At 45.3% G+C, this 57,103-nt stretch carries 61 protein-coding genes, 1 pseudogene and 2 riboswitches (1 of these 64 cut by a window edge); of the genes and pseudogenes, 13 read left to right on the top strand and 49 right to left on the bottom strand.

Going from position 1 to position 57,103, the window contains the following annotated elements; genetic code table 11:
- The 14 genes from UJ203_RS18935 to acpS form a co-directional block, all read right to left on the bottom strand.
- Window positions 1-1,348, bottom strand: partial view of a Tex family protein gene (locus UJ203_RS18935; protein ID WP_305934884.1) — the 5' portion only. It extends 812 nt beyond the left edge of the window; only the first 1,348 of its 2,160 coding nucleotides appear in the window; it begins with the start codon at window positions 1,346-1,348; its stop codon lies off the left edge, out of view.
- Window positions 1,349-1,556: 208 nt separating this feature from the next.
- Window positions 1,557-2,156, bottom strand: a complete 600-nt coding sequence (rsbX, locus tag UJ203_RS18930) for a phosphoserine phosphatase RsbX (RefSeq protein WP_044161719.1) — start codon at window positions 2,154-2,156, stop codon at window positions 1,557-1,559.
- Entirely contained in the window at window positions 2,156-2,944 is a 789-nt protein-coding gene (sigB, locus tag UJ203_RS18925) for an RNA polymerase sigma factor SigB (protein WP_305934885.1), read from the bottom strand. Before sigB ends, rsbX begins: the two co-directional genes overlap by 1 nt.
- On the bottom strand, window positions 2,910-3,392 hold the full coding sequence (rsbW, locus tag UJ203_RS18920; protein WP_024120302.1) for an anti-sigma B factor RsbW: 483 nt from the start codon (window positions 3,390-3,392) through the stop codon (window positions 2,910-2,912). Before rsbW ends, sigB begins: the two co-directional genes overlap by 35 nt.
- The gene (rsbV, locus tag UJ203_RS18915) at window positions 3,389-3,718 is read right to left on the bottom strand and encodes an anti-sigma factor antagonist RsbV (RefSeq protein ID WP_024120301.1); all 330 of its coding nucleotides are present in this window, start codon (window positions 3,716-3,718) and stop codon (window positions 3,389-3,391) included. Before rsbV ends, rsbW begins: the two co-directional genes overlap by 4 nt.
- Before the next feature lie 60 nt (window positions 3,719-3,778).
- Window positions 3,779-4,786 carry a phosphoserine phosphatase RsbU gene (gene rsbU, locus UJ203_RS18910; RefSeq protein ID WP_105955158.1) on the bottom strand — a complete coding sequence of 336 codons (1,008 nt, stop codon included), beginning with the start codon at window positions 4,784-4,786 and terminating at the stop codon, window positions 3,779-3,781.
- Between the two features lie 11 nt (window positions 4,787-4,797).
- Window positions 4,798-5,199 (bottom strand): serine/threonine-protein kinase RsbT, encoded by a 402-nt coding sequence (rsbT, locus tag UJ203_RS18905; RefSeq protein ID WP_322013220.1) that lies wholly within the window; start codon window positions 5,197-5,199, stop codon window positions 4,798-4,800.
- Between the two features lie 3 nt (window positions 5,200-5,202).
- Window positions 5,203-5,568, bottom strand: a complete 366-nt coding sequence (gene rsbS, locus UJ203_RS18900; protein WP_322013218.1) for an RsbT antagonist protein RsbS — start codon at window positions 5,566-5,568, stop codon at window positions 5,203-5,205.
- 4 nt (window positions 5,569-5,572) lie between these two features.
- The gene (gene rsbRA, locus UJ203_RS18895) at window positions 5,573-6,397 is read right to left on the bottom strand and encodes an RsbT co-antagonist protein RsbRA (RefSeq protein WP_105955160.1); all 825 of its coding nucleotides are present in this window, start codon (window positions 6,395-6,397) and stop codon (window positions 5,573-5,575) included.
- Window positions 6,398-6,512: 115 nt separating this feature from the next.
- Window positions 6,513-6,863 carry a type II toxin-antitoxin system endoribonuclease NdoA gene (gene ndoA / locus UJ203_RS18890; RefSeq protein WP_003156187.1) on the bottom strand — a complete coding sequence of 117 codons (351 nt, stop codon included), beginning with the start codon at window positions 6,861-6,863 and terminating at the stop codon, window positions 6,513-6,515.
- Window positions 6,864-6,867: 4 nt separating this feature from the next.
- Window positions 6,868-7,149: a type II toxin-antitoxin system antitoxin EndoAI gene (endB, locus tag UJ203_RS18885; RefSeq protein WP_003225183.1), complete on the bottom strand. Its 282-nt coding sequence runs from the start codon at window positions 7,147-7,149 to the stop codon at window positions 6,868-6,870.
- A gap of 117 nt (window positions 7,150-7,266) precedes the next feature.
- The gene (gene alr / locus UJ203_RS18880) at window positions 7,267-8,436 is read right to left on the bottom strand and encodes an alanine racemase (protein ID WP_322013214.1); all 1,170 of its coding nucleotides are present in this window, start codon (window positions 8,434-8,436) and stop codon (window positions 7,267-7,269) included.
- Window positions 8,437-8,552: 116 nt separating this feature from the next.
- The gene (locus UJ203_RS18875) at window positions 8,553-9,569 is read right to left on the bottom strand and encodes a LolA family protein (RefSeq protein WP_082687822.1); all 1,017 of its coding nucleotides are present in this window, start codon (window positions 9,567-9,569) and stop codon (window positions 8,553-8,555) included.
- Window positions 9,570-9,734: 165 nt separating this feature from the next.
- A complete protein-coding gene (acpS, locus tag UJ203_RS18870; RefSeq protein WP_105955161.1) occupies window positions 9,735-10,100 on the bottom strand; it encodes a holo-ACP synthase in 366 nt (121 codons plus the stop codon).
- Window positions 10,101-10,194: 94 nt separating this feature from the next.
- Between acpS and UJ203_RS18865 the strand changes: the two genes are divergently transcribed.
- Window positions 10,195-10,794 carry a rhomboid family intramembrane serine protease gene (locus UJ203_RS18865; protein WP_024120294.1) on the top strand — a complete coding sequence of 200 codons (600 nt, stop codon included), beginning with the start codon at window positions 10,195-10,197 and terminating at the stop codon, window positions 10,792-10,794.
- Here the strand turns inward: UJ203_RS18865 and UJ203_RS18860 are convergent.
- The 5 genes from UJ203_RS18860 to UJ203_RS18840 form a co-directional block, all read right to left on the bottom strand.
- Window positions 10,791-12,272 carry a PH domain-containing protein gene (locus UJ203_RS18860; RefSeq protein WP_105955163.1) on the bottom strand — a complete coding sequence of 494 codons (1,482 nt, stop codon included), beginning with the start codon at window positions 12,270-12,272 and terminating at the stop codon, window positions 10,791-10,793. The genes UJ203_RS18865 and UJ203_RS18860 overlap by 4 nt on opposite strands.
- Complete coding sequence (locus tag UJ203_RS18855; protein WP_305934887.1) at window positions 12,262-12,741, bottom strand: PH domain-containing protein; 480 nt, start codon at window positions 12,739-12,741, stop codon at window positions 12,262-12,264. Before UJ203_RS18855 ends, UJ203_RS18860 begins: the two co-directional genes overlap by 11 nt.
- A 184-nt stretch (window positions 12,742-12,925) precedes the next feature.
- Entirely contained in the window at window positions 12,926-14,410 is a 1,485-nt protein-coding gene (gene cshA / locus UJ203_RS18850) for a degradosome RNA helicase CshA (RefSeq protein WP_142391727.1), read from the bottom strand.
- A gap of 423 nt (window positions 14,411-14,833) precedes the next feature.
- Entirely contained in the window at window positions 14,834-16,207 is a 1,374-nt protein-coding gene (locus UJ203_RS18845) for a UDP-N-acetylmuramoyl-tripeptide--D-alanyl-D-alanine ligase (RefSeq protein WP_322013204.1), read from the bottom strand.
- A 74-nt stretch (window positions 16,208-16,281) separates the two neighbouring features.
- Window positions 16,282-17,367: a D-alanine--D-alanine ligase gene (locus tag UJ203_RS18840; RefSeq protein WP_322013202.1), complete on the bottom strand. Its 1,086-nt coding sequence runs from the start codon at window positions 17,365-17,367 to the stop codon at window positions 16,282-16,284.
- A 153-nt stretch (window positions 17,368-17,520) separates the two neighbouring features.
- On the opposite strand from UJ203_RS18840, the gene UJ203_RS18835 reads away from it, so the two are divergent.
- Entirely contained in the window at window positions 17,521-17,841 is a 321-nt protein-coding gene (locus UJ203_RS18835; RefSeq protein WP_010333104.1) for a thioredoxin family protein, read from the top strand.
- Between the two features lie 14 nt (window positions 17,842-17,855).
- Here the strand turns inward: UJ203_RS18835 and UJ203_RS18830 are convergent, their stop codons facing one another.
- On the bottom strand, window positions 17,856-18,728 hold the full coding sequence (locus UJ203_RS18830; protein WP_322013200.1) for a cation diffusion facilitator family transporter: 873 nt from the start codon (window positions 18,726-18,728) through the stop codon (window positions 17,856-17,858).
- A 249-nt stretch (window positions 18,729-18,977) separates the two neighbouring features.
- On the opposite strand from UJ203_RS18830, the pseudogene UJ203_RS18825 reads away from it, so the two are divergent.
- A pseudogene (locus UJ203_RS18825) lies at window positions 18,978-19,143 on the top strand (Fur-regulated basic protein FbpA).
- Complete coding sequence (gene fbpB, locus UJ203_RS18820; protein ID WP_010333101.1) at window positions 19,130-19,276, top strand: Fur-regulated basic protein FbpB; 147 nt, start codon at window positions 19,130-19,132, stop codon at window positions 19,274-19,276. Before UJ203_RS18825 ends, fbpB begins: the two are co-directional and overlap by 14 nt.
- Before the next feature lie 28 nt (window positions 19,277-19,304).
- On the opposite strand, the gene UJ203_RS18815 is transcribed toward fbpB, so the two are convergent.
- The 9 genes from UJ203_RS18815 to dctS form a co-directional block, all read right to left on the bottom strand.
- Window positions 19,305-20,447, bottom strand: a complete 1,143-nt coding sequence (locus UJ203_RS18815; protein ID WP_322013196.1) for an acyl-CoA dehydrogenase family protein — start codon at window positions 20,445-20,447, stop codon at window positions 19,305-19,307.
- 128 nt (window positions 20,448-20,575) lie between these two features.
- A complete protein-coding gene (locus UJ203_RS18810) occupies window positions 20,576-20,911 on the bottom strand; it encodes a hypothetical protein (RefSeq protein ID WP_322013194.1) in 336 nt (111 codons plus the stop codon).
- A gap of 95 nt (window positions 20,912-21,006) precedes the next feature.
- Window positions 21,007-21,774, bottom strand: a complete 768-nt coding sequence (locus tag UJ203_RS18805; protein ID WP_024120284.1) for an ABC transporter permease — start codon at window positions 21,772-21,774, stop codon at window positions 21,007-21,009.
- A complete protein-coding gene (locus UJ203_RS18800; RefSeq protein ID WP_322013191.1) occupies window positions 21,767-22,693 on the bottom strand; it encodes an ABC transporter ATP-binding protein in 927 nt (308 codons plus the stop codon). The genes UJ203_RS18805 and UJ203_RS18800 overlap by 8 nt, the downstream gene beginning before the upstream one ends.
- A gap of 90 nt (window positions 22,694-22,783) precedes the next feature.
- Window positions 22,784-24,022 carry a dicarboxylate/amino acid:cation symporter gene (locus UJ203_RS18795; protein ID WP_105991474.1) on the bottom strand — a complete coding sequence of 413 codons (1,239 nt, stop codon included), beginning with the start codon at window positions 24,020-24,022 and terminating at the stop codon, window positions 22,784-22,786.
- Between the two features lie 73 nt (window positions 24,023-24,095).
- Window positions 24,096-24,227, bottom strand: a riboswitch (cyclic di-AMP (ydaO/yuaA leader).
- Window positions 24,228-24,276: 49 nt separating this feature from the next.
- The gene (locus UJ203_RS18790; RefSeq protein WP_322013188.1) at window positions 24,277-25,329 is read right to left on the bottom strand and encodes an AI-2E family transporter; all 1,053 of its coding nucleotides are present in this window, start codon (window positions 25,327-25,329) and stop codon (window positions 24,277-24,279) included.
- A gap of 149 nt (window positions 25,330-25,478) precedes the next feature.
- Window positions 25,479-26,744, bottom strand: coding sequence for a C4-dicarboxylate transporter DctP (gene dctP, locus UJ203_RS18785; protein WP_322013186.1), 1,266 nt, complete (start codon window positions 26,742-26,744; stop codon window positions 25,479-25,481).
- A gap of 119 nt (window positions 26,745-26,863) precedes the next feature.
- Window positions 26,864-27,544, bottom strand: a complete 681-nt coding sequence (locus UJ203_RS18780) for a response regulator (RefSeq protein WP_322013184.1) — start codon at window positions 27,542-27,544, stop codon at window positions 26,864-26,866.
- Entirely contained in the window at window positions 27,534-29,141 is a 1,608-nt protein-coding gene (gene dctS, locus UJ203_RS18775; RefSeq protein WP_322013182.1) for a two-component system sensor histidine kinase DctS, read from the bottom strand. Before dctS ends, UJ203_RS18780 begins: the two co-directional genes overlap by 11 nt.
- 71 nt (window positions 29,142-29,212) lie before the next feature.
- On the opposite strand from dctS, the gene UJ203_RS18770 reads away from it, so the two are divergent.
- Both UJ203_RS18770 and UJ203_RS18765 read left to right on the top strand, forming a co-directional pair.
- Window positions 29,213-30,265 carry a TRAP transporter substrate-binding protein gene (locus UJ203_RS18770; protein ID WP_322013180.1) on the top strand — a complete coding sequence of 351 codons (1,053 nt, stop codon included), beginning with the start codon at window positions 29,213-29,215 and terminating at the stop codon, window positions 30,263-30,265.
- 85 nt (window positions 30,266-30,350) lie between these two features.
- On the top strand, window positions 30,351-31,172 hold the full coding sequence (locus tag UJ203_RS18765) for a manganese catalase family protein (RefSeq protein WP_101864020.1): 822 nt from the start codon (window positions 30,351-30,353) through the stop codon (window positions 31,170-31,172).
- A 23-nt stretch (window positions 31,173-31,195) separates the two neighbouring features.
- Here UJ203_RS18765 and UJ203_RS18760 read toward each other — a convergent pair whose 3' ends face one another.
- The 5 genes from UJ203_RS18760 to UJ203_RS18740 all read right to left on the bottom strand — a co-directional run bounded on the left by UJ203_RS18760 (window position 31,196) and on the right by UJ203_RS18740 (window position 33,781).
- Window positions 31,196-31,402: a hypothetical protein gene (locus UJ203_RS18760; RefSeq protein WP_322013177.1), complete on the bottom strand. Its 207-nt coding sequence runs from the start codon at window positions 31,400-31,402 to the stop codon at window positions 31,196-31,198.
- Between the two features lie 218 nt (window positions 31,403-31,620).
- Window positions 31,621-31,980, bottom strand: a complete 360-nt coding sequence (locus UJ203_RS18755; RefSeq protein WP_322013175.1) for a YdbC family protein — start codon at window positions 31,978-31,980, stop codon at window positions 31,621-31,623.
- Window positions 31,974-32,315, bottom strand: coding sequence for a cupin domain-containing protein (locus UJ203_RS18750; RefSeq protein WP_095714113.1), 342 nt, complete (start codon window positions 32,313-32,315; stop codon window positions 31,974-31,976). The genes UJ203_RS18755 and UJ203_RS18750 overlap by 7 nt, the downstream gene beginning before the upstream one ends.
- A gap of 146 nt (window positions 32,316-32,461) precedes the next feature.
- Window positions 32,462-32,833 (bottom strand): glucose starvation-inducible protein GsiB, encoded by a 372-nt coding sequence (gene gsiB, locus UJ203_RS18745; RefSeq protein WP_010333086.1) that lies wholly within the window; start codon window positions 32,831-32,833, stop codon window positions 32,462-32,464.
- A 129-nt stretch (window positions 32,834-32,962) separates the two neighbouring features.
- Window positions 32,963-33,781 (bottom strand): EcsC family protein, encoded by an 819-nt coding sequence (locus UJ203_RS18740; protein ID WP_105955174.1) that lies wholly within the window; start codon window positions 33,779-33,781, stop codon window positions 32,963-32,965.
- 117 nt (window positions 33,782-33,898) lie between these two features.
- Between UJ203_RS18740 and UJ203_RS18735 the strand changes: the two genes are divergently transcribed.
- The 4 genes from UJ203_RS18735 (at window position 33,899) to UJ203_RS18720 (ending at window position 36,571) form a co-directional block, all read left to right on the top strand.
- Window positions 33,899-34,351 carry a DUF2188 domain-containing protein gene (locus tag UJ203_RS18735; protein ID WP_322013171.1) on the top strand — a complete coding sequence of 151 codons (453 nt, stop codon included), beginning with the start codon at window positions 33,899-33,901 and terminating at the stop codon, window positions 34,349-34,351.
- Between the two features lie 77 nt (window positions 34,352-34,428).
- On the top strand, window positions 34,429-34,686 hold the full coding sequence (locus UJ203_RS18730) for a GlsB/YeaQ/YmgE family stress response membrane protein (protein ID WP_105955231.1): 258 nt from the start codon (window positions 34,429-34,431) through the stop codon (window positions 34,684-34,686).
- 231 nt (window positions 34,687-34,917) lie between these two features.
- A complete protein-coding gene (locus UJ203_RS18725; RefSeq protein ID WP_049809886.1) occupies window positions 34,918-36,195 on the top strand; it encodes an Nramp family divalent metal transporter in 1,278 nt (425 codons plus the stop codon).
- Window positions 36,196-36,301: 106 nt separating this feature from the next.
- Window positions 36,302-36,571: a hypothetical protein gene (locus UJ203_RS18720; protein ID WP_322013168.1), complete on the top strand. Its 270-nt coding sequence runs from the start codon at window positions 36,302-36,304 to the stop codon at window positions 36,569-36,571.
- A 259-nt stretch (window positions 36,572-36,830) separates the two neighbouring features.
- Here UJ203_RS18720 and UJ203_RS18715 read toward each other — a convergent pair whose 3' ends face one another.
- The 10 genes from UJ203_RS18715 to lrpC all read right to left on the bottom strand — a co-directional run bounded on the left by UJ203_RS18715 (window position 36,831) and on the right by lrpC (window position 51,312).
- A complete protein-coding gene (locus tag UJ203_RS18715; protein WP_322013166.1) occupies window positions 36,831-38,555 on the bottom strand; it encodes a pyruvate oxidase in 1,725 nt (574 codons plus the stop codon).
- A 63-nt stretch (window positions 38,556-38,618) separates the two neighbouring features.
- On the bottom strand, window positions 38,619-39,071 hold the full coding sequence (locus UJ203_RS18710) for an NUDIX hydrolase (protein ID WP_322013164.1): 453 nt from the start codon (window positions 39,069-39,071) through the stop codon (window positions 38,619-38,621).
- Between the two features lie 57 nt (window positions 39,072-39,128).
- A complete protein-coding gene (gene kimA, locus UJ203_RS18705) occupies window positions 39,129-40,952 on the bottom strand; it encodes a potassium transporter KimA (RefSeq protein ID WP_024120267.1) in 1,824 nt (607 codons plus the stop codon).
- 189 nt (window positions 40,953-41,141) lie between these two features.
- Window positions 41,142-41,286, bottom strand: a riboswitch (cyclic di-AMP (ydaO/yuaA leader).
- A 136-nt stretch (window positions 41,287-41,422) separates the two neighbouring features.
- The gene (locus UJ203_RS18700; RefSeq protein ID WP_322013161.1) at window positions 41,423-43,534 is read right to left on the bottom strand and encodes a cellulose biosynthesis cyclic di-GMP-binding regulatory protein BcsB; all 2,112 of its coding nucleotides are present in this window, start codon (window positions 43,532-43,534) and stop codon (window positions 41,423-41,425) included.
- Window positions 43,535-43,539: 5 nt separating this feature from the next.
- A complete protein-coding gene (locus UJ203_RS18695; RefSeq protein WP_268426858.1) occupies window positions 43,540-44,802 on the bottom strand; it encodes a glycosyltransferase family 2 protein in 1,263 nt (420 codons plus the stop codon).
- The gene (locus UJ203_RS18690) at window positions 44,795-46,519 is read right to left on the bottom strand and encodes a DUF2334 domain-containing protein (protein ID WP_322013156.1); all 1,725 of its coding nucleotides are present in this window, start codon (window positions 46,517-46,519) and stop codon (window positions 44,795-44,797) included. The genes UJ203_RS18695 and UJ203_RS18690 overlap by 8 nt, the downstream gene beginning before the upstream one ends.
- On the bottom strand, window positions 46,509-47,360 hold the full coding sequence (locus tag UJ203_RS18685; protein WP_059291930.1) for a diguanylate cyclase domain-containing protein: 852 nt from the start codon (window positions 47,358-47,360) through the stop codon (window positions 46,509-46,511). The genes UJ203_RS18690 and UJ203_RS18685 overlap by 11 nt, the downstream gene beginning before the upstream one ends.
- Complete coding sequence (locus UJ203_RS18680; RefSeq protein ID WP_322013154.1) at window positions 47,341-48,435, bottom strand: lipoprotein YdaJ; 1,095 nt, start codon at window positions 48,433-48,435, stop codon at window positions 47,341-47,343. Before UJ203_RS18680 ends, UJ203_RS18685 begins: the two co-directional genes overlap by 20 nt.
- Window positions 48,436-48,629: 194 nt before the next feature.
- Window positions 48,630-50,813 carry a DNA topoisomerase III gene (locus UJ203_RS18675; RefSeq protein ID WP_322013152.1) on the bottom strand — a complete coding sequence of 728 codons (2,184 nt, stop codon included), beginning with the start codon at window positions 50,811-50,813 and terminating at the stop codon, window positions 48,630-48,632.
- Between the two features lie 64 nt (window positions 50,814-50,877).
- The gene (gene lrpC, locus UJ203_RS18670) at window positions 50,878-51,312 is read right to left on the bottom strand and encodes a transcriptional regulator LrpC (protein ID WP_010333071.1); all 435 of its coding nucleotides are present in this window, start codon (window positions 51,310-51,312) and stop codon (window positions 50,878-50,880) included.
- A gap of 182 nt (window positions 51,313-51,494) precedes the next feature.
- Here lrpC and UJ203_RS18665 point away from each other — a divergent pair, with 182 nt between their 5' ends.
- Window positions 51,495-51,785 (top strand): DUF3817 domain-containing protein, encoded by a 291-nt coding sequence (locus UJ203_RS18665; protein WP_010333070.1) that lies wholly within the window; start codon window positions 51,495-51,497, stop codon window positions 51,783-51,785.
- Between the two features lie 124 nt (window positions 51,786-51,909).
- Window positions 51,910-52,347, top strand: coding sequence for a carboxymuconolactone decarboxylase family protein (locus UJ203_RS18660; protein ID WP_105955181.1), 438 nt, complete (start codon window positions 51,910-51,912; stop codon window positions 52,345-52,347).
- 38 nt (window positions 52,348-52,385) lie between these two features.
- Here the strand turns inward: UJ203_RS18660 and amj are convergent, their stop codons facing one another.
- The 5 genes from amj to UJ203_RS18635 form a co-directional block, all read right to left on the bottom strand.
- Window positions 52,386-53,195 carry a lipid II flippase Amj gene (gene amj, locus UJ203_RS18655; RefSeq protein WP_322013146.1) on the bottom strand — a complete coding sequence of 270 codons (810 nt, stop codon included), beginning with the start codon at window positions 53,193-53,195 and terminating at the stop codon, window positions 52,386-52,388.
- Window positions 53,196-53,706: 511 nt separating this feature from the next.
- Window positions 53,707-54,129 (bottom strand): pyridoxamine 5'-phosphate oxidase family protein, encoded by a 423-nt coding sequence (locus UJ203_RS18650; RefSeq protein WP_024120258.1) that lies wholly within the window; start codon window positions 54,127-54,129, stop codon window positions 53,707-53,709.
- Between the two features lie 77 nt (window positions 54,130-54,206).
- A complete protein-coding gene (locus UJ203_RS18645) occupies window positions 54,207-54,758 on the bottom strand; it encodes a GNAT family protein (RefSeq protein WP_322013144.1) in 552 nt (183 codons plus the stop codon).
- A 90-nt stretch (window positions 54,759-54,848) separates the two neighbouring features.
- Window positions 54,849-55,352: a D-lyxose ketol-isomerase gene (gene lyxE, locus UJ203_RS18640; RefSeq protein WP_105955184.1), complete on the bottom strand. Its 504-nt coding sequence runs from the start codon at window positions 55,350-55,352 to the stop codon at window positions 54,849-54,851.
- Window positions 55,353-55,366: 14 nt separating this feature from the next.
- Window positions 55,367-56,227 carry an SDR family oxidoreductase gene (locus UJ203_RS18635; protein WP_322013141.1) on the bottom strand — a complete coding sequence of 287 codons (861 nt, stop codon included), beginning with the start codon at window positions 56,225-56,227 and terminating at the stop codon, window positions 55,367-55,369.
- Window positions 56,228-56,379: 152 nt separating this feature from the next.
- Between UJ203_RS18635 and UJ203_RS18630 the strand changes: the two genes are divergently transcribed.
- Entirely contained in the window at window positions 56,380-56,976 is a 597-nt protein-coding gene (locus tag UJ203_RS18630; protein WP_322013139.1) for a class I SAM-dependent methyltransferase, read from the top strand.
- Window positions 56,977-57,103 lie beyond the last annotated feature (127 nt).

Below are 57,103 nucleotides of genomic sequence, written 5' to 3'. Positions count from 1 at the left end.
CAAGCGGATCTTGAAGTCTCCGTGCGATTGATACTGCACTGCGTTCCTCGACCTGAAGCTCAGGAAATTCTTCTCTGGCAAGCTCAGAAGCCGAATAGACGCTTGCCCCCGCTTCATTGACAATCACATAATAAATATCACGCGGCGTGTCCTTCAGCACGTCCACAATGAATTGCTCTGTCTCCCTGGAGGCCGTGCCGTTTCCAATCGCCACCATTTCCACTTGATACTCTTCAAGAATCGCTTTCACTTTCTCATGAGCTTCTTTCGTTTTTTTGACAGGCGCATGCGGGTAAATCACATCAATTTTTAAGACTTTCCCGGTTTCATCTGACACTGCCAGCTTACAGCCTGTTCGGAAAGCCGGATCTACACCGAGAACCGTCTTGCCTTTCATCGGCGGCTGAAGGAGAAGCTTTCTGAGGTTCTCAGAGAAAATATGAATCGCCTGTTCATCCGCTTTTTCAGACAGCTCTTTTCTGATTTCACGTTCAATGGCAGGCTGAATCAGTCTTTTGTAGCTGTCTTCAATCGTTTCCTGCAAAATTCCTTTTACAGACGTTGAACGGTTTTTGATGATTTGCTTTTCTAAGTAAGCCTTAATGTGATCTGCTGGCGGTTCGATAGACACCTTTAAAATGTCTTCTTTTTCGCCGCGGTTCATGGCAAGCACTCTGTGCGGAACGACCTTTGCGATTGGCTCTTCATACTCGTAGTACATTTCGTACACGTTTTTTTCATCTGTGTCTGCTGATTTTCCGGCAGCTGACTTGATCGTTCCTTTTTTAAAGGTTTCCTGGCGAATCCATTTTCTGAAATTCGGTTCGTCTGAGATTTGTTCCGCAATAATGTGCTTGGCGCCTTCAATGGCTTCTTCTCTGGTGAACACTTCTTTTTCTTCACTGATATATTGGTCTGCTGTTTCTGCAAGGCGGTCATCTTGCGGAAGAGTCATGATATAGTCAGCAAGCGGCTCAAGGCCTTTGCTTTTGGCGACTGTCGCTTTCGTTTTGCGCTTTTGTTTATACGGACGGTAGAGGTCTTCTACTTCCTGAAGTTTTACGGATTGGTCAATTTTGCGTTTTAATTCATCTGTTAGTTTATCCTGCTCAGCAATTAGTCTGATCACTTCTTCTTTTCGCTGATTCAGGTTTTGTATGTATTGCCATCGTTCAGAAATGGTCTGAATCTGAACCTCGTCCATTGAACCCGTCTGCTCTTTTCGATATCTGGCGATGAACGGAACTGTGTTGCCGTCCTCAAGCAGGCGGATGACGCTTTCAACATGTTTTTGTGATAAACCTATTTCTTTCGCAATTTGCTGTTTCAAAAGGGCTGACGTTTCCATGTAACCATAGCCTCCAATTTTGTCGTTCTTTCTCTAGTGTATCAAAAACAGAAAAAAACACATAAAAAAAGACAGCTGCCGCTGCCCGTATTTTTATTCATTTTTCAAGGTTTCTGTAAACCGCCGCTCAGAAAGTTCCGCAAGTCCCTTTTTAATAGACAATCACAAAAAAAGAAGCCGGCTTTCCCAGCTTCTTTTTTCTGCTCTTCTAGGACAGCTGCCCAAGAATATATGTCAGATCGTCTTTTCTTGATGTCGTGTACATTTTCAGTGAATTAGATATCTCTTCTACCGATTGGCCTTTTTTTAAGTGGGAGCGGATATCGGGTACGTTGAGTCCATCTGTATGTATAATGAACTTAGAACCCTTTTCATAGGTAGCGGTGTGCGTTTTGTATTTTTGCGGCTTGCCTGATAAATAGCCTGAAATCGGCAGAGGATAAAAGCTTTCACCAGACGGGGAATGCAGGATAAAACGTACATTTCCGACGGAGCAGTACGTAAACTGCCTTTGTTCAAAGTTGATTTTTAAGATAGAAGCTGTCGCCCCTCTTTTGTTTCTCATCGCCTGATTACAGCGTTCGATAATGCTTTGTACGTCTTCGTTCGCATAGTTTTCCACTAAGTCTTTGATTGCTGAAGAAGATTCGTTGGCAAGCGATCCGCTTCCAAGTCCGTCAGCTACCGCACAAATTAATTCTTTATCATCAGCTTTCATAAAAAAGCTGTCACCGCAAATGGATTTTCCTTCTTTATTCAGTTGGTATACAAGGGTTTGAATATGCTGGTTTTCTTCAACCTGGATCATTACATTAACTCCATGGAGGGATCTTCAATCAAGGCCTCTCTGAGCTTCTTCACAGCTTTGCGCTGCAGACGCGAGACGTGCATTTGAGATATACCGAGAATGTCCCCAGTTTCTTTTTGGCTTTTGTTTTGAATGTACGTTAGGTCTATGATTTGTTTTTCACGGTCTGAAAGGACATGAAGCACGCTTTGCAGCATCATTTTCTGGTTCACCCGTTCATATCCATCCTCCTGTGATCCGACGATATCGAGAATGGTAACAGTGCTTCCGTCCGCATCTGCTTCAATGCTGTGATCGACAGATAAGGCTTGATAGCTTTTGCCCATCTCCATGGTTTCAAGAACCTCTTCCTCTGATACATCGAGGAATTCAGCAATCTCTTCCACTTTCGGCGACCTTTGTGTTTCTGTCGTCAGCTGATCGACCGCCATTTTGATTCTCGGCCCCAGTTCTTTGATTCGTCTCGGAACATGAACGCTCCACGTCTTATCTCTAAGGAAACGTTTAATCTCCCCGATAATTGTCGGGATCGCAAAAGCTTCAAACGATTTGCCCACCACTGGATCGTAGCGTTTTATTGCGCCGAGAAGCCCGATCATGCCGACCTGGCGGAGATCTTCGTGGAAGCTTTTGCCCTTTGAGTATTTCTTCGCAAGCATATCAACCAGATTTGTATACACCTGCACAAGCGTTTCTTGCGCCTGTTCATCTTGTTTTGTTTGGTAATCGCTTATGAGCCGATCGACTTCATCCTTAGTTAGTTTCGTAGTTTTTGATGGTTGTGTCATGATCAACTCGCTCCCCATTTAAATACTTTGTCATCGCTACGGTGACGCCGGAGTTGTTTTGCACTCTGACTTCATCCATGAGCGTTTCCATTAAATATAGACCGAGCCCTCCTTCTGATAATTGATCGACTGTGTGTGAAGGTGTGTACGGCCCAAGATCCTGCTGCTTTTCATCAAAATCAAAGCTGTCGCCTTCATCCGCCACAATGACCTCTAAACGATCCTCGAACACACCGAATCGGATTGACACTTCCCCGTTTTTGTCTTCTTTATATGCGTGCTGAACCGCATTTGTACACGCTTCACTCACTGCGATTTTCAAATCTTCAATCTCATCGTACGTATAGCCCATTCTGCTAGCGACGCCTGACAGAGTCAGCCGTATAATCCCTACGTATTCAGGCTGGGCCGGCACTTTCATTTCGATGTAATCAGCTTTGTTCTTCATTGCACTCCACCTTCTGACTTTGCAGAAATATCAATGATGTCCTTTAGACCTGTAATTTCAAACAGACGGATCAGGCGGTCAGACAGATTTTCAAGCTTGAGCGAACCGCCTTGTTTTTTCACTGTTTTAAATACACCTACAAAGACGCCAAGCCCGGTACTGTCCATGTAGCTGACATCCTTCAGGCAAATCCTTAAGTCAGCGCCTTGTTCTGCCAGAGGAACGAGTTTTTCTCTGAGAACCGGAGCTGAATACACATCAATTTCTCCTGCAATGTTTACTTGTATATCATTCACATTCTGTCGCACATCAACATTTATATTCATTCATATCACCTCAAAGTATCCTTTAAATCATAGTTGTTGTATACCCTCGGCTGGCAAACGCTAAACCTTTCTTCTTAAAACAATTAACGTAAAATCATCATGAAGCTGAAAATCCTGCAATTTGAGGAGGCTGTCATATATGTTTTTGACCATTTCCTGCGCAGAGCAACACATATGTTCCTCAATGAGCTTCTGTATATCAAGGCGCTCCAAGAAACCGTTTTCTGTCCTGCATTCTGTAACGCCGTCAGAAAATAAAACAATCATATCTCCCTTTTCGAGATACTGGTCAAATTGCCGGTAGTCATAATCCTGCGAGATCCCGAGAACCAGCCCTTTAGCTTCTAAATCGTAAAATGCATTGTCTTTTTGAGAATAGTAGAATCCCGGTTCATGCCCCGCTGAAGCATATGTAAATCGATGACTGTCCGTATTGTAATTGGCATAAAACATCGTAATAAACATACTGGCATCAACGTTTTGTTCAACAACACGATTCAAGTTTTTCAGCACCTGTGAAGGGTGAATGCCCGTTTCCGGCAAAGAATCCATCGCGTATTTAATCATAGACATACATAAAGCTGCCGGAATTCCTTTGCCGATGACGTCAGCAATGGCAATATTAATGGACTCTTTGTCTTTAACAAAATGGTAATAATCACCGCTCATCTGTTTGGCGGGCACACTGATCGCGCCGATGTCCAGCGCTTCTTCCTCAGGAATTTTTGTTCCTAGAAGCGTCTGCTGTACATTAGCTGCGATTTCAATTTCTGATTTAATTTCCTGCTGTATCCCTCTGAGGGTTTGATGCTCCTGATAAGCCATTCCATATCCAATCATGACTTCTATTAAAAAATCCAGCGAATGAAAAACATCTTCCGGGAGACTCGGATACAGCTCCTTCAGCACTTTTCGGTGAATGCTGATGATTTCTTCCGGAGGAATTTGATGCTCGATTGTTTTTCGGCTGAATTTTTGGGCTTGATATAAAGATGTTTCTGTTAATTCGGCTATATAACGGCTAAGCAGCTGATGGTACCGCTGCTCAATAACCTCCCTAAAATCCACTTTCTAACCTCCTACCGAAGCCACTTTATGGCTTGTATCTCTGTTCCTTCCCCCGTTACGGAATTTAAGCTAAATTCATCCATCAGCCTTTTCACGCCGGGAAGTCCCGCTCCCAGTCCGCCTGACGTTGAAAACCCGTCTTCCATGACTTTTCGGATATCAGGAATTCCCGGCCCTTTGTCTTCCGCTATAATTTTCAGGCCCTTTTTTCCTCTTTCTGCGACCTGTTCAATTCCAATCTGGCCTTTGCCGGCATATAAATAAATGTTCCTGGCTAATTCTGATATAGCCGTTGTGATCCTTGCTTGGTCTACAGTGCCGAACCCCAGCTCTTTTGCAACGTTTCGCCCAAGCTGTCTGGCGGCCACGATATCCCATTCTGTCATGATCTTTACACAGGATTGGTCGTTCATTCGCTATTCCCCCAATTCCCGCTTCAATGTCTCAAGCCCTTGCTCTAAGTCGAGCGCCGTTTCGATTTCCTCAAGCGCGATTCCAAGTTCAATCAACGTCACCGCAACGGCGGGCTGAATGCCGGTTAAGACAACTTTTGCGCCCATTAACTTAGACATAGTGATGACATCGCCCAGCACTTTGGCGATAAATGAATCAATCATGTCCACAGATGTCAGGTCAATGACGACCCCGTTGGCACCTGTTTCGTATATTTTATTTAATAAGTCTTCTTGAAAGCGCAACGCAGTTTGATCATCAAGTTCCCATTGAATGGATACTAATAAGCAGTTATACAGTTTCAAGATCGGGATTTTCGGATGTCTCACAATGTTATTCCCCCAATGAAACGATTTTTCGATCCGTGATTTCCAATGCTGTTTGAATTCCTTTTTGCAGGGTATTCTTAGTAATAACTTGGGATAAATCAATGCCCAGATTGACGATGGTCTGAGCAATTTCCGGACGGATTCCGGCGAGCAGGCATTTCGCTCCGACAAGCCTTACCGCTTCAGACGCCTGAATAATATGATGGGCAACCATCGTATCGACGACAGGCACACCGGTAATATCGATCAGCACGACTTGGGAACGGTGTTTGACAACGCCGTTAAGCAAATTCTCCATAATTCGTTTTGCGCGTTCCGTATCAATCGTTCCGACCAGCGGCATTACCGTTATATTTTCAAAAACCGGGATCAGCGGCGCAGAAAGCTCCTGCAGTGCGATTTTTTGCAGGGATACTGTTTTTTCCCATGAGATGGAGTACTGATTAAAAATTTCTGTATTAATCGGACTGAAGAAGCGGTCAATCTGCCAGATTAATTCCGTACTCTCTTGATCTGGCAATCTCTTATCGTTCATCTTCGTGTAGAGACGCTTCCAGAATTCAGCAAGCGCCGTAGCCAGAAACTTCAAAGAAAGTCCGATTTGGACGGCTCTCAGCGCCAGTTCGCTGATTTGGCTTTCAGCAGCGCTCTCATCATTAACAGATGAAAGCAGAATGTCGATATATTCTTTAGATATATTTTCATAAACTTGGTCAGTCAGCTGATATGATTCTTGTTCACTTAATTCTTTTAGTGTGTCAGTCCACAATTGAAGCAGTTCATTTTGATTTTCGGCTATGAACTGATAGACAGTCTGATTCGACATCAAATTCGCTTACCTCCCGATAAAAAACAACATATTTTTTCGTTATTCCACTATTATATCGTTAATGTTTTTTGAAAACAAAAAAAGTTGCTCTATTTGAGCAACCAGGTAAATATTACTAAAAATCAATGAGTGCCAAACTGATCTGTAAGGCTTCATCAACCTTATCCATCATTTCATCATCCAGATGAGTAATCTTATCCGTTAACCTTTGCTTGTCAATCGTCCGAATTTGCTCCAGCAAAATAACGGAATCTCTTTCAAAACCGTAGCGTTTTGCATCAATTTCGACGTGGGTTGGTAATTTCGCTTTCTGTATTTGGGCTGTTATGGCTGCAACAATAGCAGTTGGGCTGAAGCGATTTCCGATGTCATTTTGGATCACTAAAACCGGGCGCACCCCGCCTTGCTCTGAGCCAACAACAGGAGATAAATCAGCAAAATAAACATCGCCGCGTTTCACAATCAAATGATTATCCTCCGCTGACTAAGCGCTCAACTGTCGTTTCAGCCTCGCACTCCGCAAAGTGAGCCTCGGAAGAAATGTTCAGGTTGATTTTCGCCATTTCCATATAGCCGCGTCTCATCAAATCACGGTTGTGACGAGTTGTTCGTTCGCTGACATAGGCTCTCACTGCTTGTGATATCAGTTCGTTTCTGCTTCGTTTCTCCCGCATCGCTACACCATCCAATTCAGCTACTAGGTTTTCGGGCAAGCTGATTTTCATTTCGGTTCTTGCGCTGGATTCAGACAAAAAACATACACCTCCACCAAACTTACGGATACGACTCTTTTATCCATCCAGTGATAATGATACCATTATTCACTCTTCAAGCAAAGCTGTTTTAAAAATTCTCTATCGTGATATGAGCTATTCGCTTGCATTCCCCTGCAATAAAGGGTTTCTTACTTCCATTATACTCCCATTTTCCAAAAACATACGGGGAACGCGGGAACTTATTGTACAAGCCACCTCGTAGTTAATGGTTTCGAGCCTGCCTGCGACCTCATCCATGGAAATATATTCATCCCCCTGGCAGCCGATCAATGTGACTTTTGAGCCCGGCGGATATTCCTGATCCAGCTCCACCATAAATTGGTCCATGCAGATTCGGCCGGCGATTTTCAGCCGTTTTCCTTTCACGAGTATCTCTGTTCCCTTTAATTGGCGGAGCCAGCCGTCCGCATAGCCAACGGGTACCGTTCCGATCCATGTGTCTTTTTCCGCTGTGTATTCCGCCCCGTAGCTGACACTTTCCCCTTTATGTACCTTTTTGACATGCGACAGGGTCGAATGCAGGGTGAATGCGGGACGCAGTTTAAACGGGATTTCATCGGTAATTTCCGCTGACGGACGCAAGCCGTACATGCCGATGCCAAATCTGACCGCGTTAAAAAAGCCTTTTTTCAGACGCAGGCCGGCGGCGCTGTTGGCGCAGTGAACCATCAGTTTCTTTAAAGGCAGAGGAGCAATCAATTCTTTAAAGCGTTCAAACTGCATCAGAAAGTAGTCTCTTTGTTTTTCATCAGCAGTCGCAAAATGAGTGAAGACCCCTTTGCATTTTAAGCCCGGGTTGCGCTCCATAATTTTCATCACATGATGAATCTCTTCTTCTGTTTTCACGCCGAGCCTGTTCATTCCCGTATCGACTTTCAGATGAAAATGAAGGGAAGCTTTCTTGAGGTGGCGCGCAGCTTCCTGAAGCCATTCAACAGAATAACCCGTTAACGTCACGTCGTATTCCGCCGCGATTTTCACATACTCCGGAGGAACCGCGCCGAGCACCAATATAGGCGCTTTCAGGCCCCGCTGGCGAAGAGAAATCGCTTCATCCAAGATCGCCACGGCTAAGCATGAAGCACCTGACTCAAGAGCCGCCTTCGCTACTTCGGCATCCCCATGTCCGTAGGCATTTGCTTTCACAACCGCCATCAGGTGGACATGTTCACCGATGTGTTTTTTCATATTACTGACATTTTCTTTAATCGCGGACAGATCAATTTCCGCCCACGTGTCTCTGTAAAAAGGTTTTGTGCTCATTTATGACACTTCCTAGCGTTTATTCAATATCATTTACATATCATACTAAAATTATAGGGCAAAGTGAAATTCTGCCTGACGAAAAAAAGGCCAAATTTGATTCGGCCTTTAGGAGATTATTTGGATGATTGTCCCTTCATGCTTTTGGCGACTGTCACCATCTCCTCTTGTGAAAGATCTTTTGATGACAGAAGATAATCCACGCCTTCGTAAGTCCATGTTAGCGAAGCATCTGACAAAGCGCCGATTGTGTAGCCGAGATTAACCGGCTCCGCGTTCAGCGTGACTGAGGAGGACGCTTTCGCAACCTGGGCTTTTTCCTGAATTAAGGTAAACGATTTTTCTCCGCCGTAAGTCATGATGACGCGCTTGCCATCTTCCGTTGAAATATCTTTTTCTTCAAGCAGTTTTACGCCTAGCGGCAGTTCAAGCGGCGTTTTGACGGCAAAAGAGTCGGAAGGCTTCGCGCTAGTGGCGACATCCATTTGAGAAAGGGTCATATTTTTCTTTTCATCAAAGGACTCTTTGTCGAATTGCTTATTGAATTGGAAGCTGCTGAACTCTACTTTCACCATCACTTTTCGGTCGGTATCCATGACTTTGACAGATAGCGGGCTCATGTCCTTCTTGTTAAATGTGATTTCTTGTGTCGGAAGCATTTTGTTATGCTGATAGTTGGTTTTTGTTTCAAATACGTATTCTGATTCTTTTGAAGTGAAGACTGCATCCGAATCGTTTTGAATATCCTTCACTAGCGATTCAAACAAATAGACTTGGCTGCTGTTGTTTGGCCAGTCGCTTTGAAATCTGAAGCTCTTATTTAAAGACGGTGTGAGAACAAATACTCCGTTTTCGTTTCGTAAAATGACTTGGTTTTGGTCCTTTTTCGGATTTTCCAGATAGACCCGATACAGAGACGGTTTTTTGTGCCAGATTTCCACATTGTATACTTGCGGGTCACTCCCTGTCTCAATGGTCATTTTTGCTTTTGCTTTGTACGAGGTATATTCTTTCGCCTTCTCGTCCAGCCCGGTAACAACATCTTCCTGTGATTTTTGTCCGCAGGCAGAAAGAATAAGGACAGCCAGCAGTCCCGTTAAAAGCAAAACAAAGCTTTTTCTCACCTTTTTCAACCCCTTTTTCTCAATTGATGTAAAAGGAAGAAATCGCTTGTTTGACTTTAACGGTACGCTCGGTACACGGTTAAACAGAACAGAGGCGTACCATAAAAGCCTCAAACAACTCGTCTCCCTTAATGCATTATCAAATATATGAGAGGGGTGTCCCTAATATGCAGACTAGCTTGACAACCTTTCAATGACAACCTGTGCAGCCGCATATTCCTTCGTATGAGTGATTGATACATGAACGGCGGCTTGGCTCAGCTTTGCGCAAACAATAAAAGGCTTGCCATTCGAATCTTTTGTCACTTCAATGTCTTGAAAACTTAGATTCTTGCCTATTCCTGTGCCGAATGCTTTCGAAAAAGCTTCTTTTGCCGCAAATCTCCCTGCGAGAAATTCAATTTTTCTTTTCTCAGAAAGCTCATGATACTGAGTAAGTTCGCCGCCTGTTAAAATACGCTCGGCAAATCGTTTCTGGCGATCGGCCATTGAAGCGATCCGCTTAAGCTCCACGATGTCTAATCCTATACCGTAAATCATGTTTTACACCCTCCTTTGCGCTTGTACTATTTGAATGGTTTGTCTCATAAACGTGTTACTATAGAAATACCAAAATGAAGAAATGGGGCTCGGCATGTTTATACGGACTGAAAACTTTCAAACCTTTATCAGGCTTTATCCCGTTGTCACCTTTATATTGGCTGCTCAGGCCGTTCTCTGGCTGTTCTTTTCACTTCCTGTTCCTTCAGTCGTGTTGTGGAGAGACGCTGTCACAGGCTATAACCTTGGCGTCGCTAACGGTGAATGGTGGCGGCTGGTCACGCCGATTTTTCTTCACGCAGGGTTTACCCATCTGCTGTTTAATTCAATGTCCATCTTTTTATTTGCGCCGGCTCTGGAACGAATGCTCGGAAAAGCGCGTTTCCTTCTTGTGTATGCAGGCTCCGGAATGATCGGAAACATCGGCACGTATTTTACAGAACCGCTTGATTATGTGCATGTCGGAGCTTCCGGCGCGATCTTCGGGCTGTTCGGCGTTTATCTGTTTATGGTTCTTTATCGTAAAGAGCTGATCGGGCAGGACAACTCCAAAATGATTATCACATTGCTTGCCTTTGCCGTTCTCATGTCGTTTATCAACTCCAATATTAACATGATGGCCCACCTGTTTGGACTTTGCGGCGGGTTTCTCCTGTCTTTTTTATGTGTGCAAAAAAAAGAGCGGCGGTATTAACCGTCCGCTTTTTCATATGAGTACCAGTTTAAAATGAAATCTGCATCCTCTTCTCCCACATCTCTCACCGTTAATTCTTCCATATGGCTTGACGATTTTACCGAGGTGGAAATGGTATACAGCTTCCCCTTCTTTTGAAAATAAGATTGGCTCGCTTTGCATACCTGCATTCGCTTTCTCAACACAATTGCAGTCGTTCTGCCGATAAATCTCGATGTCAGCTGGAGGCGGTCTCCGCTGATCACCCAGGCCGCATCTTTATAAGCAAGATACCCGAAAAACAATTCAATCGGCAGCAGGACAATCGAGAGATAACCCCATGGCTGAAAGAAAATACACAGCGGAATGATGAAAAAGATGGAGAAAATGGTTGAGCGGAATAAGTACCGCTTCAATGCGCGCCGCGGCAGATGGCGGCGATTTTCTTCCAGCGTGTATTCCGGCGTAAAAGTACGCAGCATGCCGGGAAGCTTTTTTTTGTGGATCATCGGAAACAGAATGGTCGAAGCGCCCTCTGCTTTTTCCGGGTCTCCTCCGCCGCCCGCGCTGACGATTGACACCGTCGCAAAACCGAAAAGCTGGCGGATGATGTTTTCTTTTATTTTGATGGCTTGTATTTTGCGAAGCGGTATGGTGACTTGGTGTTTTTCAATAATACCCCTTGAAATCACCAATTCCTGCTCTTTTTTCATGATTTGAAAGTTAGCATATTTGAACATCATGCCGGCTATGCTGAGAATCCAGGTGATAAACAAACCAATAAATATAAGCACGGCGTATATGCCTATGTTGGCGTGCTGCAGAAAGGAGAATTTTTTGAAGAGCCAATCCATCGGCAGCACCTCATCCAGCTGAGAAATGAGCGCAAATACAGCAGAGATAATCACGCCGATTCCTCCGGATGTTGAAGCGGCCATAAGTAATTCTTTTGCATTCATGCTGTAGTTCACCTGCGGCTCTGCATCCGGGAGCGCCTCTTTATCTCCTGACAGGCCTTCATCGGTATCCGTTGAATTTCTTTCTGCTTTTTTCTTAAATACGGCTTCTTTGATTCTTTCAGCTTCTTCAACTGAAATAGCCGACAATACCGCTTCCGCCTCTTTGCCGCCGCCAGCCGTTTCAATTTGCAGTTTGACGAGCTTGAAAATTTGCTGGACCACACCCGCACTCGTATTCATCGTTTGAATCCGGTCAATCGATATATACCTCTTTTTCGTCACAAACAAGCCTTCTTCGATTCTGAATTCATCATCTTCGATTCGATAGGAAAACTTTCTCCATTTGATGATGCTTGCTGCCACGAGCCAGATGAACAAAACGCCGAGCGCGATGGCTCCGTAAAAACGGACAGTGTGATTAGAGTTCACGATATATACAAAAAAGAATGGCAGAATAATATTTTTTATCGTTTGAATAATGGTATGGGATAAATTCAAAATGACTGCCGCCGGGTGAAGGCGTTTCGGTTCAGACATCATCGTCAGTCACCCTTGCCAGGCGCGAAATGGAGTCTCTCAGCTGATCCGCTTCCTCCATCTCTAAAGCAGGAATTGAATGCACAGTTGCCGCCGTGGAGATTTTCACTGTTGCCAGATTGTATTTTCTTAATAACGGCCCTTGTGAGGTATCTACGTGCTGAACCCTGACCATCGGCACGATCACGCGTGTCACAACAAAGATACCTGATTGAATATCTATTTCGTTTTCATGAACTTCATAACGCCACACTTTGTGCCGGATCTTTGGAATCAGATAAATCGTCACAACCGAACCCAGCAGCCAAACTGCGCCGAGCACGCCGCTGATCCAGTACGGCCAATGGAAAAAATAACTTAACACTGCAACTGCTATGACAATAAGCAAGCAGACAGCGGAAATGATTATCTCTTGAAGTCGCCAAACCTTTAATCCGTCTGGACTGATTTGGTTTTTTGGCTGCTCTCTCAAAATACCTACCTCCCGTTTTTATCATCGTTACTTATTACGCGCTTATGCAGAAAAAGTTTCATCTTTAAGCATACATAGAAAAAACGGTTCCGTCAGCTGAAAGTTTGCTTAATGGCCATGAATTTTTGAACATAAAAAAAGCCCAAAACAACTCATGTTTTAGGCTCTTATATTCTTTACAGAATTAGTATGATTTTTTCTGGCGTCTGTCACCTGAAGAACGGCGATCGTTTGAACGCTTTTTATCATAGGAAGAACGGTTGTTGGTTTTCCCTTTACCGCCGCGGTAGCCGCCGCCTTGTCCGTCTCTTCGTTTGGAAGTGCGTTGGTTTTTGTAGCGTTTGCTGATCATCGGCGCTTCGTCCGTCAAGCGAACAGGCGTGCTGTCCGGCTCTTTTGTAGCCATTTTGATAGCCGCTGCAACCACTGTCACTGCATCATGATCTTCAAGCAGCTCAGCTGCCGCTGTCATGTAGAAGTTCAAGTTGTTTTCGCTGATTGTCGTACGAAGACGGTCAACTGTAACCTGCTGCTGGCCTTCTAACGCTTCATCAAGTGTCGGCTCTTTCATGCGGTCCATTTTGCGTTTCGTTGTTTGTTCAATTGCGCGAAGCATGCTTTTCTCACGCGGTGTGATAAACGTCATCGCCATACCTGTTTTACCTGCGCGGCCTGTTCTTCCGATACGGTGAACATAGCTTTCAGGATCTTGAGGCACGTCGAAGTTGTACACGTGTGTAACACCTGAGATATCGAGTCCGCGAGCTGCAACATCAGTTGCAACAAGTACTTCGATTGCACCTTCTTTAAATTTGCGAAGCGCAACCATACGTTTCGCCTGCGTTAAATCACCGTGAATTCCTTCAGCTGCATATCCGCGAAGGTTCAGGGCTTCTGCCAGTTCATCAACACGGCGTTTTGTACGGCCGAATACAATCGCAAGCTCAGGAGACTGAATGTCAAGAAGACGAGTCAGTGTGTCGAACTTTTTACGTTCCTGTACTTCCAAATAGAACTGCTGAATGTTAGAAACAGTCATTTCTTTTGCTTTTACTTTTACGTGTTCAGGCTCAGTCATGAAACGCTCTGCAATGCGTTTGATCGGCGCTGGCATTGTAGCTGAGAACAGAAGCGTCTGATGCTCGCTCGGCACATTTGAAAGAATTGATTCGATGTCGTCGATGAATCCCATATTCAGCATTTCATCCGCTTCATCCATTACAACAGTATTTACATTGTTTAAACGAATAGTGCGTCGGTTAATGTGGTCAAGAAGACGTCCCGGTGTTCCGACAATGATATGCGGATTTTTCTTTAACGCCCGGATTTGTCGTCCAATATCCTGCCCACCGTAAATAGGAAGAACTTTCGCACGTTTATCTTGTCCGATTTTATATAATTCTTCAGATACTTGAATGGCTAATTCACGGGTTGGTGCGATTACGATTGCTTGAATATTAGGAGACTCGGGGTTAATTTTCTCAACAAGGGGTATACCAAACGCAGCTGTTTTACCTGTACCTGTTTGCGCTTGTCCAATGACATCTTTATTTGAAAGTCCGAGCGGAATCGTTTGTGCCTGAATCGGCGTTGCTTCTTCAAATCCCATACGGTTAATTGCCTTCATGAGATCAGAACTTAATTGAAAATCTTGAAACGTTATAGTCAAATTATTCAAACTCCTTCTAATTGCTGTTTCAGTAATGTCGTGATTTACCACTTAAAAACTGCCCTCCATGGAAAAAGGACAGGATCCTTACGTATACAAAGCCCGAATTACTTTAAGTTTTATCTTACCATTACACTACTTGTTTTTCAATAACGCGGTAAGCAGATCAGCATTTTGAATGCGCTCGCTGACCTGCTAACCAAATATGCCGGACGATGCCCAATCCCGCTCCTTGTGTCCGCGGAAAACCTAAGGTCAGCGGATGGCGGTCCGTACACATATTTTCGTATCGCGAAATAAACCTGTCATTATTGTACCATAGCCTCAGCCGGTCATACATACATTATTTCGGAGCGGCATACATTAGTGTCTGCACATCATTTTTATTTTATGATTGCAATCTGCTTTTTTTCGCAGGATTTTTTAAGAAAACGGGCTCTCCATTAAATCTTTAACGATTTCTTCAAGCTTCATACCTCGTGACGCCTTGAATAAAACCAAATCTCCTTTTGATGCTTTATTCTTCAGGGCCTGAGTGAGATCTTTTTTGTCGCTGAAGTGGCTGATGCGTTCTTTGCCAAAATGTTCCATCGCACCTTCCGCGATAAATGCCCCCAGTTTTCCATACGTAAAGACGTGGTCAATTTTGTCCGGGCTGATCACAGCGCCGCATTCTTTATGGAACGTTTCTTCAAGATCGCCGAGTTCAAGCATGTCTCCGAGCACGACCATTTTCTTCCCGTATCCTTCAAGGCTTTCTGTCAGTTGGATTGCAGCCTTCATCGACGTCGGGCTCGCATTATAAGCGTCATTAATAATAGAAATGCCGCTGTCTGTTTTCATCAATTCAAGTCTCATGCCGGTGACCTTCAGGCCGCTTAATCCTTTTGCCGCATCCTCAGGCGTGATGCCGAAATAAGCCCCTGCGGCGATTGCCGCCATGGCGTTCATCACATTATGTTTGCCCAGTATAGGGATGAAAAACGTTTTTTCTATGCCTTTGATCGTAAAATGGGTTCCCGCTTCACTCTGGCTGACATCCCGCAGCTGATAATCGTTTTGCGCCCCAGTACCATACGTTTTCGTTTGGCAGCTGTAGTCCTTTTGCAAGAGCGGTTCGTCTCCGATATAAATCAGCACACCGTCTTCTTTCAGGCCGTTGATAATTTCCAGTTTCGCTTCCGCAATGCCTTCTCTTGAACCAAGATCCTGCATGTGGGATTCGCCGATATTTGTTATCACTGCCGCATCCGGATTTGCCAGGCGGCTCAGGAGGTCAATTTCTCCTTTTGCGCTCATTCCCATTTCCAGTACGGCAATTTCTGTATCTTCTGGCATCGCTAACACTGTAAGCGGCAGCCCGATATGGTTGTTGAAGTTTCCTCCTGTTTTATGGACGCGGTACCGCGTTTGCAGGACAGTGTGAATCATGTCTTTGGTCGTCGTTTTGCCGTTGCTTCCTGTTACCCCGATGACACGTGTGCCCAGCTCCTGTAAATAAGCTTTTGCAAGCTGCTGGAGCGCAGACAATGTATCTTCCACCAGAATCACAGCTTGATTCTCGGGCGGATTTGGTTCCGAGCGGTTCCACAGAACGGCAGACACACCAGCTTCAAAAGCCTGCGGCACAAAAGTGTGGCCATTAAAATGCTCCCCTTTCAGCGGGATGAAAAGCTGATTGCTTTCCAGCTTTCTTGTATCTGTAGCAACTCCATGAATGACTGTATTTTCATATTGCGGGTTTGTCAGTGTGCCTTTGACCATTTCGGCAATTTTTTTTACGGTTCGCTTAATCAAGTAAGGTCCCTCTCTTTCTTTTGGTGATATACGGGAAAAGACACTGCCCTTTTACCGGCAGTGTCCGTCTTCATTTAGAATGTATGTTTAATCAATTGTTTTTCAGCGTGGCGTTCTTTAGCCAGCTCTACAAGCTGTTCAATGATGTCAGCGTATTCAACTCCGGCTTCTTTCCAGAGAAGCGGGAACATGCTGAACGGTGTAAAACCAGGCATCGTGTTTACTTCATTGATCAGCACTTCTCCGTCAGCTGTCAGGAAAAAGTCCGCTCTGACAAGTCCTGAACCGTCAATTGATTTAAACGCTCTGATCGCCATGTCACTGATTTTCGCGTATTCCTCATCTGTTACAGTCGCAGGAATAATCAGGTCAGTGTCTCCATCCTCGTATTTCGCTTTGTAATCGTAAAAATCTGTCTTAGGTGCGATTTCTCCAACTGCAGAGCATTTAGGATTATCATTTCCGAGAACGCCGATTTCAATTTCGCGGCCGTTGATGCCTTCTTCTACTACGACTTTCCGGTCATATTGGAACGCCAGCTCAAACGCTTTTTGCAGTTCTTCACGGTTTCGGCATTTGCTGATTCCGACGCTTGAGCCAAGGTTGGCCGGCTTCACGAAGCAAGGGTAGCCCAATTCTTGTTCTACTTGCTCGCAGCTTTCTTCCGGAGAACGAGTCCAGTCTTTTTTAAGGAAGGCTGTGTATTTCGCCTGCGCAAGGCCGGCTTGCGCAAACAAATGCTTCATGACAACTTTATCCATACCAGCTGAGGAAGCGAGCACGCCGTTGCCGACATAAGGAATATTTAAAAGTTCAAGCATTCCCTGGATCGTTCCGTCCTCTCCGTTCGGGCCGTGCAGGAGCGGGAAGACGACATCAATTGCTTCATTTTGCTGTGACACTTCCTGCGGAAACATTTCCTGGTTGAGAGCAGATGGAGAAAAAGCAGTTCCGCCCTGCTCAAGCTGAAGCATTTTTACGTTGGAAACAGGCTCTGTTAAACGTGCGCCCCTTATCCATTCGCCTTTTTCAGTTATATAAATTGGATGTATATCAAACTTCTCAGTATTTAGCGCTTTTGTTACAGCCAGAGCTGTCTGAAGCGAAACATTATGTTCGGCTGACTTACCGCCGTACACTAATCCTAGACTTGTTTTCAATGGATACTCCCCCCACTACAATTCATCTTTACTATCTTATCACTTTCACAAGAAAATGATCTAATTATTTTTGGGCATGCTGAAGCTGAGTGCATTTGTATGTAATTCCTTTTTATTTTATATTAAAATGGCATTGAAAAGGAGATGTGACATATGAAAAAAATCACAACAAAAGAACAATTTAATGAATTGATTCAATCTGATAAAGAAATCATTGTAAAGTTTTATGCTGATTGGTGCCCTGACTGCACACGCATGAATATGTTCATCGGCGATATTTTGGAAACGTACAATCAAAACGATTGGTACGAGCTGAATAAGGACGAGCTTCCTGAACTGGCTGAAACATATCAGGTAATGGGTATTCCAAGCCTGCTCATTTTCAAAAATGGAGAAAAAACAGGCCATCTTCACAGCGCCAATGCCAAAACGCCTGAAGAAGTGACTGAATTCTTATCAGAACATATAAGCTAATTCGATAAGCAGCCCTATTTTATGTCGTCGGGCTCTACGTGAACATGAACATGAGTGACATCGTGTTCATGTTTTATTTTGTTTTCTACCTCATCTGCGACCCCATGGCCTTCCTCTACTGTCAGCTTTGGATCCACTGTAATGACCATCTCTATATGTACTGTGCTGCCCAAGTATCGCGCTTTCACGTCCTTAAGACGATGCACATTTTCTATCCGGCCGACAGTCTGTTTATAAGGCTCAAGATCTTTCAAGTGAAACCCGTCCGTTAATGAATGCGAAGCGTCTTTGAAGATATCCCAGGCTGTCTTGCAAATGATGATTCCGATAATAAAAGCCGTAACCGGATCTATCCAGGCCAGCTGCAGCTGGGACGAAAAAACACCGATAAACGCTCCGGCACTGACAAATGCGTCTGACCTGCTGTCCTTCGCCGCCGCCATAAGTGCAGAGCTTTTAATGGATGCTGCGAGTCTTTTGTTATATAAATAGATGCCGTACATAAACACTGCACTGCCTAAAGCCGTCCACGCCGCGATAAGGCTTGGCGTTGCTGATGTGCCGCCCGCAATCGCTTTTCCTCCGCCGATTAACACTTCAATTCCAACAGCCATCATAATAAAAGACGCAATAAGGGACGAAATTGTTTCAGCCCTATAATGGCCATATGGGTGGTCACTGTCAGCCGGCCTTTGGGAAATACGCAGTCCGATCAGCACCGCTATTGACGCCACAATATCTGTCCCATTGTTTAACCCGTCTGCTCTCAGCGCTTCAGAATGATACAGGATTCCGATTGTCAGCTTTACAGCAGCAAGAATGATATATGCCAAAATATTGAGGAGTGCTCCTTTTTCTCCCTTTTTAAGATTATCTGTCCTCCCCATTGAATACCAGCCTCCATTCTATTACATAGTATGGTTAAAAACATGAAAAATAGCAGCAGCGATCCTCAACGGGGAGGGAAATTTCGACAGCAAATTATTGCCCGGGAAACTTTTTGTCGATATGTTGAAGGTTTGCTTACTTACGAAAGAATAGGACTGTTTTCACCTTTACAGGCTGTGGCGGACATTGTATACTGAGGTTAATTGATAATGATTATCAATATCGTTTGATTGGAGGTTGGTGACACAATGACACCTCAGTCTGCAGAAATCAGAAAAAAGCATCTCATTCATCTGTTAATACAGAATGGTATATACAAAAAGTCAAAGCGTCATTTGTATGAATTGTCGCTGATGGAGCTGGAAAGTGAATACAAAACATTGTCAGGAGGCGCCAGGGCATGCCAAAGCGTAAAATAAAAACCTACCAACAGCTGATCCAGGAAAACAAAGAGGCGATCATGGGCAATCCAAAGCTGATGAACGTCATTTACGACAGAATTGACCGCAAGCATCAGAAGAATCTTCAGGAACAAAACAATACATAAAAAAGAGCCGGCAAAGGCTCTTTTTTATTTAATGAAAGGCTTCTGCGGCCAGCTTTTGAATGACCGCGTCGTCCATCGGCGGGTTATGGAGACCGGCGCGCACATCCCGGTAATAGCGCTGTAGCGGATTGGTGCGTTCGAGGCTTTTGGCCCCTGCAATTCTCATCGCTTTGTCTACAACAGAAAGCGCGGCGTTTGTGACGATATGTTTTGCTGCACCGAGCTCACTCTTCAAGTAAGGGCGGCGCTCCGGATCGTCATACAATTCAGCCGCATGAAAAAGAAAGTGTCTGGCATTCAGCAATTCAAGCTCCATTTCGCCTGTTCTTTGCTGAACGGCCGGAACATCCTTGATCGGCCCCTTCAAACTATTTGGAGAATACTCGGAGGCAAAGCGCACCGCATAGTCTCTAGCAGCTTGAGCCACGCCAAGATAAACCGCCGGAATATGGAGCAGCCAGCCATTTGGCTTTGCTCCCCGCGGCCCTTGAAGCAGCTCCACCAGTTTATTGTCCTCCAGCGTTACCTCGTTTAATACAAGATCATGGCTGCCCGTAGCCCGCATCGCCATCATATCCCATGTTTCTTCAATTGATACACCAGGATCATTTTTATGAACCAACACGACACCTGTTGTTTGTTTTTCTTCAATCCATGCCGTCACTAAAAAATAATCAAGCGCTTGCGACATTGTCGTAAACGTTTTTCTTCCATTCACCACCCATTTGCCGTCCTTTTTGACGGCGGCAGTCCCGGGGCGTCCCCCCCTGGTCGGGCTCCCGGTTTTCGCTTCTGTCGCTGCTCTATTGATCACGGCGCCGTTTTGAACTTCCTTTGCGATAAACGCAAACACATCTTCATCCCAGCTGTTTCCTTCTCCGAGCTCTCCCATCACGCTTAAATGCCAGCCGATGCTCAGAGCTGCTGGAGCATCTCCACGTGCAAGCCGCTCTTGAAAAAGCAGCATGTCGTAAACAGACATTCCTGCTCCTCCATGGGATTTTGGCACGGTTATCGCCGTATATCCCGAATCACGCAGTTTTTGTATTTTTTCACCAGGAAATCGTCCCTGTTCATCATCCTCAGCGGCTGTTTGCTGAAATTCATCCGCTAGCTGTCCTATTTTCTCTATCCATTGCCGCTGTTTTTCGTTCCGTACAAATAATGACATCCGGCAGCCCCCCATTTTTTCAATTCCGATAAATTTAATATGTATTATAGATTTCCAGCCATGATTCCGCAACTGTTAACAATTTGTCCACGATAGAAAAACACGCCGTTCCCGAGGGAACAGCGTGTTTAAGCCGGATTTGCATCCCGGTCTTGTTTCATACCGAGATAAATGAGCATATAAGTCAGGTAACCCATTGTCATGACCAATCCGCCGAAGAAAAAGCTTGAGAAAATCGGCTCTTCAAAGGCAGTAACTGCCGCAAGCACAATCCAGCTTGCATACAGATATATGATAAAATAACGGATCCCCGTCTTCATTTTATATATCATGTACAGCCCCACGAGAGAAAACAACCCCAGCGCGAGCCTGAAATATACAAGATGTTCAAACTGAAACATGAATGACACAAATGAGAATCCAAGCAGCAATACAATCGGTAAAGCGGTAATAAAGTTCCTCAATTCGAGACACCTCCGTCAGTACCTTTATTATAAACCAAAACATCGAATGATATTGATTTACGTGAGCTTTTTCACAAAAATGTCATTCCTTGCCTTTAAATTCGAACATCCCGTTTGCAGAAACTCCACCAGGCAACGGCAATGAAGAAAACAGCATGAATCACAATAATCCCTACAGAGAACAATGGCGTCATGCCTGAAAACAGAGCCGTTTGTCCGCTTTTGTATTGAGTGAAGTCCGTGTTTGCAAAAAGCAAAAAGCTTCCCCATTTGTTTTCAAACAGCTTCATGATTTGCACAAGTGAACTTGCTCCATATAAAACGACAAAAGAAACAACAACTGAAATGGCACTGTTGCGGAACAGTGATGAACAAAGCAAACCGAATAATCCCATCAGCACCGCTTCAAGCCAGTTTGTTCCGATTAGCTCCAATGTGTTGATGAACAATGTTTTTGATTCAGATGTCACGGACGTGCCAAAAAAGACAAGACCGAATAATAAAGCCAGAATGTAGTATGCCAGATAAAGATAGAAGCTGACCATGACAACTGTCATTAGTTTCGACCAAAAGACCTTTTGCCGCTTGACCGGGCGAATAAGCAGAAATTTGATTGTCTTTTTATCAAATTCATTAGAAATAATCGTCGCTGCAATGACAATGGTTAACGCCTGCAGCAAGATATTCAGGCTCGGTGTATAGGAAAAGTAGCCGATGAAGTTTTCGTCAGTTCCGGCACTGATGACGATCCGTTTAATGATCAGCGCCATGAAAAATTGAAAAACAGCCATCAATATAAGCGAAACAAATGTGACTTTCCGATTAAAGAGTTTCATATGTTCATTCCATATTAATTTAGACAAGCTCTTCTCCCTCCTCTTGATGAGCGGTTGTCGCTTTTATAAATTCGTCTTCCAGTGACTGCGTATAAGGCATAATTGAAAATACGTTCAGTCCTTGTCCGACTAGCGAGCGGTTCAGCTCTGGTATATTTTCTTTCGCTATATCCACCACGATGGAGCCGTCTTTACGTTCAGCTGTGTACTCGTTGCCCATCAGCCAACCGAGCGCTTTTTCCGCCGGCTGCACTTCAATAACAGCTTTCTCCGTTTTCTGACCGGCTCCATTCAGGCTTACTTCTGCTTTGATCTCGCCTTTTTGTATGATGATCACACGGTCACACAGGTCTTCAACTTCACGCAATAAATGAGTGGCGAATAAAACCGCTGTTCCTTCCTCTTCAGCGAGCTCCTTAATATGATCGCGAAAATCCTTCATACCGGCAGGATCAAGACCGTTTGTCGGCTCATCTAAAATGAGAAGCTTCGGCCGGTGAAGAATCGCCTGAGCAATGCCGAGACGCTGGCGCATGCCGAGGGAGTAGGTTTTCACTTTATCATCAATCGCTGATGTCAGCCCGACTCGTTCCACCACTTCGTCCAGTCTTTCATCAGTTATCTTTTTGTGCATATTTGCAAAGTGTTTGAGGTTTTCCCAGCCTGACAGGTACGGGTAAAACTCAGGATTTTCAACGATCGCGCCGACAGCTTCCATCGCTTGTTCGAACTCAGTATCATGCTTGAATCCGTTGATGGCCACGCTTCCGCTGTTTTGTTTTAACAGTCCGACGATGATGCGGATGAGTGTCGTTTTTCCGGAACCGTTCGGACCGAGAAGACCGATAATCTCTCCCTGCCTGACGTCCATGCTGATCTGTTTTAAAATCTGTTTAGACCCTATTTTTTTATCAAGGCCTTCAATATGTAAAATCGGCTCAGCCATAAAGCCTTCCTCCTTTTTTCGACAAAAATAAACAGTGCCTAAAAATAGGCACTGTTTGTATTATAGCATTTGTTGCTTCCAAATGTTTGGTTAAACCGATAGAGTCGGTGCTTGCTCCGGCTGTTTGTTCTTTTCTGTTTCTGTAATGATGACGGCACAGGCCGCGTCTCCTGTTGTGTTGACCACTGTGCGAAGCATATCGAGCAAGCGGTCTATTCCGAGGATCAATCCGATCCCCTCAACAGGCAAGCCGACTGATTGAAGCACCATAGCGAGCATAATCAAACCGACTCCCGGAACACCCGCAGTTCCCACACTTGCTAATACAGCCGTCAATATCACCATCAGCAATTGCGTAAATGTAAGATCATGTCCGAATACCTGTGCAATGAAGATGGTGGCCACCCCTTGCATAATGGCTGTCCCGTCCATGTTAATCGTCGCGCCGAGCGGCTGAACAAAGCTGCTGATCGGCTCAGGCACTTTTAGTTTTTTCTGGGCTACATCCATTGATACCGGAAGCGTTGCATTGCTGCTTGAGGTACTGAACGCAACGACCATAACTTCTGAGAAATCTTTAAAGAATGTAATCGGATTTCTTTTTGCTAAAAGAGCCACTGTTGAACCGTATGTGACGATTGCATGTATGACAAGAGCCAGCGTAACAACAATCATGTACAGCCCCATCGCTTTTATTGCACTGAATCCCTGGCTGCCGATAGCTGTCGCAATGAGACCAAACGTGCCGTATGGCGCAAACTTCATGACCAGGTTGACCAGATACATCATCAGTTCATTGCCCTGCTCCACAACTTTCAAAAGCATATCCGCTTTTTTGCCTAGCATCGTAATCCCGAGTCCGACAAAAATGGAAAACACGATAATCTGGAGCATATTTCCTTCGGTCATCGCTTGAACAGGATTGGCCGGAATCATGTTCAGAAGTGTGTCAGCAACACTCGGCGCTTCTTCTGCCTCGAATTTAGCGGATGAGACATCATAAGTGCCGAACTCACCCGGCTTAATGACAAGCGCCAGTATAAGCCCGATCGTAATCGCCACCGCTGTCGTGATGAGAAAATAAGAAATGGCCTTCACACCGATTCTGCCAAGCTTTTTAGGATCGCCAAGCCCGGCAACTCCTAATGTAAGAGAGAAAAAAACAATCGGTACGACAAGCATTTTAATGAGGTTTAAAAAGATGGTGCCAAGAGGCCCGAATACAAACTTATTCAAATTTTCAAATAATTCAGGTGATGTTACGTTAAGAATAATCCCCGTGACGGCACCCAGAACCAATGCAATGATGATCTTTGTTGCCAGTTTCATCCGCATTCCTCCTTTTTTTGAAAAAAAGCCCGCGAGAGACTCCCGCGGGCTTTGGCTGTATCATAAAACCACAGGATTCTCTCTTCACGCTGATGAGGTTAGCTGCCGGGTTCGGACGAAGAGATGTCCGTTTTTCAGATGAAAAATGAACCCCAAACGATTGGGTCCCCCACTCCTTTTAAAAAGGATTAAGCGTGTGGCTTACTATTGTATGTTGTAGTTTTATTTATACAGAAAATATCCAATTTTGTAAACTATTTTTTGTTACTTTTCTCTCGGGGTCTTTTAGGCCCATTTTCCTTGTTGGTCACATCAAGAATATCAAGGAGAAATACAAAGATCGGAATCCCGATAATTAAGCCCCAAATGCCGAGAAAGTGCTCAGAAAAAATCAGGACTGTAAATGTGAAAAAGATCGGCAGCTCTGTTTTCGCTGACATCAGCTTCGGATTGAGGAAATATGTCTCAATCGCATGAATGGCGAAAATGACGAGCACAATGTAGAGCACATAGATTCCGCCGCCTGTGCTGTATGCAATAATGCTAAGCGGGATCAGGGAGATGACAACGCCTGCTACCGGGATCAATCCGAGAAAGAAAACCATGATGGACAGCCCCAACAGCTGAGGGAAGTGCATAATCCAGAGCGCAATAAAAGTCAGTATGCAGTTCACGAGCGCGATGATAAATTGTGCCTCAAGCACCTTGCCGAACGTTCTCGCAAATTTACCTCCGAAAAAAGCAATCTCATTATAAAAAACAGCAAGCTTGCTCGTTTTAAACTGCTCCATAAATTCAGACAGCCGTTTTTTCTCGAATAAGAAGAACATGCTGAGAATGAGCGCCATCACGATCTGCAAGCCGAATGTGCTGATATCGGCCAGATACGTATAAAGTACATTGAAACCCTCTTTGACATACGAACTGATATTAATATCTCCGAAAACACTTGTGATCTCATCAAAGAAAGGAATGCTGCTCGGATGATACGCAATATGTTTAATCTGCTTGATCAGCTGCTGAATCTGTGCGGCAACGACCGGATAAAACACAAACCCTCCGACTGTAAGCAGCACGGCCAGCAAAATGTAGAGAAACGTAATGACAACCCGCTGGCTCACGCGGAAGAACCGGCTTAAAAACTGCCGGACGACAAGCTCCAAACGATCCATAAGAAATGTGAAAATGAAGGTCAGCAATATTAAGTTGATCATGCTCTTAAATAGATATAACACACCAGTTAACACGACAAAGATGGAAAAACGCCTTACTCCCGGGTGCTGAAAAAATTTTACTAAAGCGGCCATTTATACACTCCTGTTAGGACAAACGTCCTTCATTCAATATAGTATCCATTTGTAAATTATATAACAAAAAAATGCTGAGGTCTCTGTCCTCACCTTAATTATTCTTAAACAATTAAAAAAACGGCCCCATGAATGGGCCGTTCGTTTTTTCAGACTGCTGTTTTCATTTTTTTCATGCCTTCCACAGCCTCCACGCTTTTTGATTCATCGAATTCTTTTTCGCTTTTTGCAACAATGATTGTGGCGATTCCGTTTCCGATCAGGTTCACAATCGCTCTTCCTTCACTCATGAAACGGTCGACACCAAGCAGAAGCGCAAGACCCTCAAGCGGAATGACCTGAAGTGCTGACAGCGTTGACGCAAGAACGATAAATCCGCTTCCTGTCACACCGGCTGCCCCCTTCGAAGTCAGCATCAGAACGAGGATAATCGTAATTTGCTGGCCGATGCTGAGATCCACTCCAAACACTTGAGCCAGAAAGACAGTCGCCATTGATAAATAAATGGATGTTCCGTCAAGGTTAAACGAATAGCCGGTCGGAATAACAAGCCCGACGACTGATTTCGAACACCCGTAGCGTTCCATTTTATCCATCATTCTCGGAAGAACCGATTCTGAAGAGCTTGTGCCGAGCACGATGAGAAGCTCATCTTTGATGAAGCGCAGGTAGTTCCACAGGCTGAATCCGTATAGCTTGCAGATGATATTTAAAACAACAAACACGAACAGGAACATTGTGATATACACGGACAGCATTAAGCTGGCAAGCGGTTTGATGGAATCGAGTCCGAAGTGCCCGATCGTATACGCCATCGCTCCGAATGCACCGATTGGAGCAGCACGCATAACGTAGCCGATAATTTTGAAAAAGACATGTGAAACTTTATCAAAGAAATCAATGACGCTTTTCCCTTTTTCACCTAACGCCGCTAGACCGACTCCGAAAAGAATGGAAAAGAATAAGACCTGCAAAATATCCCCTTTTGCGAAGGCATCAACCATGTTGGACGGTACGATGTGTGTGACAAATTCAACCCAGTCGATCCCCTGACCGCCATTTTGCGTGTATTGTGAGACATCTCCCTTTTCAAGCTTGCTGTAATCGAGGCCCGTACCCGGCTTCATAATATTGACGACAAATAAACCGATAATGAGTGCAAGGGTCGTAACAACCTCGAAATAAATAAATGCTTTTCCCCCTACTTTTCCAACCTTCTTCATATCGCCCATTTTTGCAATCCCGAGAACGATTGTGAAGAAAATGATTGGAGCGATTACCATTTTCACAGCGTTGATAAAGGTATCGCCAAGCGGTTTCATTTCTTTGCCGACATCCGGCCAAACCAATCCGACAATGACCCCGATGATGACCGCGGTTATGACTTGAACTGTTAAATTTTTAAACAGTTTCATATTCTTCCTCCCCCTGTCCTAGTCGCCTTTGTGTCTTTCTTACTAGAATGATAGCGTTTTCATTAAGGACGGGGAAGTTTATGTTCATAACGGACATTTTGGTCTTTTTGGTCTCAGGTTTACACTTTAAATATGTAGCGGTTGACGGGGCGTCCGACTCCTCCGTACTGAACATCAAGCTGAATCGTTCCGTTCTTTTCGAGATAATCAAGATAGCGTCTCGCTGTCACTCTGGCGATGCCGAGAGCCTTGGCAACCTCTTCAGCAGAAAGAGGAGACGTTTGCTGCTTCAAAAAAGCAATCAGCTCATTCATCGTAAAATGATTCAACCCCTTCGGCAGATCCTGTACGGCCTGCTGCGGGATATTGAGGATGGCATCAAGCTGATCCTGGGACAGCGTATCGTTTTCCTCTATTTTTTGTTTATACCGCTTATATTTTTCAAGCGCCTGTCTCATGCGTTCGAGCTTAAACGGTTTTAAGATATAGTCAACTGCCCCATTTTGCAGCATAAGAGCAATTGTTTCCTTGTCTTTTGCAGCGGATACGACGATGACATCTACCTCAAGCTTTTGCTTTCTGATCTCCTGCAACGTTTTTATCCCGTCTTTTTTCGGCATGTACACATCCAGAATCACGAGTTCGGGCTGATTTTCTTTGATCAGCTTGATGCCTTCATCCCCGTTCCCCGCTTGTGCGCAGACGGTAAAGCCATTAACGGTTGTTATGAAATCCTTATTGACTTCCTGAACCATCGGATCGTCTTCAATGAGCAGAACCTTGATTTCCTTACGAGCCATGCTGCGCTTCCTCCCCCTTCATCGGAAAAACGATTGAAAAAGACGTTCCCTGTCCCGGGTGTGAATCGACCTCTATCGCACCCGACCCTTTGTCTGTTATTTGCTTGACTAAATAGAGGCCATAGCCTGTGCCGCCTGTTTTATTCACTGTAAATCCTTTTTCGTAAAGGTACGGCATATGTGTGTGCTTAATCCCGCATCCGTTGTCTTCTATTAAAATCGCAAGGATATCCTCCGTTTGTTCAATGCTGATGTCAATTCGTTTGTCATCAGACTGAACGGTTTCAAACGAGCCGAAGGCATTTTCAATCAGGTTGCCGAGAAGCACAACGATATCATGCTGGTCGACATGCTCGGGAAATTGCTGCAGGCTGCTGTTTTCATCAATATACACAGCAATGCCGAGCTCTTTTCCCCTTCTGATTTTACTTAACAACAGCCCCGCCGCGGCGTCATTTTGAATGGAGCGATGCAGAAATTCAGTGACGTTTTCCTGCTCGGTTGAAGTCTGAAACGCCAGCTGCAGCGCTTTTTCAGATTTCCCGAGCTGGATCAGGCCTGCGATGGTATGAAGCTTGTTCATATGCTCATGATTTTGGACGCGGAGCGCTTCGACAAAGTTTTTGACACCCGTCAATTCCTCAGCCATCTTGGCCGCTTCCGTTCTGTCCTGAAAAATCGCGACGGCGCCGATGACTTTTTTCTTCATGACGATCGGAATCCTGCTGCTCATGATGACCTTTCCGCTGACACGAATTTCTTCATTATAAACCGCCTTGTTCCGTTCCACGATTTCAGGCAGGCGCGAATCCTTGAGTACATCCCAAATCACCTTTCCGACCAGATCGCCCTGCACCTCAAAAATCTGTTTGGCTTTCTCATTAAATATTGTGATGATATGCCGGTTGTCAATGGCGATCACGCCTTCGTTCATAGAGTGAAAGGTAGCGGTTCGCTCTTCATACATTCTGACAATCTCATGGGGCTCGAGCTGAAACATTTGCTTCTTGATATGGCGGGCCAGCAGGAACGAACCCGCCAGGCCGAACCCGAGTGTCAGCACTACGATGAAGGCGATATCCCTTCTTAAATGAAACAATATATCAGCCATCCCCGGAAGTGTTTTTCCGACGAGTACTACGCCGACCTGGTTCAAATCCTGATCCTTTACCGGATAAAAGGCCCGGACAGCCGTCCCGATCTCGCCTGTTGCTTCTGAGAAATAAATGTGCTCCGCAAACGCCGCTTTTTCATCTGCACCCTTTGACTTTTTTCCGATGTTTGTAGTGACAGGATGAGTATAGCGAATGTGATCCATGTCCATGACGACAATGTAGTCTGCTTCATTGATCATCCGGATCTCTTCAACCGCATGCCGGACGGCTTCTGTTTGTTCTTTTCGCGATAACGCCTCTTTCACTTCGGTCATCTCCGACACCGTCCGAGCCGTATTCATCAGCCGTTTTTTCAGCTCCCTTTCCTCTGTATGCTGAATATTGCCTATGAGCACAATGCCGCCGATCAAAAAGGAGAAAATGACGAGTATGTAAGAAAGGATCGTGATTTTCCAGCGGATTGAGAGCTTTTTTTTGTTCATCAGCTTCTCCTTTCAGGTCTTTACGAATCACATCTGCCCCATTATTCTTAACATAAGGGAGGGGGCTTTTCATGAAGAGTTTGCTTGCATGTCTCGGTCTGATGATCGCCGGAATTGCAACCGCTTTATTTATCGGATTCCATGACCGTTCAAACGGCAAAGAGATTGTGTATGATGACGATCAGGAAGGCTTACAGGATCAAATCGTATTCAAATTCAGCCATGTTGTTGCTGAAAACACGCCAAAAGGGCTGGCCGCTAACAAATTTGCTGAGCTCGTAAACGAGAAATCAGGCGGGAAAATGAAAATTGAAGTGTTCCCGAATGGAAGCCTGTATTCGGACATTGAAGAAATCGAAGCATTGCAAAATGGCGACGTGCAATTTATCGCCCCCTCCACATCGAAGCTCGGTATGCTCTCTCCTGAATGGGGAGTTCTTGATCTTCCGTATGCATTTACAGACTATGATGCGGTTAAAAAAGGGCTGCACGGAATAATTGGAACACAGCTGTTTGATTCTTTAAAGAAAAATCAATTAAAGGGCCTGGCGTACTGGACAAACGGGTTTAAGCAAATCACCACGAATCAAGGCCCGGTCAAAACCCCGGATGATTTAAAGGGACAAGACCTGCGCATTATGCAAAGTAATGTAATAGAGGACCAATTCAAGCTGCTTGGTGCAGCACCCCACCAGGAATCTTTCAATTCTACTTTTCAGCTGTTAGAAAGCAATATAGTAGATGGCGAGGAAAATACAATCTCAAACATCTATTCTAAAAAATTTTATAATGTTCAAGACTATTTGACAATAAGCAGCCACGGTTACCTCGGCTACGCTGTGATGACTGATGAGCATTTCTGGAACGCGCAAACACCGGAAACAAAACGTATTCTGACGGAAGCGATGAAGGAAACAACGGAGTGGAATGAAAGGTATGCCGAAGAAATGAACAAGGAGCAGCTGGAAGAAATCAAAAAACATTCTTCTATTAAAATCTACGAGCTGTCAGATAAAGAGAAAAAAGAATGGATGAAGCGCCTTGATCCTGTTTACCGGAAGTACGAGCCCATCTTCGGCCGGAAGCTGATTCAGGAGCTTCTGGAGCTGCGAAAGGATTCGTAGCACCCATCTCAATACGCTGCTTTTCGTTTATCTTTGTTCTCATCGGAAATATAGAAAGAGAGACACGAAAAAAGGAGATGGGAACATGTTTAAACATACGAAAATGCTGCAGCATCCTGCTAAGCCAGATCGTCCAGATCCATTATTCGCTAAAAAAATGCAAGAAATTTTAGGCGGGCAATTCGGAGAAATTTCTGTTGCCATGCAGTACTTATTTCAAGGCTGGAATACAAGAGGAAATGAAAAATACAAGGATTTGCTGATGGATACGGCAACTGAAGAAATCGGGCACGTTGAAATGATCGCTACCATGATCGCCAGACTTCTTGAGGATGCCCCGCTTGATGAACAGGAAAAAGCGGCTGATGATCCGGTCATCGGTTCCATCATGGGAGGCATGAATCCTCACCATGCAATCGTATCAGGACTAGGCGCCATGCCGGAAAGCAGTACAGGCGTACCATGGAGCGGAGGCTACATCGTAGCGAGCGGAAACCTGCTGGCAGACTTCCGCGCCAATCTGAATGCGGAATCACAAGGCCGTCTGCAGGTTGCACGCCTGTTTGAAATGACGGATGACAAAGGCGTAAAGGACATGCTCAGCTTCCTGCTAGCGCGTGACACAATGCACCAAAACCAATGGCTGGCCGCCATTAAAGAATTAGAAGCACAGGAAGGTCCGGTTGTGCCGGGTACATTCCCGAAAGCGCTCGAGAAACAGGAATTCTCTCATCAGCTTATCAATTTCTCTGAAGGTGAAGAAAGCGCCGAGCAAAACTGGCTGAAGGAGAAAGCCCCGGACGGAGAAGCGTTTGAATATGTGAACGAAGCAAAAGCTTTTGGAGAAAAGCCGGAATTGAAGCCAGCTCCTCCTTTTGTTCATAATACGCTTCCTGGGCGTGAGTAAGAGGCTATCATAAAAAGGATAGATCACTCCAGCGGTGATCTATCTTTTTTTGTGCGTTTTCTGATGCTCAAGCATCTCCAGACGATTGCCAAATGGATCTGAAAAATAGAATCTGTCCGTTCCCGGAAGTCAATGATCTCAATTCCATTTAACTGCAAATGTTCTTTTAACCCTTCAATCTTCACAATCTCACATGCAGGGTGTGCTTTTTTCGGGTACAAAAGGTTCATCTATCTTGCCCGTTCCAAATGTGAACCAGACTCCGCCTCTGGCTTTTAACGCATCAGGTTTTTGAAGATCGCCGTAAAATCGTCCACAGCATTTTCACAAACTTTGGAATCATTCCCCCTGATTCTCAATTGAATGCCATTTTCTTGATTGTCATTCAGTCAAAAGAACAGGAAAAACCATTGTTTATGATGATCGATAAAATCAGTACCTGCCTATACTAAGCTTTTGCCACAGTCCATCCAGGCTCGTATTCGATGTCCCTGCTGTCAAATAAACAAGCGGCCTCCTCTGCATCCACCTGAGACAGCGTCACTTCAATAGAGAGAATCGTGCCCTTTTGCTCGATTTCTTTATAGATGATGTCGTGTTCGTTCTCCATAAAATGATCATAGGCAGCTCTGTTCTCCCAAACGCTGGTGATTTCTGCGGTGAACAGCCCATCCGCTGTTTTCCGCCATCCGCCGGCCTGTTTGATGAAGCCTTTTACATGTGATAATGCTCCCCACTGTGACTGCGCCTTCGAAAATGCTTCAGCGTTAGCAGCGTCCACCCCACATACAATCTTTTTGATCAGCATTTTGATTCCTCTGTTATAACCGTTTCCGCATGAATGTGCTCGACGCAGAGATTCACGGTCCTGACATAAGAGCGTGTGCGGTGTATGGTGCCTTTTGGGACAAGCAGGCTGTCATTCGCTTTTAACACCGCGGTTTCTTGATCCTTAAAATCAATAAGCAGCTCTCCCTCAAGAACGATAAATAATTCATCTGAGTCAGGGTGATGGTGCCAGTCGTATTCCCCTGTAAACACAGCGAGCCGTACACAATGGTCATTAACCTCTGAAATGGAGAAATTAGCGTGTTTTTCTTTGACTTCATTTGCAATGGCCAGCAGGTTTTGCATCTCAGGCATAAGTGAAAACTCCTTTTTCACCTATTTTACCGCAGAAACGTCATTGGGAAGGTATATTTTTTTCCATTTCATCATAAAAAGCGATCCAGCTGCTGCGCCGGATCGCTTTTTATCTACAGGTTGTCTGCCTTTTATGCTTTGCTTAGTTAGTCGTTGTCGCGGGCATTTCCGCCTTTTGAGCCAATTTCTTGATAGAATTCCTTATCATGATTTTTGCTTGTCGCTTCTCCGCCTTTACGGCCGATTTCTTGATAGAATTCTTTATCATGATTTTCGCTAGTGGCTTCTCCGCCTTTTTCACCGATTTCTTGATAGAACTCTTTGTCATGGTTCTTGCTAGTGGCTTCTCCGCCTTTTTCGCCGATTTCCTGATAGAATTCTTTGTCATGGTTTTTGCTAGTGGCTTCTCCGCCTTTTTGACCAATCTCTTGATAGAATTCTTTATCATGGTTTTTGCTAGTCGTTTCTCCGCCTTTTCTACCTGCTTCTTCTCTACTCATTTTGTTATCTTGTGCCATTTTGAATTCCTCCTTTAATTGGTGTTGGTTGTTGTATTCCCGCTGTCATTTCTTTTAAACAAACAAAACACATTGAGTGTGTTTTAAATGAAAAAAGCAGACGGAATGCGGTGCCCGTCTGCTTTTCTTCTATTCATGATTCTGTTCTGTTTCTATGAGCCGCTCAAGGATGCGCCGCTTTTTATAAAGCATCATGCCTGTTTCGGTAATGTCATTTAAGGTCGAGCGATTAGCCGCCGCGCCAAAGACCATTCCCGCGACCGGCACCATTTGAAAAAGCTTTTTCCAGCCAAAGGTGTCACGGTAGCCTAAAACCACTTCCCTCCAGCCTTGGATTTGGGAAGCGACATTCTTATATGTACGGTCCTGATCATAATCTTTTATTTCTTTCAGAATGGATTTTTTACCGACAACATCTGCTGAAGTAAGCTGCAGACATTTTACGATAAAGACCCGCTCTTTTTTCTCCTTTGGATCATAGCCATAGGCCACTGCGATATCCTGCAGTGTTTTTAATGATAAACCGAGCACAGCCGGAATGTCTGCCGCCAGTGTAAATACGCCGCCCACACCCGTGGTCGCTCCCTGAACGGTTGCAGCGTTGATTCGGTTTTTGCCCATCGCTTCAGCAACATCATCCATAACAGCCAGAGGCGCTTTTTGTACGTCCTCCAGTGATTCAAAGGTTTGCTCGGGCAGTTTCTTTTGAAACGTTTTGATAATCTGTTTTTCCGATGTCAGGTACTGTCCTCCAGTTTGAACAAAGCTGCCCACCTCATCCAAAAGCTTGCCGATCTTTTTCTGGATGAATTCCGGCGTCAGCTTGTCCAGCAGCTGAAACGGGAGACGGCTGAGTTTTTCCCAAAACCAGACTTTTTGCTGCTCCTTTTCCCATTTCTCTATTTCTTTTAATTGCTGATGTAAGTCTTCTTTTTGTTCTGTTGTCACCCAACTCGCACTTCCCTTCCGTTTTTCTACTATATAGTATACCTTCATTTTTCTCTAAAACGTTTTTATTTTTCACCTGCGGGTACCATTTTTATAAAAGCAGAAGGAGTGATGGATATGCCTTGGTCTATGAAGGATTACCCCGCTTCACTGAAAAATCTCGAGAAGCCTGTGAAGAAAAAGGCGATTGAAATTGCGAATGCCATGATTGATGAAGGCTATGAGGACGGACGCGCCATTCCGATTGCGACGAGCAAAGCAAAGGAATGGGCGGAAAACGCCTCAAAAAAGGAAATTGACGACTTTCTCACACATGATGATGAAACAGAACGCGATGAGGAGGCAAATGATGACGCCAGACCTGAGCTAATGAATAAAGCGGAGCATGTCATCAAACATAAAAGTGGCTGGGCCGTCAAAGCTGAGGATGCCAAACGTGTATCTGAAATCAAGGATACGAAAAAGGAAGCGATTGAACGGGCGAAGGAAATTGCGGAACATAAAGGCACAGAAGTCATTGTTCATTTGGCTGACGGCAGCGTGCAGAGAAAGATAAAAACAGGATCATAAGCGGATATGCTTTTGTACGTTTCGGGACTGGCTGAAGCGGTTATTGATTTATAAATCATTCAGGAGAGGTGAATATGATGCTTAGCTTTTTGGTTTCATTAGTTGTTGCTATCGTAATTGGACTAATCGGAAGCGCCATTGTCGGAAACCGCATGCCAGGAGGAATTTTCGGTTCGATGATTGCAGGGCTGATCGGCGCATGGATCGGGCACGGCCTATTCGGAACTTGGGGACCGAGCCTCGCAGGCTTTGCCATTATTCCGGCAATTATCGGGGCAGTGATCTTCGTATTCTTATTGAGCCTCGTATTCCGCGGACTGCGCAAGGAAGCCTAGATTTTAGATGATTCAGGAGGCATCGTTTCATACAGAAACGATGTCTTTTTATGTATGGACCTTATCAAATGCCCTACATATCATGTTACATAACAGGGAAAAATTTGAGAGTAATTTTTGACCATCATTGGTTGACAAGAAATCAGGATGGTCATATGATGTAGATAAAATAATTTGGTTTAAGGAAACTCTTTGTTGTATGGCAAAAACAATTAGAATTCAGGTGAATACATGATGAATAAGGACATCACAGCACAATCTCCCCGTTCCAAAGCAGTCCAAGATGCGCTTGACGGGAAAAGCAGAGGATTCAGAGGACTGCTGCCTTTTTTAGGCCCGGCGTTTATTGCAGCCATTGCCTATATCGATCCCGGTAACTTCGCAACAAATATATCAGCTGGTTCTAAATATGGATATATGCTGCTATGGGTGATTTTATTTTCTAATATCATGGCGCTCTTGATCCAATCACTCTCCGCCAAACTCGGTATCGCGACCGGCAAAAACCTGCCTGAGGTCGCTCGTGAGGAATTTCCTAAGCCCGTCTCTATCGGCTTATGGATTCAAGGCGAGCTCGTCATTATCGCGACTGATCTGGCGGAATTTATCGGAGCGGCATTGGGACTGTATTTGCTGTTCGGCATCCCGATGCTCGAAGCGTCTATTATTGCGGCGATCGGCTCTTTCGCGATTTTGGAGCTTCAGCGCCGCGGTTATCGCTCACTTGAAGCCGGTATTGCCGGCATGCTGTTTGTAGTGGTCATCGCCTTTGCGCTGCAGACCTTTTTTGCAAAGCCGGATGCCGTCTCAGTGATGAAAGGACTTTTCGTTCCGACATTTCATGGCACCGACAGTGTGCTTCTTGCAGCAGGTATTCTCGGCGCAACCGTTATGCCGCACGCCATTTATTTACACTCTGCCCTCACACAGCGGCGGGTGGTCGGCAAAACAGATGCTGAACGGAAGAAAATCTTCAGATTCGAATTTATTGATATTTTAATAGCGATGCTGATTGCAGGGGCTATTAATGCGAGTATGCTGATTGTGGCTGCCGCATTATTCTTCAAAAACGGGCTGTTTGTCGAGGACCTTGATGTCGCGTTTCAGCAGTTCGGTCATCTTGTCAGTCCTGTTTCAGCCGCGTTATTCGGAATCGGCCTGCTGGTTGCGGGCCTGTCCAGCTCGTCTGTCGGAACACTTTCAGGCGATGTGATTATGCAGGGATTTATCAACTACCGCATCCCGCTGTATGTACGGCGGTTCATCACCATCATTCCGCCGATCTTGATCATCGCATCAGGAGTCAATCCGACGTCGGCTCTTGTGCTGAGCCAGGTGGTTCTTTCCTTCGGCATTGCCTTTGCTTTAATCCCGCTTATTATGTTCACAAGCAATAAGCGGATTATGGGTTCGCTGATCAATGCCAAATGGGTAACAGTGGTTTCCTGGCTGATCGCTGTGCTGATTGTTGCTTTGAATGTGTTTTTGATCGTCGATACGTTCCGTTAGAAAAAACCGGCTGAAAGAGCCGGTTTTTTATTTTGTCTTAAAAGCTCATTGATATCATTTTTTACAGAAATTTGTTATGATAGAAGAAAAAATCGGAGTTTTGATAATGTCAGTATTTATTCTGTTTTATTTATGGATTGTCCCTATTGTTATCGGAATTTTATGTTCTGTTATCGCTTATAAATCAACAGGTAAAAAAATGCGAATCGCGCCCGGCATCGCCATGGTGGTGCTCAGTATCATTTCCTTGATTACGGCTTTTACGGCTGGAGGCGCTAATTTTCACATGTTTATCGGCGGAATGTTTTTATTCGGCACTTTATTAGTTGGTTCTGCTTTTCCTTTCTTTTTCGGACTTTCGAAAAAAGGGAAATAAGCTTATAAAGACATTCTAGATTTGATACGAATAAACAGATGAAACAGACAAGGACAAATGCGCTGATCTTTCTGCTTTGAAAGAAGATGCATTTGTCCTTGTGTCCGTTTTGGGCACGGCGAAAATCATGACAGGCTGCATAGATCATTCCTGCTGATCCCAATAAATATACGAGTCATCTTAAAGGTTCAAACAACCGATTTTATGACTCCCCCTCCGTAAAATCAAAAAACAGGAGCCTTCACAGGCCCCTGTTTTTTTAGAATAACCGTTTTAAGCTTTGTTTCAATGACGGCATTTCAATTTTTTGGTTTTCGAAGAAGTTTTTCAGCATATATTTGCTGAAGCCTTTTGCCTGTCCGTAGGTGATTTTGCCGGGCAGCGGCGGTTCGTTTCCGATCATGACGTCGACAACGACCGGCTGATCGGAGTGAAGCGCCTCATGGAAAGCCGGTGCAAGTTCTTCCGCTCTCGTCACCTTGATGCCTTTTGCTCCGCAGCTTTCTGCAAATGCGGCATAGTCGACATTCTGAAGTTTTGTGACATAGTCAATGTTCCCTTTGACCTGCTGTTCATATTCAATCATGCCGAGATTTTCATTGTTTAAAATGACGACAGTAATCGGGAGCTTATATTTGACTGCAGTCGGGAGATCCTGCATGACCATGGAAAAGCCCCCGTCACCGCAGACTGCGATGGCTTGGCGCTCCGGTTCAGACAAGCTCGCCGCTATAGCTCCCGGCAGGCCGCAGCCCATTGTCGCAAGCCAGCTGGAAACGATGAAATCCTGGTTGACGTTCATTTTGAAATGCCGCGCCATCCAGACGGTGACAGTGCCGACATCTACAGACAGAACCGCGTCTTCCGCTGCTGCCTCCTGAAGACGTGCGATGACCTGCTGAGGTTTAAGCGGTGTTGCCGCCTCAGTTTCATCTTTTTCGATTTCGTTCCACCAATGCTGCATATGTTCAGTGCAGGCATTCAGGAATCTTCTGTCTTCCTTCCGTTCAATATACTCCGTCAATTCGCGCAGACCGAGAGCCGAATCACAGACAAGCCCCGCTGTTACCGGATAGCGTTTGCCGATTTTCGCCGGGTCTGAATCAAGCTGGATTGCCGGTGTGTCATCCGGCAAGTAATCACGATACGGGAACGAGGTACCAAGCATAATTAACAAATCGCATTCTTCCATTGCCTCATAGGCCGGCTTTGTCCCAATTTGCCCCAAATTACCGAGAAAGTGCGGGTGCTTATCGGGAACGACACCTTTTGCCGGGAGCGTGACGACAATCGGCGCCGCTGCTTTATCAGCAAATTCCAGCAGCTCCCGCTCCGCCTTTTTCATTCCCTGTCCCGCCAAAATGATCGGCTTTTTCGCATTGTTAATGTATTGCGCGCATGTCACGAGCTGTTCTTTTTTCGGTTCAAGATTTCCTTCAATATATACCGGTGATGTGTAAACGGGTTCCCGTTTGATTTTCTCCGCAAACAAATCATCTGACACGCTTAATACCGCAACGCCTTTTTTGCTGTAGGCGGTGCGGATCGCCTGATTCAACAGATCCGGCAGTGATTCCGCACTATGTACCTCCCTGTTGAACACTGCCACGTCTTCAAACATTTGCTCAAGCTTAATTTCCTGAAAGTAGTCCCGTCCGACTTCGCCTGAAGAAACCTGGCCTGCAATCGCAAGTACAGGAGCGCCGTCCGCTTTTGCATCGTATAAACCGTTCAATAAGTGCACCGCACCCGGCCCTGCAATTGACAGGCAGACACCGATCTTGCCGGTGAGTTTTGCCTCAGCCGCGGCTGCCAGCGCTGCCACCTCTTCATGGCGGGTTTGGATGAATTCCAATTGATTTCTGTCGTGTCTCAGTTCCTCAATAAATTCGTTAATGCTGTCTCCGGGGATGCCGTAAACATGATCAACTCCCCATTGTTCAAGCAGTTCTGTCATTGCTTGTCCTGCTGTTTTGTGTGCCATGCCGTATCCTCCTTTTTCCTTTTTTCAATACCACAGGGGGAGCCGTTTAAAACCCGGAGGCAACTATCGCTTGCTGTATTTCCTTCTGAACAGGTCTAGGGCCGCCAAAAAGCTCTTGTCCTTGACGGTAATCTGGATGCCCGCAGCGCCGTTTAGAAAATCTCTGATTTGCATTTTCCGGTTTGGCACCATCAAAAGCGGCAATCGCTCCGGCGAAAACCATTTCAGCCCGGCCGTTTCCATGCCGTTTTCTATCGCTTGTCCGCCTGTTATGTTCCCTGCAAACACATGCTGTTCGTCTTGAAACTTAGGTCTTAGATAGACACCCAATTCCCCGGAAAGCTCTATCAGATATCCCGTTTCTTCCATTACCTCCCGGACCGCCGCTGCCTGCGGGGTTTCTCCTGATTCAACCCGTCCGCCCGGCAAATCCCATAAAGGAACGTCTTTTCGTTTGACCAGCAGAATCTGCCGTTTTGTGTTTGTCACTATGACAAATGCCCCTTCCGTATACATCGCCATTTCCCCTTTATTTGAAAAAAGACCAAGGAGATGTCCCTTGGTCTTAGCTGCTTACTTTTTAAAATGATACGGCAATGTGGCAACGATTATGTCCTTCTTCCAGAACAGCCGGACTCTGAGCAAGAAGGCTGACTGGTTGTGCAGAATGGTGTGCCAGCGTTTTTTTGTGATAAATTGCGGGAACAGCACCATGACAGAAAACTGTTTCTTCTTCGCTTTTGCTTCAACAGTTTCCAAAAACTTATCAAACGGATGGACAAGGCTTCTGTACGAAGAGTGAAGCGTGACGAGACGCACTCCATTATTCAGCTCTTCCCAGCGTTTTTCCACTTTCTTTTCCTGTTCTCTGTCAAACGACACGTGAACGGCAATGACCTGATCTGACAGTGATTTCGCATATTGAATGGATTTTTGCACGACGGTTGTGACGCCGGCTACAGGCACAATCACGACCGTACCTTTAATTTCTTCCGGCTGTTTGTTTACGATGCGAAGCTGTTCACCGACAGCCGTATAGTGATTTTTAATCGCAAAAAACAAAAAAACGACGATAGGCATAAAGATTAAAACAGGCCATACGACATTAAACTTCGTGACAAACAGGATGGACAGAACCATAAACGATATCAATGCGCCGCAGGCGTTGATCAGCATTTTCCCAATCCAGCCTTTTGGTTTTTGTTTGATCCATTTGATGCACATCCCTGTTTGTGAAAGGGTAAATGGAATAAACACACCGACCGCGTATAGCGGGATTAAGTGCTCCGTCTGCCCTCCAAATAACAGAATCAGCACAATTGAGGCAACACCTAAAAAGATAATCCCGTTTGAGAAGCCTAAGCGGTCGCCTCTTACTGTAAACATACGCGGCATGTATTGGTCTCTCGCCAAGTTGAAGGCAAGCTGCGGGAAAGCTGAAAAGCCCGTATTCGCCGCAAGGACCAAAATTAACGATGTCACACCCTGAATGACATAGTAAAACACATTTCTGCCGAAGGTATCCGACGCGATTTGTGAAATGACCGTTTCATTCGGTTTCGGAGCCGTCCCGTAACCGTATGCAAGTACCGTAATGCCGGCAAATAGAACCGCAAGCAAGATCCCCATCATAGCCAACGTTCTCGCCGCGTTTCGCGCAGGCGGGTTTTTGAAGGCTGGAATCGCGTTGGAGATCGCTTCAACTCCGGTGAGCGCGGAGCAGCCGGATGAAAAAGCCTTAAGCAGCAAAAACAGCGTAATGCCGGCTACCGGTGTGCCGATCGGTGTATGATGGACTGGCTGATCAATTTGTCCTGTCATAAGCTTAAAAAGACCGACGGCAATCAGGATGAAAAGCGCCGCCACAAACAGATAGACCGGGTAAGCAAGAATCGATGCTGATTCTGACAGCCCCCGCAGATTTAAAATCATAATCACTAAAACAAGTAAAACAGCAATCGGTATATGATAATCATGCAGTGCCGGGAACGCCGACGTGATGGCGTCCGTCCCTGCGGAAATACTTACTGCTACTGTTAATATATAATCGACAAGCAATGAACCGCCTGCAATCAGCCCGGGCTTTTCGCCGAGGTTTTCTTTTGATACAACATACGCCCCGCCGCCCTGCGGATAAGCGTAAATAATTTGCCTGTATGAGAGAATCAGCGCGAGCAGCAAAATGAGTACGCCGACCGCTATCGGAATGGAATACCAAAATGCAGCAGCGCTTACCGCCGCCAATATGATAAGAATTTGTTCCGTTCCGTAAGCGACAGATGATAAAGCATCTGAGGAGAGCATGGCAAGCGCCTTTAATTTCGTCAGTTTTTGTTCTCCTGCTGCTTGTGATTTTAACGGTTTCCCAATCAAAAAACGTTTGATTGAATGATACATCGATGTCTTCCCCTTTTAATTTCATTTTTCATGAAAACAATAAAACATCCGCATCTGTTCTCACATTTTGTAATAGTCCTTTCTGCTATGATGTCTCTGTATGCGATTTACATCCTGAAAATTGAACAGCAAAAAACACAGAGGCAAACGGATGCCCCTGTGCCTTAACATCGAACACAGGTTTCATTCATCTCCTCTCATGAACGCTTACGAGGTTAGCTGACGGATTCGGGCATATGAGAGTTTGCCCTACCTAAAAAGGATTCACCCCGAGCGGCAAAATGCCGCCAAAATGGGTCCCCCGCTCTGTTTACAGATTAAGCGATTTGTTTTCTAAAAGAGATCATACTCCCGTTTTCGTATGTTGTAAAGAGGCTTATCGGCCGGGAGAAAAAAATAAAATGACAGGTTCCACAAATGGAAAATTTAATCCAAAAACAAAAAAACAGAGGCTGATATCAGCCTCTGTCTTATTCTCTGTCTGTCTTTCTCTTTCTTCGTCTAACGGTTACCCAAATGAAGGCTGCCGCAATTACCATCATGAGAGCCAGCACGCCGATATACAGCAGTTGTTGCCCATGATCTTGTGCTGTTTTTTCTGTTTCAGAACTGTTTGTTTCCGATTTGAGCTGCTGGTGGTTTGTAAACACCTGCTGGCTGTTTGTTTCATTGATGACGGTCGCCGTGTCATCATTGCTGTTCAAAAAGCTGATGATTTCTTTTGTGACGGCCGCGCCATTTCCTTTCAGCGGCGCAAAAACAGCCATCGTATAATTTGAATCCCATAAAGACGCTTGGGTAAATGCCACTTGTTTCGTCGTCTCGTTCAGCATTTCAAAGCCCGACACGTCAAACGAGCCGTTTTTCGCTTGAGGCACGAGCAGATCAGAAGATTTCTCTTTCAAAAGAGAGAACTGGCTGATGCCGCCGATGAAAATTAAGTTCCGGCCTTTCGCGTCCTCCGCTTTAACTTCAGATGCTTTCCTTACTGTGAAAGATTGCTGGGCTTCGCTTCCAAAGGAATCAGTAACGAGAGAAAGCTCCTTAAGCTTGGATTTGCTCACACTGTCAGGGAGCACAATCAGTGTTGCCTGTTTCTGATTTACGGCGTATGGAAGCGGCCATTCTTGAAAATCGGCTGACGGAGATGTGCCTTTGATCGTGTAAGACAATGTGCTGCTTTTATCAATGAAGACCCATTTCTCTTCGTCCGTTGTGTTGCAAGGGTTGTTTTCCTTTAAGCCCGTGGTGATAAACTGTATATCAATGTAGCGGTTTTTCTGCAGCAGCTCAGGATCTACTTTCAGCGTGACATGATAGTATCCGTTTTTATCTTCTTTTCCTAATTCATCAAGGCGGACTGAATGCGGCTGCCCGTTAATGAGGACCTTCAGCTCTGCTGCTTGAGAGGCTGAACCGCTTTCTGCCGCGGCTGCTTGAATCGTTTCCGATTTCTTTAGTTTAAGCGACAGCTTGGCTGATTGATTTTGGTCTATCACCGCAGAAGCCGGATAAAAATAATGTGCTGAAGATGTTTTGTCAGCTCCGATTGTCATATCTTCTGCCCCGAATTTCTCAAGGGTCAGCTTATTGCTTTCCTGCTTTTCAGCCTTCTGAAGCTTGCCAATTGAAAGTGTTTCCCCGCTTAGCTGGCCTGTGTAAGTCTGATCGGCGATGACGCTGATTTTTTCTGAGAGCACATCATCAGATGCCGCTTGTGCAAACAGAACCGGCTGCTGCTTGCCCTGTGCTTTCGGCACGCGCTCCGCAAGCAGAAGTTTTTCACCTTTTGCCTGTAAGCCAGCTTGTTTGATCAGCTTCTTCACCTTGCCGTTCCAATGCTTATCCACTCCGATGAAAATGGTCGGCTTGTCGATTTGCTTCACTTCAGATTCCTTCACAAACGAAATGCTGACACTGCTGTCGGCAGTTTTCAGATAGCCTTCTGTTTTGACAGCCGCTTCAATTTCTGCCGAACTCGGGTTATCCGGAATGACAATCGCAGTCTCTTCCGCTGTATTTCCCGATTGGGCAAATGGGTATGGGTAATGTTCAAGTGATGTTCCCTTCGCTTCGCTGCTGTCCGCCAGTGTCAGGCGGCTGTCCGGATAAATTTTGATCCAGTTGCCGGACGTATCCTGTCTGACGCAGACGCCCTCTTTCATGACGCCGTAAAATTTCAGTGATACGCTGTGATAGCCTGGGGCGGACTGGCTTTTGTTCAAGTTCAGCTTCAGTGTTTTCCGTTTTGAATCGCCGTTTAGCTTTAACGTTTTTATCGGTTCATTGTCAATTACAGCCGTTAACGATGAAGGAGAAATTAAAAGATCTGATGCCTCATATTCAATCACCAATTGCTGGCTGCCGGAAGAGGCGCCTGCCGGAATCTGATACGTCAGTTCCGCGCTGTCTTTTGATCCGTACAATGTCATAAGATCGTTTGTCAGCACCTGCTGTTTGGCTTGTTCACGGCTGCTTTTGCCCAGAAGCGAGCCATCGACCTGCATCTCTTGAGCGAAGGCCGATTGTCCAGTCGCTGCCAGCAGCAGGAAGCTTGTAAGAAAAATAAGTAGTTGTTTCAAAAAGGTCACCCGCTTTTATGTTGATTGTATCGTTCTGTTTTGTACCATTTGACCTCTTGCTTGAATAAACGGTGCTTGATTTCTACGAATAAAGAATAGATCACGAGCACAATCCATGCCTGCGAGTACGTAAAGTACATAAGGAATACGATAAAGAAGTTTTGCCTGTTCATTTCTGTTTTTTCGATGCTTAACGTAATCATGACCTCCGTCATAAATAAGAAAAATGCCAAAATCCAAAGGATCATTGCCAAAAACCCGACCGACAAATGCAAATCATAAAACAGATTGACCACAAATATCGTGTTTGACATGATCACGCCAAAGAAAAACAGGAAATACGTAAAGAAAAAGTAAAACAAGTCAAAGATTATCCGTTTTCGTTTCAGTTTGAAAAACTGCGCCAAAAACTTCAGGACGACATATTGGTTGCCGCGCGCCCATCTCGTCCGCTGGCGCCACCACACCTTCCACGTTTCCGGCTCCTGCTCCCAAGTAATAGCTGCCGGGAAAAAGCGGATGTGATAGCCGAGGTTATACACCCGGATGGTCAGCTCGGTATCTTCAGCCAGCGCTTTATCATCCCAGCCCCCGAGCTTTTCAATAATGCTTCTGCGGATCGCGAAATTGGTTCCGGGAATGGTAGCGATTTTGAACCACTTCCATCTGCCTCCCTGCGCCATCCACTGAAAACAGATCGTTTCAATATTGATAAACTTCGTCAGCAGCGTTTTTGCCGCATTGATGACGCGGAATTTCCCCACCACTGCGCCTGCCTTCTCGTCATTCATCAGACCGAGAACAAGATAATACACGGCCATTTTTTCAGGCGTGTTGTCGGCGTCATATACACAAATGACATCGCCTTTCGATTCAGCAAAACCAGAGTTGAGCGCCGAGGATTTGCCTTTTCCGGCGTTAGGCGGTTTTGTGATCACCATTTTGATAAAATCGTATTTCTCGGAAAATTCATTGACGATATCACCCGTCCGGTCTGAAGAATTATCGTTTACCACAATAATCTCCAGCCGGTCCTTCGGATAATAAAGATTCACCATTGCCTTCAGCGTCTGCCGAATGACCACTTCTTCATTATGGGCCGGGATGAGCACACTGACCTTCGGCAATTCCTTCATATTTTCTCTCCACTTCGGAATGTTCCGCTCGAAGGTCATGTAGTGGCGGAATCCGCCCTGCATGAGAAACATGTGATAGAGAAGCATCACCCATATTAAACTTAGCGAGATAAAGAACAGCGTATTACCCAAGGCTTCTTCTCTCCTTAAACATTCGTTTTTTCAATGTGGCTCTTAAGTAAAACGTATAGCTGACAAACATCACGACAAACAAGAGCACAACGGCGGAGAGAATCCATAACGCCTTTTCCAGCGGGGTTTGCCGATGGTGGTCGAAAAACTCGCCAATGGCACTTACATTGTTTTTTACGTGAACCGTTCCGTCACCGCTTGTATGGATTTCCACTTTGTCCGTTTTGACAGTTTGCTGCGTTTTCTTCAAATCAAGCCATTCACTGTCCGGAATGCGTTCCATCTGGTCAACGAGCTCCGGCAAATATTTCATCCCGAGATACGGGTGATAAAACCCTCCGGCCACTCCGCCTTCAAAATCAATCATCTGGGAAATGTGTTCCGCCATATCGCCGAGCGGGTTTTGCTTTGATGTATCGACAAAACCGATTGTTTCCGGATACAGTGTCATCCCATGCAGCATAGCTGGTTTGGTCAAAAAAGGGGATGCGCCGGAAGTCTTCCATGTTGTATCGCTGAGCTGCACCTGCCCGAAAATGCTTGAGAAATACTGTGAAGCCATTTGATAGCCGTACTCAGACATCGTATAGTGCGGAGCTTCAAATGCCAGCGGATAAAGCCCTGCCGAGGTTAAATCCTCAATGGCGTGCGTCAGCTTTTGCCTTGTATATGTTTCTTCCTTTTCCTGAAACGGCTTCAAATAGCTCTTATAGGCCTGTTCGTTCGGAAAAGCCTGTTCCTTTTCCAAAATGGACGGGGTGTCATCGGCATTTTCCGAAGTGATCGGCTGGTCCGCCTTGGCATCCCAAAATTCGAAGCCCTCTCCTGTTTCACTGTGGCGATAGGCGTGTGTGTAGCCGTGAACAATGATACTGCCGCCCATGCTTTGCAGTTTTTTCAATACCTTGATCATCTTCGGTTTATCAGACAAATACACTTTATCGCCTGTTTCCGGATTCAGATACACCGGAATGACTGACAGGATAAAAGGCACATGTCTCTTGTACAGATATGTACCGGCTTGGAGCAGCAATGTTTCATCAGACATCGGGCTGATATCCTCCAGCCGCAAATATAAAAGCGCGGTTCCGGCCTTCTCTCCAAATGCTGATCGAAGCTCTTTCGCCACAATCAGATTGTCATTTAACAGATTGGTTAAGCCGATGTACACATTTGATTTATCCGTTTTCCATATAAACGGACTCGTTTTGCCGTCATCAGATTTAAAGGTATACAGCCCCTTTCCTTTCAGGCCTGATACGCTCAGCACGTTAAGCCCGCTCTCTAAGGAGACATCGTTTTTTTCCGTGCTGCTGTGAATCTGATAGACATGTTCTTTTCGGGTTAAGGAAAGACCGGAAAATTGGCTGATTTGTCCGGCGTTATAGCCGATGGCGACGACGGGTTTTTTTACGCCGCTGATAAGAGACACCAGTTTTCTGCTAAGCTTTCTTTTCGTTTGCCCGTAATAGATGACATGTTCTTTGCCTTTCACATCAGATGCTGTAACATCCGAATCTTTTCTGACCGTGACATGAGTTGCAAAATGGCCGGCCAATAAATCGAGCATTTTGACTTGAGGCGACTCTTTGCCGTCCAAGGTTGAATAGATGATGAGAATGCCGGAATCCTGCCCCTTCGCTTGGACAGAAATAGGCATAGAAGCAATAGCTGTCAGCATCAGAACGCAGAGTAGTGTTATTCTTTTAAAGTTCATTCATCATCATCTCGTTTTCCAGTTCTTCTAAAAATTGATCAGCCGTCCTTATATCTCTTCGATAAGGTAAATAACAGACATGGAACGTAAGCGACACATACTTTCCGTTTGTCAGCTGATACGTGTCCAGCTGTTTTTTCAGCTTTGTCAGGACGGCCGGCATATGTTCAGCCGGCGTGTGTGTCAGCACAATGCCGAAGCGCTCGTCAGAGGGGCGGAATTTTTTATCCGTTTCCCGGACGCTCGACCTGATTTGCCGGCTGACGAATTGAAAGAGAAGGTCGGTCTCTTTCTCCCCGTACAAAGACTTAAATTCCTTGAAATAATGCATATGAAGCAGCAAAAAGACAAAGGAATTGCCGTAGCGCTCCGCCCGTTTGATTTCCTCTGACAGTTCCAGTTTCATTCTTTGCTTATTATCAAAGCCCGTCACTCTATCGACAGCCACGAAGCTTTTGATTTCAGATTGAAGACGTTTGACTGAACGGCGCAGCTCTGCTGCGATATCATGGATTCTTCCTGATATAAAGGAAAACAGCAAAAGCGCAATTCCCCACACGATAAGCATGCGCAGCCCGTCTTCGGCCGAAAACATCACAGCCTGTCCAGTCTGAAAAAACATCATGAGCGTGCCGAGAACAAAGAGAACGATTAAGGTGACCGCCAGCGCGTAAATCGGACCGAACCAAATGCCGGCCCCGATCACGACAAATGTGATGCAAATGATCAGAAAGCCCTCCGACTGCTCGGCGGACACATAAAAAATAAACAGAGACAGGGCTGCGATGAGCCCTGAAAGATAAGCATATAATTTTTGTGATTCATTGAATGATCGTTTCATTAAAAAGCTTCCTTTCGGCTAACAGCGGCAGCAGATTGTCGAACGAGTGCGTGTCGGAGCCGCTCATGTAACCCCCATAATACGGTTTCGCCGGGTCAAGAATTTCAAAGTCATTCATTCTATCATAAATCGCTTTGATGACCGAGCTGTCTTCATGCTGTTTTGTTAAAAATAAAGCAGCTAACGCGTATACGGACGGCGACTCATATTGGACGGCAGGCTCCTTCGTATCTGCCGAATATCGTCCGTACAGCTTTCCGTTTGCCTGAAATTCCTTTTTGACCCACTCTGCTATCACAGCGGCTTTTTCATCCCCTTCCGGCAAATGCCACGCGGCGTACAGCTGGTCAATGACGTTTACTTCACTGTCATATTTGTACTGCTTCGACTCTGCGCTGTACGTCTTTGGCAGGAAACCATTCTTTAAAGGGGCTAGATAGAGAACATCGGCATTTCGCTGTTCTGTTTCTTCGTCTATGATTCCATACTTTTTCAAAACAGCTAGTGCATCGGGCATGACATACGAAAGCGTCACGTCCTTTGAAGCGGCATGAGAGGCTGAATCGTAAAAGTCTGTAAACATCCCGTTGTACATGTTGTATGTCTTTAAAGCCGTGCCGATATCACGGGCTGTTTTTTCATATTGGCTGCTCCCCCAAAGAGCAGCTGCCTGATCGAGAGACACCATGATTCTCATATCATCAATCAGCGCGTTTGTCCCGCTCGCTTGACCGTTTTGTATTTTCCATGTCACCAACTGATGATTCAAAAGAAAAGAATCCGTCAGATGCTGATATTGCTCCTGAAAATGCGAGGCGTCTTGTCTGCTGACCAAAAACTCCATCCACAGGCCAATCGATTCTGATAAATAGGAGGGCTGATCTGAGAAATCCGTTTTGATAAGCCCCTGGTCATTCATAAGATTGTGATAGATGAAATACTCCGCCGGCTGAAGCGGGCGGGTATTCATATCTGCCTCAGACTGATATAGGGTTTTATTCCCAGCTTCAGCACACCCTGCGGAAAGTCCGATAGATAAGCAAAATAAGATAGCAGCGACCAACACATGCCGCACAGGCAAATCCCCCTTTGTGTCCGAAGCGAATCAGACGCACCAATATATCACGAAATTATTACTGCCATGTTACAAATTATATTAACTATAAAAGAAAAAAACGAAGATTACTAGCTTTTTTTTCCCTTTTTGAACTTTCAAAAAACAGGACCTAAGTCCAATAAAAAACCTGTGCGAATCGCACAGGTTTCTTTTTATTGATCCAAACCGAGTTTCTTCAGCTGTTCCGCCAGCGCATTGTTAATCGGTTCGTCTTTATTTTGTTTTTTCATATAAGAAGAGACGTCCCGCTTTGTAGCGCGCCCTTTGTCTTTGTTTTTCCGTTTTTCAAATACAGAAAGCTTCTCACGGTGCCCGCAAACACACGCGAAGGTCTGGCCTTCTCCTTGGCCGCGAAGCTCCATTCTTTTATGGCAGTTCGGGCAGCGCGCGTTTGTTTTTCTGGCGATCGTTTTTCTGCTTCCGCATTCCCGGTCCTGGCACACGAGCATGGTGCCGCGTTTGCCGTTTACCTTCAGCATCATTTTGCCGCACTCCGGACATGCTGTTCCCGTGATGTTATCATGTCTGAAGGTTTGGCTGCTGTTTTTGATTTCTGTTACCGTTTGCTTAGCATAAGCCTTCATGTCTTTAATAAAGACAGCGGATTTTAATTTTCCGGCCGCAATGGCGGACAGCTTTTGTTCCCACTCTGCCGTTAAAGCCGGTGATTTCAAATCCTCAGGAACGAGCTGCAGGAGCTGTTTTCCTTTTGAGGTGATAAAAATGTCTTTTTCTTTTTTCTCAATTAAAAAGCTGTTGAACAGTTTTTCGATAATATCGGCACGCGTTGCAACCGTGCCGAGACCCCCTGTTTCACCGAGCGTTTTGACAAGGTCTTTTTCTTCTCCCTGCATAAAGGCGCTTGGGTTCTCCATAGCTGACAGCAACGTCCCTTCATTAAAACGGGCCGGCGGTTTGGTTTGACCGCTTGTTTCAGTTAATGTGCGGACAGTAAGCGAGGCGCCTTTTTGCAGAGCCGGCAGCGTCTGATCTCTGTCGTCCTCCTGCTCGTCATCCTCGTCAGCCATATCATAAACAGCTTTCCAGCCTTGTAACTGTACGGTTTTTCCCTTCGCCGTAAAGGTTTCTCCGCTGATTTCTGCCATGACCTTTGTTTCTTCATATTCGAAAGCCGGCATCAGCACAGCTAAGAAACGTTTGGCAATCAGGTCATACAGCTTGCGTTCTTTATCGCTGAGACTGCTGAGAACAAGCGGCTCTTCAGTCGGGATAATCGCATGGTGGTCTGACACCTTAGCATCATTGACGTAGCCTTTGTGCGATTTGATGCCGCGCTTTTTAATTTGAGTGACATATTGGGCATACGGTTTCACTTCCATGCCCGCCAGCCGGTCTTTTAAGGTTGGGACAATGTCACTGGATAAAAACCGTGAGTCTGTCCGCGGATATGTGACAAGCTTGTGCTGCTCATACAGCTTCTGCAGAACTGAGAGCGTTTCTTTGGCGGAAAATCCGAAGCGTTTGTGGGCGTCCCGCTGGAGTTCCGTCAAGTCGTAAAGCGCAGGAGCAAAGCTTTTTTTCGCTGTTTTTTTCAGTTCAGCGACCACCGCCTGTTTTCCATCAAGTTCTTTTAGCAAACGGCTTGTCACGCCTTGATCGAATGTTCTCGTCTGCTTCGATTTTTTGTCCTGCCACGTCAGCGTCATTCCATCGACTGCTGCGCGAATGCCGTAATACGGAACAGGCTTAAAGGCTTGGATGTCCGCCTCGCGCTTGGCAATCATGGCTAGCGTCGGCGTCTGCACACGTCCGCATGAAAGCTGGGCATTGAATTTTGTGGTGAGCGCACGGGTCGCGTTAATGCCGACAATCCAATCCGCTTCTGCTCTGGCAACGGCTGAGTGGTACAGATTTTCATACTCTTTGCCGCTGCGCAGCTTTTGAAAACCTTCCTTGATCGCTTTGTCCGTTACAGATGAAATCCACAGCCGTTTGATCGGTTTACGGACGTTCGCTTTTTCAATGATCCAGCGTGCGACGAGCTCACCTTCCCGGCCGGCATCAGTGGCGATGACGATCTGATTGACATCTTTGCGGGTAAGCTGCGCTTTTACCGCATTGAACTGCTTTCCGGTTTTTTTGATAACAACAAGCTTTAGCGGTTCGGGGATAATCGGCAGATCCTCAAGCCGCCATGATTGAAATTCTTTTCCGTAGCCTTCCGGATCAGCAAGTGTCACCAAATGGCCTAAAGCCCATGTGACAATATATTGATCTCCTTCGAGATAACCGTTCCCTTTTTTATGGCACTTCAGCACCCGGGCCAAATCGCGGCCGACTGAAGGTTTTTCAGCTAATACAACTGTTTTTGACATGCTTGATCACTTCTCTTTCTTTCACGCTCATCCTTTTATTATAACAGACTTGAACAAGCACTCTCTAACCGCGCCCGTTTTTCGTGTCAATTTCTGAGAAAATGACGTGAGTGACGGTTTGGGCGTAAGGCGTTGTTTTGTTGATGAAAGCTTCTACTGCTTCAAGGCTCTCCGCGTTGATTTTCAGTATATAGCAGGCCGCTCCCGCAATCCGGTAGCAAAATTCAATATTCGGCAGCGTTTGAATGTAGCTTTTGAATCGATCGTAATCCCCGTTTTTGACGGTTGCCTCGACAATACAGGAAACCGGAAGGCCAAGTTTTTTCTGATCAACCTCCAGCGTATATTGCTTAATGATGCCAAACGATTCCAGCTGTCTCACACGTTCGGTGACCGATGGCGGGGACAGCTTAATTTTCCTTCCTAACTCCCTCATGGACAAACGGCTGTCTTTTTTCAGTTCCGCAATGATATTCAAATCAATTTGGTCAAGTTTCATATCAACATCCTTCTTTTATTTTTGTTCACATTATCTCGGGAATTTGTGTAAATGACAAGACTGAGGCCCAAGATAGAATTTTTAAATATGAATGTTTTCCGAACATTTTCTCAAACTTGTCATATATGCCCGCCGGATTGTTTATAGTATAGATGAAAACGTGTCCACAAGGAGGGCGATTTATGCTGCAAACGCCGATCGGAAGACTTCGCACGATGGGTTTTATTGAAGGAATGTCACTCTTAATCCTGCTTTTCGTCGCCATGCCGCTCAAATATTGGGCAGGCCTTTCGCTTGCGGTAACAATTGTCGGTTCTGTTCACGGCGGATTGTTTATTTTGTATTTGCTTGTGTTGGCCTATGTGACGTTCTCTGTGAAATGGTCGCTGAAATGGTCAGCCGCCGGTTTCGTCGCCGCATTCGTCCCATTTGGAAACTTTTTGTACGACCGCGGATTAAGAAACTTTAAATAAACGATAAAGCGGCATGTTGTGCGCCGCACTGTTAAGAAAACAGCTTGGATCTGCTTCAGGCTGCTTTCTTTTTTTAACCCCATCATCATGTCATAATGATACAGCAGTGAAAGGAGATGGAATGATGACCAAAAGGATTCCCTACGACCAAATAGCACCTGATGGGTTACATATCATGATGAATATGGAGGCATACACGAAAACATCCGGCATTAACCGGACAACAAGAGAGCTAATGAAAATAAGAGCATCACAATTAAACGGCTGCGCCTACTGCATTAACATTCATACGAAAGATGCCCGAAAAATGGGAGAAACCGAACAGCGTATTTACGGATTAAACGCTTGGGAAGAGTGCAGTTTTTATACACCTGAAGAAAAAGCAGCATTATTGCTGACGGAGCATGTCACTTTTATTTCTAACAAACGTGTGCCTGATGATGTTTATCAGGAGGTGCGTAAATTTTATAATGAAAAAGAATATGTTGATTTAATCCTCATCATTAATCAGATTAACAGCTGGAACCGAATCGCCATCTCTATGGGCAACATCGCCGAATAAATAAAAAGCTGACCTTTTACAGGGTCAGCTTTTCGCTATCAAAACCATTTTGTCAGCCACGCGATATAATATGCGCCAGGGATAAACATAAGCTGGGCAAGAAGTGTGCCCGCCACCCTTGACGTCACCATTGTCACAGAGGTCCATTTCAAATAAATATAGCTTCGTTTTCCTTTTGCCACATCATCGGCAAGAACAGACACTTTCGGATCAACAAAAATGGCCAGCAGCATCGTCGCAATCCCGTTGATTAAACCTGATGCCATAACCGCCGTCGTGCTCCGCTCGGGTGCAAGCAGCCCTGCGTACAATGCGGAGAGCACGCCAATTGTATAAATGGACGTGATCAGCATGTTGATGACAAACAGCCGTTTTGGAATCAAGCGCATGTGAAATCCCTTCAAATACGAAGCAGACGGCAGACGCAAATAGGAGCAGGCATTTTTACATCCATTCTTAGAAAATCCTTTCCGAAAGACTTGTAAAACGGAGCCGCCCCCGCCCGCCAAGTGGATAATCGCACGTGAAAACAGGGCGACAAACGACGGGAGCAGGATAATGCCCACAATAGTCCCAACCGTCGAGCCAAAGATCAGGAACCGGAACTGCTCGCCTACGAGCGCCAGCGCGTTTTTTCCGGCATCATCAATTAAGCGCCCCGTGAAGGGCTGCTGCACCATGTTCGACATTCTTGACACGATTACCATGACATTAAACAAGGAAAGCGCGGATGCGATAAACCCTACCCGGGCCCCCGAAAGCCTTGTGGCATAGGCAAGGGTCTCTATTGAATGAATCAATAACAAAAAACAGAAAATAAAAGCGACTTGTGTTGTAATGACATGCACGGTATTCTTTCCTCCAGTTTCATCCTAGTGATAAGACTGAAGGAAACAACGAGAAGTTTCATGTGTGATTTGTTTTTTTCACAATAAAAAACCGCCGGCTTACGCCGAGCGGTTTGTCTTATTCTTTTCTATACGCAAATAAAGATTATATTATCCGCCGACTCGGGCGGGTTCGATTCATGTAGCATTGTTCCGAAGAATCATTCTGGAAAGTAAACACCATGGAAATTTCTTGAACACAAGACAACGAAAGCCCTACCTCTCAATCGTCACTGCGGCTCCGAAGCCGCGCCGGTGTGAATTGTAAAACAAAAAAGTCTTTTTTCCATCTCATCGTTAGGGGCGATTTGTTATGAAGGAAAAGAATAAGGGCAGCTGGTTTGCTGCTTGTGAAGCGGTAAAAGCTTCTCTCTCAAAACAGAAAAAAGAAGTTTACTTTCTTTTTTATTTGCTTATTTTTCTTGCTTAGCTATTCATGATAACATATCGCCCCTGCAAATACAAACTTTTATTATAATTCGAGTGAGACTGGTGTTTTCTCTCCCGCATTCATTAGCCTGATATCTTCCGGTTCGATTTCAAGAATCACCAGGTTCGGGTCATCCTTGCCGTCGAACCAGCGCTCCAATTTAGAACTCCAGATTTTGTCTTTCAATTCTGATGAATTGTTTATTTTTGCTTTTCCTGTGACTTCGACATACGCATCGCCAAAGCCTTCACAATCATAGCCTAATAAAATGTGCACATTAGGGTTATTCTCAATTTCTTCAGCTTTATGAGTTTCTTTGCTTGTCGGTGTATAAATCGTCAGCCCGTCATGGAAGAAAGTCATGTAGCGGGAATGCGGTTTGCCCTTTTGAACCGTTGCGAGCGAACCTACTTTATGGTGATCTAGAACATCAAGCACTTTTTGTTTAATATCTTGCTGATTCATCTCGAATCACTCCTTTTTAACGTCTCCGCTGTTACTTTTCCACATCTGGGAACGATTTAAACAAGAAAATGCGCTCTTTATTTTTCTGCTTCCCATTCACGCTTTAACAGACTGTAATAGACGAGGTCGTGGAACTTGCCTTTGATGAATATGCCTTCCCTTGCTGTTCTTTCCTCTTGAAAGCCGAGACGCTCCGGGATCGCTCTGCTTTTGTGATTTCCGGCAGCCGCGCAGATGGCAACCCGATTCAATTCCAGGTCCTGAAAAGCATATGTGATGAGTGCCCGGCAGGCGGCAGTGATAATGCCTTTTCCTTCGTATTCCCCGTCAATCCAATAGCCAATCTCCGCTTTTTTATTCACTTGGTCAAGGTTATGCAGGCCAATCATGCCGCACAAGCTGCCGTCATACAGAATCCCCGCTTCGATTCCGTTCAGGTCAGCATACTGACGCCGCCAATCGGGAATGAGGGTTTCCCTGTACGTTTCGGCATCACTTGGATTTTCAGCCCAGAATAGCCATTGGCTGATTCGCTGTTGGTTCTCATGAATGATCGCTGCCAGCCGATGCGCATCCTTTGGCTCCAATAACCGGATGGTAATGTGCTCGTTTACACTGCAGGTGAACATCTCCCTCGCCCTCTTTCCTTTTTTACCCATTATAACGATGTTTCCGTTTTTTTCAATATAAAAAAAGGATGGGCTTTTTAAGCCTCATCCTTAAATTCTAGGGTCGGTAAAGATATCGTGTTTGTCTGTGCTAGTCGAAGACATTTCCGTTACGACTGCGCCTTCCTCCCCGGCCTGGAACCAATGCTTCGTGTTCGGCGGAATTGTATATTGCCCGCCGGGTTCAAGCTCGATCTCATGCCAGACTGTATAGTATTCTCTATCCTCTTGAGGAGGAAGAACCTTTGGAAGCTGCGTTTTTTCTCCTTCCACATAAAGATACACTTTTCCGTAGCGGCAGCGGAAGGTCTCCTGCTTGCCTTCCTGCCCGTCAACCGGCGGATGGCGATGCTCCGGGCAAGTCTGTCCCGGAAACAGCACCAGTTCCTTTGAACAATAACGGTCTGTATTCACATAGACAAAGAGCTGGAGCCCGGCTTTTCGTTCTTTTCCCAAGCCGTAGTCCATGAGCTGAATTTGTTCTACTTCATCATCCGTTAAGACAATACCGGCTTTTTGATAGTAGCTGTTTACTTCTTCTTTCGTGATGCTCATTTCCTCACTCCCTTTTACGTCGTCACAAAGTCTCCGCCGTTTACATGCAGCGTTTGTCCTGTCATATAGGATGATTCATCTGATGCCAGCAGCACATAGCAGCCGACATGCTCAACAGGCTGACCCGGACGGCCCATCGGCGTATTTTGCCCAAATTGAGCGACTGTATCTTCCGAAAATGTAGACGGAATTAACGGCGTCCAAATTGGTCCCGGCGCTACCGCATTTACACGGATGCCGTCTTTAACAAGTGCCTGCGCCATTGTTCTTGTAAAGGCATTGATCGCGCCTTTCGTTGCCGTATAATCAATCAGCATCGGATTACCGCGATAAGGGTTAATGGAAGTCGTATTGATGATCGCGCTGCCTGGTTTCATATAATCAATTGCTTTTTTAGTTAAATAAAATTGTGAATAAAAGTTTGTTTTGAATGTGCGGTGAAGCTGTTCGCTTGAAATATCTTTGATGCTTTTCTTCGGATGCTGCTCACCGGCATTGTTTACAAGGATATCCAGACGGCCGAGCTCATTGACTGTTTTTTCAACCGCTTCATTACAGAACTCCTCTTCGCCTACATCTCCGGAGATTAAGAGACATTTCACGCCTTCTTGTTCCACGCGTTTTTTTGTATCTTCAGCATCACCCTGCTCATCCTTATATATAATGGCGATGTCAGCGCCTTCCTTTGCGTAAGCGACAGATACCGCACGTCCGATTCCGCTGTCACCGCCTGTAATGAGTGCGACTTTTCCTTTTAATTTATCCGCACCTTTATAATGCTCGTACTCATATACCGGACTTGGATTCATTTCGCTTTCGATTCCCGGCTGGCGATTTTGGGTTTGTGCCGGCAGTTCTTTCGGATAGTTTGCCATGATGATTCTCCTCCTTTGTTTTTCATGTCTATTTGTTGTGTACCTCGTGCATACTCTGGGTAAACATGGATGAACACCTTCGGAATGCTTTATCAGAAAAATGTTTCACATGAAACGCAAGGAGGAAAATGATGTGAAAAGGAGGTTGCTGAATGATTAACATGCTTTCTAAAAAATTCAGCAGACCGAAGGGGATGTTCGGCATACTTGCCGGATACATCATGGCTGCTGAAAATAAAACACTGAATCAGTGGACAATAGATCAGCTTGGCTTAACACGCGGAGACCGCATTCTAGAAGTCGGTTTTGGACCGGGATACTGCATGAAGCAGATGCTGAAACGCGAAAAGAGTGTGCATATCCATGGGATTGATGTATCAGAAACTATGCTGAAGCTGGCTGCACACAGATTAAAAACAGACCGTGTTCGCCTGATACAGGGCAGCATTGAAACGTTCCCCCTCCCCGCCGCGTATTACGATAAAGTCATTTCCGTTAACAACTACACAATTTGGAAAGACCAGCAAGAAGGCATCAAACAGATTTTTCAAGCATTAAAATCCGGCGGCAAAGCAGCCATTACGATGCAGCCCCGGGAAGCAGATGCCGGTCCCGAGAAAACTGAATCGTTCGGTAAACAGATGCTCGCTGACCTGAAAGCGGCAGGCTTCAAAGGCATTGATATCCAATATAAAGACATTAAACCTGAGCTTTCAGTCTGTGCATCCGCAAAAAAGCCCGTCACATAAAGGGACTGACCCCATAAGATGAGACAAATAAAAAACACCTTCAAGTTTGAAAACGGATAGTTGTTATCCTTAAATAAGACTTGGAGGTGTTTTTTGTATGGGAACAAGAATGAGTTATCCGGTTGAA

This window comes from Bacillus sp. V26 (assembly GCF_034296245.1).
Lineage (GTDB): Bacteria > Bacillota > Bacilli > Bacillales > Bacillaceae > Bacillus > Bacillus halotolerans.
Note: the sequence above shows the minus strand (reverse complement) of the source record. Positions and strands in the feature narration are given on the sequence as shown.

Bases quoted from the DNA above. Each gene is read 5' to 3' on its own strand.
- fbpB (WP_010333101.1), top strand. From the start codon at position 19,130: ATGCCAAAGCGTAAAATAAAAACCTACCAACAGCTGATCCAGGAAAAC.
- UJ203_RS18815 (WP_322013196.1), bottom strand. From the start codon at position 20,447: ATGTCATTATTTGTACGGAACGAAAAACAGCGGCAATGGATAGAGAAA.
- UJ203_RS18715 (WP_322013166.1), bottom strand. From the start codon at position 38,555: ATGGCACACAAAACAGCAGGACAAGCAATGACAGAACTGCTTGAACAA.
- UJ203_RS18725 (WP_049809886.1), top strand. From the start codon at position 34,918: ATGATGAATAAGGACATCACAGCACAATCTCCCCGTTCCAAAGCAGTC.
- acpS (WP_105955161.1), bottom strand. From the start codon at position 10,100: ATGATTTACGGTATAGGATTAGACATCGTGGAGCTTAAGCGGATCGCT.
- UJ203_RS18750 (WP_095714113.1), bottom strand. From the start codon at position 32,315: ATGCCTGAGATGCAAAACCTGCTGGCCATTGCAAATGAAGTCAAAGAA.
- UJ203_RS18780 (WP_322013184.1), bottom strand. From the start codon at position 27,544: ATGGCTCGTAAGGAAATCAAGGTTCTGCTCATTGAAGACGATCCGATG.
- gsiB (WP_010333086.1), bottom strand. From the start codon at position 32,833: ATGGCACAAGATAACAAAATGAGTAGAGAAGAAGCAGGTAGAAAAGGC.
- rsbW (WP_024120302.1), bottom strand. From the start codon at position 3,392: ATGAAGAACAAAGCTGATTACATCGAAATGAAAGTGCCGGCCCAGCCT.
- UJ203_RS18675 (WP_322013152.1), bottom strand. From the start codon at position 50,813: ATGTCAAAAACAGTTGTATTAGCTGAAAAACCTTCAGTCGGCCGCGAT.
- UJ203_RS18650 (WP_024120258.1), bottom strand. From the start codon at position 54,129: ATGAATCAGCAAGATATTAAACAAAAAGTGCTTGATGTTCTAGATCAC.
- UJ203_RS18790 (WP_322013188.1), bottom strand. From the start codon at position 25,329: ATGGCCGCTTTAGTAAAATTTTTTCAGCACCCGGGAGTAAGGCGTTTT.
- rsbX (WP_044161719.1), bottom strand. From the start codon at position 2,156: ATGATCCAGGTTGAAGAAAACCAGCATATTCAAACCCTTGTATACCAA.
- UJ203_RS18635 (WP_322013141.1), bottom strand. From the start codon at position 56,227: ATGGCAAACTATCCGAAAGAACTGCCGGCACAAACCCAAAATCGCCAG.
- UJ203_RS18645 (WP_322013144.1), bottom strand. From the start codon at position 54,758: ATGTTCACCTGCAGTGTAAACGAGCACATTACCATCCGGTTATTGGAG.
- UJ203_RS18800 (WP_322013191.1), bottom strand. From the start codon at position 22,693: ATGGCTGAGCCGATTTTACATATTGAAGGCCTTGATAAAAAAATAGGG.
- kimA (WP_024120267.1), bottom strand. From the start codon at position 40,952: ATGTATCATTCAATCAAACGTTTTTTGATTGGGAAACCGTTAAAATCA.
- UJ203_RS18860 (WP_105955163.1), bottom strand. From the start codon at position 12,272: ATGATGTCTGAACCGAAACGCCTTCACCCGGCGGCAGTCATTTTGAAT.
- UJ203_RS18830 (WP_322013200.1), bottom strand. From the start codon at position 18,728: ATGGGGAGGACAGATAATCTTAAAAAGGGAGAAAAAGGAGCACTCCTC.
- sigB (WP_305934885.1), bottom strand. From the start codon at position 2,944: ATGACACAACCATCAAAAACTACGAAACTAACTAAGGATGAAGTCGAT.
- alr (WP_322013214.1), bottom strand. From the start codon at position 8,436: ATGAGCACAAAACCTTTTTACAGAGACACGTGGGCGGAAATTGATCTG.
- UJ203_RS18765 (WP_101864020.1), top strand. From the start codon at position 30,351: ATGTTTAAACATACGAAAATGCTGCAGCATCCTGCTAAGCCAGATCGT.
- UJ203_RS18730 (WP_105955231.1), top strand. From the start codon at position 34,429: ATGCTTAGCTTTTTGGTTTCATTAGTTGTTGCTATCGTAATTGGACTA.
- UJ203_RS18690 (WP_322013156.1), bottom strand. From the start codon at position 46,519: ATGAACTTTAAAAGAATAACACTACTCTGCGTTCTGATGCTGACAGCT.
- rsbT (WP_322013220.1), bottom strand. From the start codon at position 5,199: ATGAACGACCAATCCTGTGTAAAGATCATGACAGAATGGGATATCGTG.
- UJ203_RS18735 (WP_322013171.1), top strand. From the start codon at position 33,899: ATGCCTTGGTCTATGAAGGATTACCCCGCTTCACTGAAAAATCTCGAG.
- UJ203_RS18835 (WP_010333104.1), top strand. From the start codon at position 17,521: ATGAAAAAAATCACAACAAAAGAACAATTTAATGAATTGATTCAATCT.
- UJ203_RS18865 (WP_024120294.1), top strand. From the start codon at position 10,195: ATGTTTATACGGACTGAAAACTTTCAAACCTTTATCAGGCTTTATCCC.
- rsbV (WP_024120301.1), bottom strand. From the start codon at position 3,718: ATGAATATAAATGTTGATGTGCGACAGAATGTGAATGATATACAAGTA.
- UJ203_RS18710 (WP_322013164.1), bottom strand. From the start codon at position 39,071: ATGTATACGGAAGGGGCATTTGTCATAGTGACAAACACAAAACGGCAG.
- UJ203_RS18630 (WP_322013139.1), top strand. From the start codon at position 56,380: ATGATTAACATGCTTTCTAAAAAATTCAGCAGACCGAAGGGGATGTTC.
- UJ203_RS18685 (WP_059291930.1), bottom strand. From the start codon at position 47,360: ATGAAACGATCATTCAATGAATCACAAAAATTATATGCTTATCTTTCA.
- dctS (WP_322013182.1), bottom strand. From the start codon at position 29,141: ATGAACAAAAAAAAGCTCTCAATCCGCTGGAAAATCACGATCCTTTCT.
- UJ203_RS18665 (WP_010333070.1), top strand. From the start codon at position 51,495: ATGCTGCAAACGCCGATCGGAAGACTTCGCACGATGGGTTTTATTGAA.
- UJ203_RS18660 (WP_105955181.1), top strand. From the start codon at position 51,910: ATGACCAAAAGGATTCCCTACGACCAAATAGCACCTGATGGGTTACAT.
- UJ203_RS18760 (WP_322013177.1), bottom strand. From the start codon at position 31,402: ATGAACCTTTTGTACCCGAAAAAAGCACACCCTGCATGTGAGATTGTG.
- UJ203_RS18795 (WP_105991474.1), bottom strand. From the start codon at position 24,022: ATGAAACTGGCAACAAAGATCATCATTGCATTGGTTCTGGGTGCCGTC.
- lyxE (WP_105955184.1), bottom strand. From the start codon at position 55,352: ATGAGCATCACGAAAGAAGAAGTAAACAGCTACTATCAAAAAGCCGGT.
- UJ203_RS18720 (WP_322013168.1), top strand. From the start codon at position 36,302: ATGTCAGTATTTATTCTGTTTTATTTATGGATTGTCCCTATTGTTATC.
- lrpC (WP_010333071.1), bottom strand. From the start codon at position 51,312: ATGAAACTTGACCAAATTGATTTGAATATCATTGCGGAACTGAAAAAA.
- dctP (WP_322013186.1), bottom strand. From the start codon at position 26,744: ATGAAACTGTTTAAAAATTTAACAGTTCAAGTCATAACCGCGGTCATC.
- UJ203_RS18755 (WP_322013175.1), bottom strand. From the start codon at position 31,980: ATGCTGATCAAAAAGATTGTATGTGGGGTGGACGCTGCTAACGCTGAA.
- UJ203_RS18770 (WP_322013180.1), top strand. From the start codon at position 29,213: ATGAAGAGTTTGCTTGCATGTCTCGGTCTGATGATCGCCGGAATTGCA.